Origin of the sequence: Ornithinibacillus proteolyticus (assembly GCF_039581225.1) — a bacterium.
Lineage (GTDB): Bacteria > Bacillota > Bacilli > Bacillales > Amphibacillaceae > Ornithinibacillus > Ornithinibacillus massiliensis.
Map to the genome: position 1 here is coordinate 1 of NZ_JBCPXV010000022.1, position 57,671 is coordinate 57,671.

The following is a 57,671-nucleotide window of genomic DNA, read 5'->3' on the forward strand; positions in this document are numbered from 1 at the left end:
CTCCTTCTTCGGTGAGATTTAGTGGTCGGGAAACCAACTTTATCTTACCATGAAGTGAGGCTTTTTTGTCCCACGCTGAAAGCTTTCCGGAACCCCTCGCATAGCAAGGGGTTTTCAAAAACATTAATAAAAAATAGTATTAGACTAGCTGTCTAATACTATTCATTGAACCTTATTCTGTTGCTTCCCGCTTTCTTTGCTTCCTAGTTAAATAAATTACCGCAGCGACAAATGATAATAGAATGATAATCATAGGAGCAACAAATCCCCAATTTATGCCTGTATTTTCTTCTACAATAAAGACATCAGCCGTCTCTCTTGCTAAGCCTAGCTTATATTCTCCATCATGTATTTCTCTTACAAGGTTATCACCTAGAAGACCCCTTAACTGTAAATCAGGAGCAAGATCTGTAATGGATACCGCTCTAGAGACACTATCATTGTTAATTGCAATATACATGGTTTCATCTTGATACGTGCGCTTCATAACACTCATTCCTTCATTCGAACCAACCAATTCAAAATCTCCATACTGTAGAGCAGGGAATGAATTTCGTAATGCTAGCGCCTTCGTATAAACTTCTTCAAGATCTGGTTCTCCACTATTAAAGTTTACTAAACTATGGATTTGTTCTATCCCCGCACCATACATCGGCACCTCAGAGCCTTGGAATAGTATAGGTACGCCCGGAGTAGTTAATAATGAAGCAAGTACAAGCTTCCATGTATTGATATCATTCCGCTTATTTTCAGCAGCAACCTGGGTAAAGCGGTTTAGTGTTTTATTATCTACATAAAGAAGACTGTTCTTACTTCCTATTTCTTCCCACTTCGTATAAATTTGTTCTACAGGATTATCCTCACGAGAAAACACATCCGCAATGGTTTGTGAAAGCGCTGGATTATCTACTGCGTCTATCGTTTGACTATTTGTGAGTTCTTCAGAAACGTCTTCCCCAAGTACATTGGCAATCATGTATATATTAGGGTTTTCTGCTTTTATTTCTGTTGTCAATGTTTCAAGAAATTCCGGCGATGCTTGGTCTGCAGCATGTAAAATGAACCCATCTACATTCCCTTCATTCATCCAAAACTTCGCTACATCAATTAGCATAGCTTGTACTTCCGGATTATCTTGATTTAAAACAGCAACATTTTCTAACCAAGGTTCCTTACTTGTTTCTATATCCGCTTGCTGTACAATCCAATCCTGTTTGTTTGGATCTGTGACTATTGGGTGACTATTTGCCACATAATTTATCACTAATTCTAACATTACTTTAATGTCACGATTATGTGCCTCTTGTACGAAAGCCTGGAATTCTTCCATTGTGCCAAATTGCGGTTCTACGGAATAGAAATCTTCAATCCAATACCCATGATAGCCATCTTTGGCATTCGCCATAATTGGTGATAGCGAGATGGCTGTGAATCCTAGTTTCTTTATATCATCTAGCTTCATCATGATCCCTTTAATATCTCCACCGTGATATGCTAATGGATCATCAATTCGTACTTGGTCACTAAATGCTTGATTCCCATTATTAAATCGGTCTACTAAAATATCATAAATGATTTCTTCTTGGATGCTATGTTCTTCCGCAAAGCTTACAGCTGGATATGTATGGAACAATACCAGTATTGCTATAAGCATACTTGCTATTTTTTTCATGTTATATTCCTCCAGCATTATTTCTTTCTAATCCATTATGACCTAGTTCACTATAACGTTAACATCGTCTATTAAGTTGTAAAAAAGACATTAGAAAAACTAACACATCCGCTCACGCTTTAACGAAAGTGTTAGTCTTTCGTATGCTGATGGGAAAGATTTTTATACTTTCCTACCTGCCAAAAAAAGATGTCTTAGAAGATCCATTGTCTCCTGAGACATCTCTTTCCGTTTTAATGAAATCCACCTGGTAAACGGAAAAATCCTAGGACTAATGTTATTAAAAATGATACTAGCAGTACAATCCAGCCAACTTTAGCAGAATCGCCATCTTTAATCTTACCTAATGTCATCTCCATCCCTGCTATTACCCCGATACCAGCAATTCCTTTTACAATTGCTTCAGCCATCAATGGACTACCATTCAGGTAATTCATGAGTAGGTCGCCACCAGAATAAAGAATGACTAGATAGTCTAAACGAAGAATCATGTGTACAATTTTAGCTGCTTTCTCGTTACCTTTTTTATGTAACACGATTGCTACAATTAACAGTATGAATGCCACTACCCAAGCCGTAACATGTAAATGTGTATTCATTCTTATCCTCCTAATTTTTAAACAAATCTATCGCAATTATATCTTATCACACCATATTAAGAAGTTCAGCTTATATGAAATATTTTTTATAAAGTTATTAAAAGAAATAGTAGATATAATCATTCATTTTATTGTATATTTATACTTGTAGATATAATTTTATAAACTTGTTAAATTATGGTACATTGCTAATATAGGAGGCGATTTTTTTATGACGAAAACGAGTGAATTAATTATTAATCAAACCGAAACATATGGCGCTAAGAACTACCATCCACTACCAGTGGTTGTTGCGAAAGCAGAAGGAGTATGGGTTGAGGACCCTGAAGGAAATCGTTATATGGATATGCTAAGTGCATACTCTGCTGTTAACCAAGGGCACCGCCACCCTAAGATTATTGATGCTTTAGTAGAGCAAGCTGGAAGAGTAACCCTTACTTCTCGAGCGTTCCATAATGATCAGCTCGGTCCATGGTATGAAAAAATTTGCAAGCTAACCAATAAGAATATGGCACTTCCGATGAATACTGGAGCAGAAGCAGTTGAAACTGCTGTGAAAGCAGCACGTCGTTGGGCATATGAAGTAAAAGGTGTAGAAGAAAACAAGGCAGAAATCATCGCATGTGAAGGTAACTTCCATGGACGTACCATGCTTGCTGTTTCCTTATCATCTGAAGCAGAATATAAGCGTGGCTTTGGGCCAATGCTACCTGGTATTAAATTAATTCCTTATGGAGACATTGACGCTCTTAAAGCTGCCATTAATGAAAATACAGCTGGTTTTCTCTTTGAACCTATCCAAGGCGAAGCAGGAATTGTTATTCCACCAGAAGGATTCTTAAAGGAAGCATATGAGGTATGTAAAGAAAATAATGTTCTATATATTGCCGACGAAATCCAAGCTGGCTTAGCACGTACAGGTAAAATGTTCGCATGTGATTGGGAAGAGGTAGAACCTGATATGCTTATCCTAGGGAAAGCATTAGGTGGAGGCGTTATGCCGATTTCATGTGTTGTTGCTAATAGTGACATCTTAGGCGTATTTAATCCAGGCTCACACGGTTCCACATTTGGTGGTAATCCATTAGCTTGTGCCGTATCTTTAGCTTCGCTTGAAGTGCTAGAGGACGAGAAGTTAGCAGAGCGTTCTTTAGAACTTGGAGAATATATGATGCAGGAATTACGTACCATCGACAATCCAAAAATAAAAGAAGTACGCGGAAAAGGTCTGTTCATTGGTGTTGAGCTAACTGAATCTGCACGACCATATTGTGAAGCATTAAAAGCTAAAGGTTTACTATGTAAAGAAACACATGAAAATGTAATCCGATTTGCACCACCACTTGTTATTGAAAAAGAAGATTTAGATTGGGCGCTGGAACATATTAAGGAAGTATTAAAAGGATAATCATTTCGTACACGGATATAACGAAATATTAGACATATAACCGAATGATGCACGATACTAGCCCCGGAAAAATCGGGGTGCTTCAAGCTTGTGCTACTCATTCGGTTATTCTTTTACCTTATCCATTTGTGCCTTATGCTCCATCTCGTTTTACGTGTAATAATAGTTATTATGCTACACTTTCAGATCTCCCATTGTTTCAGACCATTCTCCACTGCCACAACCTACAAATTAAGACAATCCCTTCTTTCAACAATTCCGTTCCTTTACATAAACTATCTAAGAGGAGGATTCATATGCCAGCAAAAGTAGGTGCAGTAAAAGTAAACAATGTATCGTCATCTAGTATTTTTAATATTGGGGACGTGTATGCGATGAATCCGGTAAGTAGCGCGAAGACTTATGCTGGTGGAGGATCTTTTAATACTGGAGATGGCTTACGAATTAATTTAAGCCAATCCAATACCTATGTCTATGATAAAGATTTTATTGATCAGCCAACTGCTTAACATACTGGAGTGAATATCCATGAACATTACCGTTCATCAATCGATTCATATTAATCTATTAAAAGTCGGTTCGATTACAAACTCCTCCGTATTACAAATAGGTAGTACCGGGGCAATACAAGCGAAATCAGAGTTATATAATACAGGGGGATTTACTGAATTCGCTGAAGAAGCAGAAGCACAGGATCCGATTAGTCCACTAGTGCAACTTAGCCCACTGAATCCTATCACATAATTCCCCTTACCGCATAGGATATTCATAGGTATTAGCCTAAAACGAGAACAAACAACAGCCTTAGGTAGTTTGTCAGGTAAGGGGAATGACTATGAATATGTATGATTGGAATAAATACATCTATGAAATACAGCAAGCTACATCCAAGCAAAGCGAACAAATTAGATTACTTGAAGAAAGAATAGCTATTTTAGAAAAGCAAATTCAAGAAAATTCTAAGCCAACTGTTGATAAAATAGAGTACCATTTTGATCAGCTTAAAATAGAACGATTAGACGGAACACTGCACATTGGGCTTTCCCCGAATGAATTAGCTAACATAGATGACTTAGGGATTCCAACTATGCAAATGTCCAATGTTCAGCAACATCCACCATCAACACTAAACAAAAACCTTATTCCTACCTTGAATAATTTTGTGAATCAACAAGGGCCAGAAATGATTCGTAGCCTGTCGCAAAAATACAATAAACCGATTGATAAGAAATTAGAAGGTGACATGATTCATGATATTTTAGGTCAAATTCCGAACCGAATCGCCTTCTATGAAAAAGAAGCGAGAGAAAAACATCAATTCACCACCAAACCAGAATTGGAAAGTTTTATCGTGGATCACATAAAAAAAGAAATCTTCCATTCATTACAACGCTTTATGGAAACGACGGATAATGAAGAAGGAGAGTCTACATGAATATAGAAGTGCATAATTGGGGGTTAACAGTAGGAGATGTTGCAATTGAAGCAGTTGCTTCTTCCTCTGTATTTTTAATCGGTGATAATGAAACAATTAAATTGTCCTCCTTTTATGATACGCCACCAGAGTCTTATATCGTTGGTACGATTGTTCCACTATCCCCTGTTTGAGGTGAGAATATGCAACATCGATATGTTCAGGTTTTAAATACAGCGGTTAATTCTATAGCGTTTAGTTCTATCTTCAATATTGGGGATACCGTACATTTTAATCCAACTTTCAATGGTATTGCCGTACAACGTGAAGGTACCGCTTGGAATGATGATTATGACTTAGAGTTTGAAGACTTCTCACTTTTCCAACGAGAAGCGAATTGGATAGAAGAAGAATTACCTGTTGTGTTGCATCGTTATCATCGAAATGGACAGATTAATATAGGTGGCGTTTCGATTACCGGGGTGAGTGAATCTTCCTCTGTGCATATTGGAGGATTACAGCATATTAATGCAGAGGCTAGAATTAAACATATTCGCAAACTAAAAGATTAAAAAAGTACTAAACTTACACACAGGTTCCTAGAAAGCAACATACTGTAAAGTAAACTCTTATTTTAGTAGGTGTTTTGCATGCCATCAATCGTCGGACCAGTTAAAATTAATAGTGTTGGGGGTGGCGTTGTCAATTTTGGTGATTCTTTTTATCTTTCACCAAAGAGCTCGTCTAAAACGGTGACTGGTGCTGGCTCTATCAACACTGGAGACTTTATTAACACAAATACTGGAGGAAATCTGACCAATCACTTTGATCCAGATATAAATGACCAAAACCTAACAGCCAATGCCTAAGTCACGTCAGCTTGCTCGGGTAACTTTTTCTACTTGTAAAAAAAAGCTCGTGTCGCCAGGATGATGTTACTCCTTTAGCGACACGAATCTTTATTTAGGTACTTTTACTAATAGTTGCTTAGAGAAGAAGTAGAGATAGGTTTCTTGTACTGGTGCTCTCCAAATCGTTTCTAACGCATGGCGATATAGTGTTAGCTGAACTTTATAACGATTGATAAGCATAGAAATCAGCTCCTCATTAACTTCTTCCGTTATATGGTCTGTCTTATAATCTAAAATAATCCAACCACCTTCTGTAGGAACAACCGCATCAAATACACCTTGAACAAGGACCTGCTCATTCGTATTACTCTCCCAGCTTGCATACACTTCTTTGGCTGGAAGTGTAATCGTAAATGGAACCTCACGATAAATCTTATCTGCTTCCATCATAAGGTAAGCAATCTCCGTGTCAAAGAATCTATCTACTGCATCAATATCAACAGAATCCGCTTCTTCTCTTCGTAAGATCTCTCGAATAACTAATCCTTCGACATATTCGTTTATTTCCGTTTTGCTCATTTTTTTATATAGAGGAAGGTGTTGCATGACCGTATGCATAACCGTTCCCTTCTCTGCTGCGGATAGTTTTTTTTCCTTTTGCATAAAGATTGGTTTTTTAGCGATTGGCGTTTTAAACGGTCTTACTAGCTGTGTGGCACTAAATTCATCTTTTATTTCACGTTGTCGCTTAATTTCTGTAACACTTTGCTTCGCTCGTGAATAGGCTGCTTCCTCATAAGGATATCGATAGGAAAGACGCTCCACAACGAAACGGTCTAAGTCTGGTTCAACGATTTCAATTGGTTGCCATGTTTTTATTTTTTCTTTAAGCTGTAAATCGTCCTCCAGCGATTCCTCATCTAAATTAGTTAATTCACTACCATGGATAATGGTAATGTCCCACGCAGAAGGATCCACTCGAATTTCTTCCAATATAACATCCTGGATTTCTTCTGTACGCAATGCCTCTGTTTGATGGTGGCGAATTAATGCTGGACCTACCCAGTCTAAATAGGAGAGAGAACCAATCCGAAAATGCGCTGGCAATATCCATTCCGAATGCTCGATAACCGACTCCCATTTCTCCTGTTTCTTTTCCAATGAAGCAACATTTCCAACCATGACAAGCTTTTCTCTTGCTCGTGTTAAGGCCACATAAAGCACACGCATTTCTTCCGCTAACAGCTCTCTTCTTTTCTCTTCCTTAATAGCATGATAAAACAGCGTTGGGTACGTGATCCGCTTCACCGGGTCAATATATTTCGTTGCAAACCCTAAATCTTTATGAAGTAAATAATTCTGACGTAAATCCATCATATTAAATTGCTTATCCATTGCTCCCACAATCACGACTGGGAACTCCAACCCTTTGCTTTTATGAATAGTCATAATCCGAACGACATCTTCTTGCTCACTTAATGCTCTAGCAGCACCTAGGTCATCCCCTTTTTCTTCCATTCTTTCGATAAAACGAAGAAATCGGAATAGCCCGCGGAATGACGTCGTTTCATAGCCCCTTGCCCTATCATACAAAGCTCTTAAGTTAGCTTGGCGTTGTCGACCACCTGGCATTCCACCGACAAAATCGAAAAAGCCTGTTTCCCGATAAATTTGCCATATTAATTCTGACAAGGCTCCTTGCCTTGCTGCAAGACGGAATCGCTCCAGCAGCTCCATGAAACGATTCAATTTAGCCGAAATCGCATCATCATGATTCTTACGATAGTTTTCTACCGCTTCAAAATACGTATTACGTGGGTCGGCTAAGCGAATTTTAGCAAGTTCATTCTCATTGAACCCTAGTATTGGTGATTTCAGCACCGACGCAAGTGGAATATCCTGTCTTGGGTTATCAATCACCTTTAACAGATTCAACATAATTTTCACTTCTATAGCCTCAAAATATCCCGTTGATAGCTCCGCATAAACAGGAATTCCTTGCTTTTTCAATTCATCCACAATAGTTGGTGCCCAAGTCATGGAGCGGAGTAAAATCACGATATCCCGATATTGAACATCCCGTAATGTTTCACTCGCCTTGTCTACCACTTGTAGTGGTGCTTTGTCTTCAGTTCCTATCCATTGTTTAATTTTCATCGCGTAGGCTCTTGCCTCTAGCTGAGCATACTCAAGATCTTGATAGTTTTCATCCCCTACTTCTCCCTCATCTTCTATCACCTTTTTGTCTTCAGGCTGTTGACGATCGATGATCATTAGTTCCGGATTAGGCTCACTTATCGGTAGAGAATCGTACATTTTATTAGCATAGATTAATTCCGCATCCTCGTCATAATTGATTTCACCAAGCTGTTCATCAAGAATTTGTCTAAAAATATAATTCGCTCCAATTAAAACAAGCTCTCGACTTCTAAAATTACTAGCTAAATCAATTCTTGTAGCAGGGTTATCTGCATTAGCGAATCGTTTATATTTTTCAATGAAAAGGGATGGCTCCGCATGTCTAAATCGGTAAATACTTTGTTTCACATCTCCTACCATAAACATATTACCCGGACCAACTTGGTCACTGATTAACGTTAGAATGGTCTCTTGTACTAGGTTGGTATCCTGATATTCATCCACTAAAAGCTCACTGAATTGCTTCTGTAAGTTTACAGCTACATTTGAAGGCTTGGGCTCTTCCATTGTAGACGACTCATCCATTAGTAGTCGTAAGCATAAATGTTCTAAATCAGAAAAATCTACAACCGCCTTCTCGCGCTTTGCTACAGCAAATCGATTCATAAAATCCTTCACGATATCTGTCAAAGCTCGGATCACAGGTGCTAAGTCCCGCATGTCTTTTACATGGGAGGTAAGATTTCTACTAAACCAATTGGCTTTCATCTTTTCCCATTGTTTTTTATAGCTATTCCGTAACTTTTGAACACTATTTTTTAGATCTTCATTAAAATCCTTATTTCGATTCGCTTTTAACCCGCCGAAGCGCTTTTCTTGCATATACGCATGTAATTCATCCCAGTTGTCTATCCGAGCTACAGCATGTTGAAGCATGTCAAGATCAGCAAGAATCGCTTCCTCGTAATGATAAGGCCCATCGCTTTTTCTCGTAAGCTTCAGGGCATGATTCATTTCCTGTTCCATTCCACTAAACTTATCACGAATTTCTCGCTTTATAATCTCAAGCCAAGGCAGCTCATCCTCAGCCCAGTCTTCTGGTACTTCATACACTGCTGTAAGATTATCTAACCATGCTTCAGGCCAAGGATTTTGTATAGCAAAGTTATATAGTGCTAGTACTAATTTTTCTACGTCGACATCATTACGATCCCCAGAAAATCGTTCGACTACCTGGAAAAACTTCTCTTGGTCTACGCCTTCTCTTCCATACCAATCCTCAAATAAATCCTCCAGAACATCTTGTTGCATTAAATCAGCTTCCATATCATTAGCAATTCGGAAACTAGGATCGATATCAATTAAATACGCATACTGCTTTACAATATCCAAGCAAAAAGAGTGTAGTGTTGAAATGGATGCACGTTGTAATAATGACAACTGCTTTTTCAAATGATTCGAAGATGGATCCTGTTCCAACGCTTTCTCTAGTGCAAGTCCAACCCTATTTCGCATCTCTTGGGCAGCAGCATTCGTAAAAGTAACAACAAGAAGGGAATCAATATCAACTGGATTTTCCTTTTTCAATAACTTTTGAATGATCCGTTCAACAAGTACAGCTGTTTTTCCAGATCCAGCAGCTGCAGCAACTAATACATCATTCCCCTCTGTATAGATCGCTGCCTCTTGTTCCTTTGTCCAACTAACCATTGATATCTCCCTCCTCACTTCTAAGTTTTTCTAATACTTCATCCTCTTTCAATTCAGATAATCTTCTAAAGTTATTCGTTTCTAATGAAGCATCAAATTGACAAACCGATAAGAAAGGACAATACGTACAAGCAACCTTTTGCTTACGTTGATATGGGTTTAAGTGGACAGCCCCTCCGGTAATATCAATTCCAGCTTTATACATTAATCGATGAATATGTTCCTGCAGAGTAGAAAACGTTTCCTGACCTGCTACTTTAGAATTTGCCGTAAAGCTTCCATCTTTCTTTAGTTTAGCTGGAATAATATCACTACCAGATTCCATAGAGGTATCCATCATTTGCACTACACGGTCATTATTAATGAGTAGTCCCTTCATTTTGTATCGTTTAAAAATCTCCTCTTCCAAATCCTCATCAGACATCCTAGTATTACCAGATATCATAGGATTGTGAACATGGAAATACAATACCCCAGCAGGTGTCGCTTTTTTCCCTAGCCATTGTTCCGACTGAGATAATACAACATCTAAGTAGGTCAGCATCTGCAGCGCAATTCCATAATATACATCGACCATATCAAGCCCACGACTGCTTGATTTATAATCTATAATTCTCAAATATAAATCTTCTTGATCTATCGCCTTATCTACTCGGTCAATACGTCCTCGCAATTTAATTTCATATCCATTTGGTAATCGTAACGATACTGGGTTAAGCTTGTCCCCTTTTGATCCAAAACCTAGTTCTAACCCTACAGGTGAAAACTTACTTAATCTTGCTTGCTCACTAAGCACATATGCTGCTCGAGCAATCGTCTGTTGAAGCTTACGTTGGATATATTGATATCGATTCGTACTGTGTAAAATTTGATGCTGTAATATTGGTGCTAGTCTGTTTACTGCTCGTTCTGCATAAGCATCAGCTTCCTTTTTCGTTAGATGAGCAAAGTCTCTGCCTTCTTCTGTAATCCATTCCGTAATAATCTTCAGCGCTTCATGGAATAGATTCCCGATATCAGGCGCATCCAATTTATAAGTTTTCCGTTCATTCAAGCCTAGACTATATTGAGCAAAATGCTTATAAGAGCAATTAAAATACGTTTCTAGCCTAGATACACTTGCTGTTAATTGCTTCGGATAGAGCTGTTTTACCGTCTCTTCTTCCATATCTGTTGGCGTATTTTCATAGTATAAGCTTTGTAAAACACGATAAGTCGTATCATATTTTTTATGATTCGTCATATACCAATTTAAGACATGCCACCATACTGGTTTGATTGGATAACCTTTTCTACTTCTTGCCAGCTGCGCCGTAAGTGCAGACCTTGTTTTAACAGGGGTTGTTATAAATCGATCTGCTTCCAACAATTCATCAGGATCTTGTAGTAGGATATGCTCCTTACACGCTGGGAACATACTCTCTATTCGCTTAATCAGCTGGGATGGCATCTTTGTTTTACCTTGTTCGTCACTTAATGGATAGCTTATCCACAAATAATCTGAAGCAGCTGTAAATGCTAGATACATATAAAACCAATCATCTAAAAGCTGTCTTTTACTCGTATCGGCTAATTTCATTCCATTAAAGGCTAATAATTCTCGCTCACTTTCACTTATCATGCCATCAGCTGGTGGTTTAAGTGGCCAAACGCCATCATTAACCCCTACTAGGAATGAACACTTTATACCACTAATACGAGAGCGGTCAATAGTCCCTACTATTACATGATCGATGCTTGGTGGTACATGGGAGAATTTCAACGTTTCAAACCCTGCATCCAACGTTGTCCGAAATACCGGTAACGTCATCTCCTCATCTCCGGCCATTTCTACCATTTCATCAAACAAATGAATGAAGGCGTCCCACACCTGTTCTTGTTCACGACCTTTGGATAGCTGACCATTTTCATCATAAATTTGACGCATTTCCTCTAACGTTTGAGTTGCACCGATTTTTTCTAATAATGTAAAGGTAATAAAACAAAGCTCCCGAATCGTAGTTGCACTACGAATTTGCTCATCAAAAGCTCCTATTGCCCGAACAACCTGATTTCGATAATGATTAATTCGTGTTTGCATTTCTATTTCTGCATCTGTTTGAGCGACACGATTAAACCCACGGAATCGTTGGAAAATCCAATCCTTTTCACTTAACCACTGCTTTCTCGAACGGATACCATATTCAATAACATAATTCTCTAATTCATCAATCGCATCATTGGTTAACGGATATTCCTCATCTGATGCTGGTATAAATCCCGTTTTCAGCATGCGAAATACAGCATCATAACGCCAATTCGCATCGACCACTTCTAGTGCAGAACGAATAAACTCAATTAAAGCATGATTTAGCATACTTCGCTTTTCATCAATAAATACTGGAATATTATAGTCTTCAAAAATCGTTCCAATGATATCCTGGTATGTTTCAGTTTGGCGGATCAGCACCGCTATATCACGATAACGATAATTTTCCTCACGCACTAATCGTAATATTTCCTGTGCTACCCCTTCTATTTCAGCACGTGGATGCACCGCTTCAGCAATTTGAATCGGAGCCTTCCCATCATACTTTGGTGCAGGTCGAACATCAAAGTTTGCCTCCAAATGTGCAAAATATGGCTTGTCATAAAAAATACCATCTAGCGGATTTAGCATTATACTATTTTCAACCTTAATTTGATTCGCTTCCGCCATCTGTTTTAAGACTTGATACGTTTCTTTCGTTTGATAAAACAAATCCATATCAGATATATTAGGATTCTCTGCATCATCAACAGTCAATGCAACGGTTATCTGTTCGCATTTCGTTAAAAGTGTTTCTACGACGACTAGTTCTTTCGGGGTAAAACGGTGAAACCCTTCAAAATAAATCTCCGCTCCTTCTAAACTCTTTGCTTCTTTAATTTTTTCCGCCAGTAATGTTAATTGATCCTCACTATCAATATAATTATTGGCTAAAGCCTGTCCTAACTCTTTATAAATATAATGCAAATCATCTAGCTTATTTACCAGTGCTCTTTCCCCTGGTTCTTTATGAGCATACTGATTAATTTGATATTTATGTGCTAATAATGTATCTGGGGTAATCTCGTAACGTTTAAATTCGGTTATCATTTTTTCCAATTGGGTTAAAAATCCTTGTTTCTCAACCGCTTTTTGGAATACGTTCCATTCCCCTTCTTTTTCTTCTATAATTTTACGGAGCATCATCTGTATTCCAACAGAACTAATGAATTGTCTTGTTGCTCCCCCTGTTTCCTGCAGGATTAGCCACGCTAATCGAGAAAAGCTTGTAACCTGTGTACGTGCACTACCTTGAAACGATTCATCTCGGAATAATGCATACTCCTGCTCAAAGGTCATTTGGTCCGGAACAATATAAAATATTGGCGGACCTTGTGGATTAGCGATCGATTTTTCTTTTATTTCTTCAAATGCTATCTCACTTTTGTTCGTGCCTGATCTCCCTAATATAAAGCGTAGTCCCACAAATAATACCCCCTTTAACATCTAATGAAAAAAACCTCTGCTTTATATTATTCCATACAGAAGTTTTGTTTTTTTATTGCTATTTAACTTCTTCCGAATCGGCGGCTACCTCTTCTTGCTTCGATTTTTGATGTAGCTTCTTCTCAATAAGCTTTCCAACAATCCAGAATAAAACAATGCAAGCACCTACAATGATGGTTTTCATTGGGTTTTGGGCAAATGACACGATACTTGAACCAATATAGGAAATAGAGAATATCATGACAGATTTACCAAGTAATACCGCTAATATAAACTGGTACACATTAATATTAGATAACCCTGCAACAACATTGATTACGGACGATGGTGAAAATGGGAAGCACATTAGTAGAAACAATGGGCCAAATCCGTGTCTCTCTAACCAGTTTGTTACCTTTTGGACTTGTTTATTTTTACGTACTGAGACAAAGATTTTCTTATCACCGAGTTTCCGTATGATTAAAAATAACATAATCGAACCTAAACTAGATCCTGCCCAAGATAAAAGAAATCCTTCCAGTAATCCATAGGCAGCAGCGTTTGCCATTACAAAAACTACTAGAGGCAAAAAAGGAAGAAATGCTTCAATAAATGGAAGCAATATTCCTGGTAATGGGCCCAAGCTTTCATAACTTTGAAGCAGTTCCATTATATATTGATCTAATTCGTCATTTTGTAAAGCGATTTTCCAGTCCTTTATGATACTGTATAAATTCATCTAGTAAGACTCCCTATCCAAAACCTAAATGTACAACTTTATTGTAATGTAAATTTCATTTTATGAAAAGTTTAACGAAAGATAGATTCTTTCTAACTAACGCCATTATAAGTATAGCCTCACCCTTCCCGATATTTACCAATTAAAATTTTTAACCTTTATAGTGTATTTTTTTAATACATTGGCGTATAATAGGAACAAACGTTCTTATTCGGAGGGAGATTTATGCGCTATCTAACAGATGAAGAATTACAAATCGCTTCACGCTTTCTTTTTCTTTCGATGGCAATTGTCGTAATTCAGCAGGATATTCAGCACATCCAAAAGGGTGCCTTCAAAATAAAAGAACCATATATACAGCTCTTAGAAAAGATGAATGCAAATGCACTTGACGAACGTAGACAATTACGGAGAAAAATGGAAGCGAAAAAGCTCCAAGTAATGCTAATTAATAAAAATGACTCTTTTTCCTCCTATCTCTTTTTATGTAGAGGAAAAGAAGAAAAGCGAAATTACTTTAACCCGGCTATACGAAAAAAAGTTGAGGAAATTGTACAGGACATTATGTTGAAGGCTTTGGCCGAGGGCCAGTCTTATGCAGCTGCAAATGCTTGATTCGGTTGTCTAATTGATACCGAAATTGTGCCGTACGATGAATTTGATTCATGACGGAGCCATAAGAAGCATCAAGACTCAGTTTTTTCCCATTTTTAAACACGATATCAGTTTTATCCCTTGTACGTGTTACATAATCAATATGGGAATGGGCAATCCACGAGCATTTTGCATTGGTGGGTGATGTCGTAGGAAAGAAGTACATGCCGCTAGAAGGATCGATTGAAATTGGCGCTTTATGTGTTATACCACAAATATCTCTAGTTCCATCCTGTCTGCCTTTGAGACTTGAGCCAAAGAATCGGCAAGCATAATCGATAAGCTTACTTGGGGATTGTTTCACCGTATATTCCGTTTCTTCCTCAAGAACATAGGTACGAACATTTCCAGCTTCATCCTGCTTAGCAACAACCGCTAAGGTTAATGGAGTAATTTCATGTAATGGGGAATACAATTCTTCCATATTCATTATTTAATCATCCTTTCATATTTAGATGAAAGGGTGAGGCTACATTTAATTTAACAGATTTTTTAATAAATTGAAACATACTAGCGACAAGTTTCAACAAAATACAATATTAGTCACTTTTTATTCCTCATTTGGAAGACTTTCAGAAATATTTCCATCTGAGAATGATTTTTCTTGATTTGTTTCCACGTGGCTTTCCTCTGCAGGTAACAAGAAATTAGGATTTAATAATGTAAAAGTCTCTAACTCTGGACTTTTCTTTCTCTTTTTCACTGTCATGTCCTCCTTTTTCTACTAGTATGGATAATTTCTATACGCCTCACACGGTACAATTCCATTTTAAACCGTTTTAAAAGCTGCATTCTAACATGCATATAAGACTTTCCCTACCGTACAAAATTTTATAAATTCATCGACTCATCTTATATAAACTTGACCAATATAGTATAATTAATACATAAACCTTAAAATTTGATGCTTTAGAGAGAGAAAAGAAAGCGGGATACTTATGGAAAATTGGCTTGATTTCATTAATCAATATGGCTACATAGCCATATTCATTCTATTAACCTTAGGAATTATTGGGCTACCTGTACCAGATGAGGTGTTACTAACCTATCTTGGATACGTCATCTCATTAGGGAATATGGACTATGCATTAACATATATAGCAGCGCTCTCCGGAGCAGTGTGCGGTATTACCATCAGTTATTTTCTTGGTATTAAATTGGGAGAACCCTTCCTAAGAAAATTTGGCTCGAAATTCTTTATCAATGAAAAGATGATTAATCGAACGAATAGATTATTTAATCGGTTCGGATCATTTGTCCTAGTAATCTGCTATTTCGTTCCGGGAGTAAGACATGTAGCAGCATATATCGGTGGAATCTCCAACTTTCCATTTAGACGTTTCGCTTTGTTTGCTTATAGTGGAGCCGTTATTTGGGTAACTACATTTATCGTATTAGGTAACCAACTAGGGAGTAATTGGAATGTTGTATTTGTTTTCATTCATAAACACATGTGGAACCTACTTCCAATTACTGTTATTCTAATTCTTCTAGGCATTGGTATTTTTTATTATAATCGCAGAAAAAATTCATATATGGTTAATAAAAGGTAAAGGAATCTATTATGTTAAAAAAAACGCTCTTAAAATCGCTTGTAGAACTAACAGGTAATCCTATAAGTTCTACCGTACTAAAATCATTTACAAAATCGCCATTAAGCAGACCATTAATCGGTCCATTTTCTAAAATTTATGGAATAGACACGCAAGAAATGAAATACCCTATTTCACATTATAAAAACTTGCATTCATTTTTTACTCGTAGTTTAAAGGAGAATGTACGACCAATAGACCCATCCCCAAACACATTAATCTCACCTGTAGATGCGGTAATAAGTGATTTCGGTAGAGTAAGCTCGGATTACACTTTTTCTATCAAGAATCGACCATACAGTGCGAGTGAAATTTTTGGAGATGTAAAAAAGGCCGATAGATATAAAGATGGCTATTTTTACGTACTATATCTATCCCCTAGTCACTACCATCGTATTCATTACCCAGTGGATGGAACATTAGTTTCACGGTACGCCTTAGGGGAAAAATCATTCCCTGTCAATAACTTAGGAATGAAATATGGAAATAATCCACTCTCTACTAACTATCGAATAATATCCGAGCTTTCAACTAGATTTGGTAGAGTAGCTGTAGTAAAAGTTGGTGCATTAAATATTAATAGTATTCAACTCTATCATTCTTCTGAAACCTGTTTAAAAGGAGAAGAATTAGGTTATTTTTCCTTCGGTTCCACCGTTGTATTATTTATAGAGAAAAACGACTCCTTTCACTCTAAGATTCACACGGATTCTGAAGTGAAGGTAGGAGAATCGATTGGTGAATGGATTCTCTGACTTAGGAAGTTGACAGGAAATTAAATCATTATGGAGGTTACTATGTTTCTTATCAAAAGAATTGAAAATTTAAAATTACGATCACAAACGGCAAATTGCCTTACATTACTTAATATTAGTTATGGAATAATAGCTACGATACTGGTGTTTAGAGGATTTACTCATTTGAGTCAGTTTTTTATTATATTAGCAGCGTTCTTTGACCGTTTTGACGGTATTGTTGCGAGGAAACTTAATATTGAATCGGAATTCGGGAAACAATTAGATTCCCTCAGTGATCTTGTCTCCTTTGGCATTGCGCCTGCTGTCTTAATATACTACATGGTCTTCCAGGAGAGATTACCAGAATTAGGCATGCTAATTGTAACCCTTTATATCCTAACTGGTGCAATTCGCCTTGCACGCTTTAATGTAAAAGAATTTGACGGGGCATTTTACGGTGTTCCTACTACGGTTGCTGGAATTATAATGGTGTTAGGTTCCTTTTTCGCAGGCGTTTTACCAACCAATTTCTTTGTATTATTAACCTTGATTTTAAGCATATTAATGGTTAGTAATGTACGTATTCCAAAGATGTAAGAACAGATGTTTATTAAAATGGTTTTTACGATAGAAAATATAAACCCGGACTCATTCAAATTCTACCCCTAGAATTTGAATGAGTCCGGGTTTTTTACTTAATTTATATAGTTATTACTCAAGGTCTAGCTAATCTACTCCTCCTAATGAAACAATCCGGATTTCTTAGATTTTTCCTTTAGTTTATTCGAATGTTTATTAATCGTTTCTTTAAGAAAACCACCTAAAACAATAGCGATACAGCCAAATAATAACAGGAATAAGATATCATGGAAGGCACGTCTCCAAACAATTCCCCCCACCGCTTCACGCATTAAATCAATAGCATACGTAAATGGTAAAAACGGGTTAATTGCCTGGAAAAATTCAGGTAAAAGTACTACTGGGTATGTTCCACCTGATCCTGCAATTTGTAAAACAAGTAATACAATAGCCAGAGCCTTTCCAACATCTCCAAATACAGAGACTAGCGTATAAACAATCGTGATAAATACTGCACTACACAACAGCCCAAACAGAATAAACCAAATCGGCTCACTTACGGTTACTTTGAGTAATAAATTATCTCCCAACGTCACAATAATCGTCTGTAAAAATCCAATACTCATAAATGTAAGCAATCTACCGAAATAAATTTGTCTTCCAGTAAACGCTTCTCTATGATGATGAATATCTGTCGACAACAGTGAAATTAGTAACAAGCCACCTACCCATATGGATAATACGGTATAAAATGGTGTCATACCCGTTCCGTAATTTGGAATCGGAAATAATTTATTTTCATTTAATACAACAGGCTCTGCAAAGAAACCTCGTTCTGCTTCTGGGTCATTTTGCAGTAGTTGTATTATGTCATCCATATCGGTATCAGCTTGAAGGTCACGAATTCGTTCAGCGATTTCCTTCACTTTATCATTGACATAAGGAAACTCATTACTTACATAATGTAACATATCCTGACCTTCCGACAAATTAGCATCTGTTCTAGACAACATTTGTTCCACTTCAGGAATGGTTGTTTGAATCTCTACCAGAATCTCTCTAGCCTCTGTAAGTGTCTGCTTAGCTCGGGATACTTCTTCCTGTACGGTAGGCTCGATTGTTTCTTTATAATAGCTCACGAATTCATCAATCTGCTCATTAACAGTTTCCGTACGATTCTTGAGCGTATCGACAATACGATCGATTTCTTCCTGCTTACTAGTTAAGAATGATTGTGATTCCTGCATTTGCTCCTGAAGTTGAACTAAATTTTGTTCCATATTTTCTAGTTCAATCAATGCTCGCTCTATTATTTCTTGATTGCTTCCACCGTCTGGTTGCTCATCTTCTTGTTGGTCACCATTATCATCACCCTGCTGTTGAAGCTCGCGTAGTGCTTCTTCTACGGCTTGAACCGATTGAATCATATCATCAATTTGTCCAATCGCCCTATCACTATCCAAAGGATTTCCTTCGTTTAGATCAAGATTAGTCGAATCAAATGTACGAACAAACTCATTCGTATCCGTAATCATTTGCTGAATATGTTCTAATTCCTCATCTATTTTTGGTGCTACCTCATTTAATCGATCTTCTGCTTCTTGAAGAAATTCCGTTGTTTGATCAATTGTTTCCAAGCCACTAGTTGTTGACTCTTCTACTTTCGGTATAAGCCCCTGGGCTTTATCGATTAATTGTTTAGCGGCGTCCGAATCATCTATTGTTTCAGATAGTATTCTGTGAATGTCAGGTAAGTTCTCTTCTAGCGTAAAAATGTAATCCTCAAATCGTTCAATATCCGGTAAATTTTCTTCCAGTTCAATTCCGAGATCATTAAACTTTTCAAAAATAATCCCATTAACTGTAGAAATAAAATTACTGCTAATTTCTTGTACGATTACACTGGCACCTTTTTCGGTTATTTTTGGTGCAATGGCATTAATTTTTTCATTAACATAGTATTCGACATTAGCCTTTTTCGGTTCAGGCTCAATCACGGTACCAAGGCTTTCAGAAAAGTCCTCTGGGATTACAATTACTGCAAAATAATCCCCATACTCTAACTTCTCCATAGCCTTATCTTTATCAACAAAATGCCAATCTAGGGACTTGTTTTCTTTTAAAGATTCTACTAAGTCATCCCCAATATGGATTGTTTCATCTCGTACAGTAGCACCTTCATCCAAATTCACTACACCAACCGGAATTTGATCCGTATGACCATATGGGTCAAAGGAAGCACTAATATTAAACCATGCATATAGAGAAGGTAATAATATTAAACCACCAATCAAAATCGCTGCCACCCAATTTGTTCCTATATTTTTTATATCATTCCAAAAAATGTTCCAAGTAGACTTCATATGTTCATCGTCCTATTCTAAAGAAGTAATATAAGAATTATAGCAACTTCATAACAGAAATACTAAGAATTACGTAAAAAACCAGCCCGCAAGGTGAGCCGGTCTCTGAATTAATACAGTAAATTAATGAGATCTTCCTTTGTAATTCTACCAAGATAATGCTCAACATCAACATTTTCAAGCGCTTCTTCTATCGCCTGCTTTTCATGACGAACACCAATTAGCTTATCCTCAAGATCTTTAATTTCACCTAAACCGAAGAAATCTCCATAAATCTTACAATTTTCAATAACTCCTTTTTTCACATCAAAACGTACATCTAGTAGACCTGAAGGGAATTTATGAGATGCTTGTACATTGAATGCCGGCGATTTCCCATAGTTCCATTCCCATTTCTGATAACGCTCTTCAGAGATCTGATGGATATTCTCCCAATCCTCCTCGGTCAATTCATAACGAGGAACATCGTTTACATCTTCCACTTGGAATACGTGTTTTAAAATACGCTCCTTAAATTCTTCCATTGTAATTTTCTCATCAAGGAATTCAGAGATGTTTGCAACACGACTGCGAATGGACTTAATTCCTTTTGATTCGATTTTTTCTTTTTTAACTTTAAGTGCTTTTACTACATTTTCTATTTCAGAATCAAGCATCAATGTACCATGGCTAAACATACGACCTCTGGTAGAGAACATCGCATTTCCGGAAATTTTACGTCCCTCAACGACTACATCGTTTCTACCTTGTAGTTCAGCTGGAACACCAAGTTCATTCAACACTTCAATAACCGGTTTTAAAAACTTCGCAAAGTTATGGAAGCTTTCCCCATCATCCTTGGTGATGAAACTGAAGTTCAAGTTCTGTTCGTCATGGTAAACTGCTCCTCCACCAGAAAGGCGACGAACTACTTTAATATTATTTTCTTCCACATAATCGGTATTAATCTCTTCAATCGTGTTCTGATTTCTTCCGATAATGATAGAAGGCTTGTTAATGTAAAATAATAAATATGTATCCTTCTCCCCAAAATTTTGCAATATATATTCTTCAATAGCTAAGTTAATCATTGGATCGGTTATACCGTGATTGTCGATAAACTTCATCGTAGACCCCTCCTAAATAGTTAGTTCATTTCCAAATATTAGTTTATCGAAAAAAGATTTTCAAGGCAATAAAAAGTGATTACTTCCCCCATGCAAGCCCTTCTTCCGCTAGATGAATACTTCCAGCAAATACCTTACTAGCCTGCTCCACTAATTCTTGTCTGTTTCCATATTGAGGCAGATGACTCAATATTAATTCTTTTACATTAGCTTCCCTCGCGATAGTTGCACCCTCTTTACTTGTCATATGACCAGCCTGTGACCCGTCCTGATCCTCATAAAAATTACAATCCGTAATAAGCACATCTGCATCCCTACTAAATGAAATCCATTTCTCCTGGAAGCTAGTATCCGCAGTATAGACTAAAACCTTTTCTCCGTCGGTAATTCTCATGCCATAACATGGTACAGGATGCTTTGTCTTTAAGAAATCAATCTGGAATGGACCTACTGTTAATGTTTCAGTTGGATTATACGCAATGCCTTCCGTAAACTCATGGGTTAGTTTTTCAAAGCCTTCTTTATCTTCTATGTGTGCATATATTGGCAAAATATCCTTGTTTCCCACTACATAAGACTGTACTAACCAAGCATATTGTAACACCCCTATATCCGCTACATGATCATGGTGATAATGAGAAAGTATAACCGCATCAATATCTAGCACATGTTTAAATTGTTGTAATCTGGATAAGGCTCCACTTCCTACATCAATTAATAAAGAAAAGCCATCTTTTTCTAATAAATAAGAAGAAGTTGCACTACCAGGAGCAGGGAACCCACCCCAATAACCAATTACCGTTAACTTCATGTTTGATCACCTCATAATTATATTTTGTTGTAACACAGTATTGACCTTGTGAATACTGTTATAATACAATATAGTTAATAAAGGAAAAGGAGGAACCCTCATTGATCAGTGTGCTTGAGTTTTTCCGAAACCTACCAAAGAAAAAGTGTCAGAAATGTGGTCTAGAAATAACCGAACAGGCAGATTGTTACATCTCCATTTGTGAGGATTGCGATCACCCAGCACGATAAATTATCTACTTTCCTCTCAATTGTAATCTTAAAAAAGATAGGAAACAACTTTTGCACAGCTATTAATAGATAGCTGTATTTTTTTACTTATTTAGACAGATGGTAATGACTTTATACCAGTTGAATTTCTCTCAATCCTCGGGAGGAGAAGATGATTTCTCATTGATTACCTCTTCTATTCCTTTAATTAACTTAAATTCTTGTCCCACGTAATTAATTGAACACTTCTATTCATTAATTTAAGCTAGATGCTTCCTTCTCTCATTCTATTTAACTATCCGAAATTTTCACCTTTGGAGCATGCCTTATCGCCTTAAGTTTTCCCCTCAACTAAAATTAGGAGCATAATTTCCTAATAAATTTTTAAAAAATTACAACTAAATCATATCCTTCTAGTAATTTTTGTATTATAATATTTAGACTACCGAAATATTTTTCAAGGAAGGGGATTGTATTATGACAACAACTCAAGCTAAAAGACTACTACGCGCTGAAGTACCTGAGGAGCAAAAATGGAACTTAACCGACTTATTCCCAACATTTGAGGATTGGGAAAAAGAACTACTAGCTGTACAAGCTGATATCACGGAAGTTACCAAGTATAAGGGTAAGCTAGGAAATGATGCAAAAACATTATTAAACTGTCTTACAACACTAGAAAAATACCGTGAGCGTTTGGTTCGCGTATTTACATATGCTAGCCTGAAGTCCAGTGCTGATGGGAGTGATCCAGCTAACCAACGTGATTCTGCAAGAGTTTCTTCGGCTGGAGCCTCTATCGGAGCAAAATTATCCTTCGTACAATCTGAACTTCTAGCTTTACCAGAAGGACAAATCGAACAATTTTTGAATGAAGAACAAGCACTTCAGCTTTATAAGAAGATGCTGGATGATATTTTAAAAGACAAACCACATACATTAGCACCTGAAATTGAAGAAACATTAGCTGCACTAGGTGAAGTACATGATGCTCCTTATATGATCTACTCTCGTAGTAAAGCAAGTGACATGGTATTTGACTCTATCCAAGACGAAGATGGTAATGAATTACCAATGTCTGCAGCATTATATGAAGACCGCTATGAATTAGAAGCAAGCACTAAGCTGCGTCGTGATGCATATGACTCTTTCACTAAAACATTAAATCAATATAAAAATACCTTTGCAGCAACCTATGCTACAGAAATAACGAAACAAGTAACCATGTCTCGACTACGCAATTATGAATCTGTAACAGACATGCTACTTTCACCGCAACAAGTAACAAAAGAAATGTATGAAAATCAGCTAAATGTCATCCAAGAAGAGCTAGCGCCACATATGCGCCGCTATGCTAAATTGAAAAAAGAAAAACTAGGCCTTGATGAAATGAGATACAGTGATTTAAAAGCACCACTTGATCCGGAATTCAATCCAAAAACAACGTATGAAGAAGCAAAATCAGTTATTTTAGAGGCTTTAAAAGTGATGGGACCTGAATATACAGAAATAATGGAAAAAGGTCTTAACGATCGTTGGGTAGACTTAGCTGATAATGTTGGCAAGGCAACAGGGGCGTTCTGTTCAAGTCCATATGGTGTTCACCCTTATATCCTGATTACTTGGACTGACACGATGCGAGGAGCATTCGTATTAGCACACGAACTAGGACATGCAGGACATTTCTACCTTGCAGGTAAATACCAATCCTTATTTAATACTAGACCCTCTACTTACTTTGTAGAAGCACCATCTACGATTAATGAATTACTATTAGCTAATCATTTAATGAGCTCTACAGATGATAAACGTATGAAGCGATGGGTTATTACACAATTATTAGGTACGTACTACCATAACTTTGTAACACACTTATTAGAAGGAGAATACCAACGTCGTGTATATGCATTAGCAGAGGCAGGCACTCCGCTAACTGCAAGTGTACTAACACAACAAAAACACGAAGCACTTGAAAACTTCTGGGGTGATGCTGTTACATTGGATGAAGGGGCTGGACTTACTTGGATGCGTCAACCTCATTATTACATGGGGCTATATCCATATACGTATTCTGCGGGATTAACCGTATCTACTGCAGTAGCAAAACGAATTCAAGAAGAAGGGAAACCTGCAGTGGATAGTTGGTTAGAAGTGCTTAAAGCCGGAGGAACATTAAAACCACTAGATTTAATCAAGAAAGCTGGTGTCGATATGTCTAAGCCAGATGCCATCCGTGAAGCAGTTGCCTTTGTTGGTTCCTTAGTAGATGAACTTGAAAAGAGTTATGAATAATAGTAAAAAATAGCCTACTAGAAACGTAGGCTATTTTTTTGTACAAAAGGGACTTGCTAAAATAACAAGTGCCCCTTTCCATTTTATTTAGTTTGCAGAAAATCGATTACTTGATGAACTGCCTTTTCCGCTTGGTCAATACAATCCGGAATACCAACGCCTTCAAAGGAACTACCCGCAAAATATACTCCTGGAAGTTGTTCACTTGCCTCTTGACGGGCCTTTTCAATTCTCTCTATATGACCAACAGTATATTGTGGCATGATATTTTTCCATCTAGAAATCACACTAAATTCTGGTTCAGCTGTAATATTCATCGTTTTATTTAAATCGTTTAAAACGAGTTGAACTAATTCCTCGTCCGGTAAATCTACAACTTCTTGATCATGTGGTCGACCAACATAACAACGAATCAATGCTTTTCCTTCCGGTGTACAGGATGGCCACTTCTTATGTGTCCATGTACACGCGGTAATACGGAAATCACTATTTCTTGAAACGACAAATCCTGTACCATCGATATCCTGCTTAATTGCTGACTGATCAAAGGCCATTGCTACGTTAGCTACCGAGCTAGCTGGAACATCATCAAATGGCTTGAGGAAATTAAATTGGCTAAACATCTTCGGTAATGTTTGATGTGGCGTTGTCGTAATAACACTAACAGCCTTGATTACATCCCCACTGTCCAGCAATACGTGATAGCCTGTATCCTTTTTCTCAATGTGATCCACAATCGAATCAAGTAAAATGGTGTTTTCATCTAGTTTTTCTACTAATTTATCTACTATCGTTTGCAGCCCATCTTTAAAGGAGAAAAACGCACCCGGTGTTTTGCCAGTTGTTTTTGGTGGATTTGGTACCGTTTGTTTTAATCCTTTTATTAAACTACCATACTTTTGCTCCAATTGATAAAAGTTAGGAAAGGTAGCCATTAAGCTCATTTCATCAATATCACCTGAATAAATGCCTGATAGTAAAGGTTCAATTTCATTATCAACTAACTCATTTCCAAAACGGCGTCTGAGCAAAGAACCTAGTGATTGATCTGGCTGTTCTGGCCCTTTAGCCTTTACCAAATCAAGCAAAGCACGTATCTTTCCAGTAGGCGATACAAGACCTGAACGTAAAAATGGTCCGATTTGCTTCGGTACTCCCATAAAAGCGCCCTTTGGCATTTTATGTAGCTTCCCTTGCACGAGAATATAGGACTGCCCTGTTCCGTTTCGGATCATCTCGTCTTTTAATCCAAGCTCTTCTACTAACTTAACACCAGGCTTCTTTCTAGCAATCATAGAATCTGCACCACGTTCAATGATGAAGCCATCACGCTTTAACGTGTTTATTTTTCCACCCACACGACTACTTGCTTCTACCAATCGAACCTGATATGGTAAATCCTTCTCTCTTATCGCTTTTTGTAAATAATAGGCAGCGGATAACCCTGTTATCCCACCGCCTATTATCACGATTGTTTGCTTATTCATTACGCATCACGCTTTACTCGTTCTTGTACAACACCTGCTAACGTCTCAATAAATAAAGGATGTGTATTAGGCATAGCTGGGCGGAAATAGCTTGCTCCTAATTCATCACATACTACTTTACATTCATAGTCATTATCGTAAAGAACTTCTAAGTGATCAGCGATAAATCCAACTGGTGCATATACAAATGCACGATAGCCTTTCTCTTTATATAGTGCTCTTGTTAAATCCTGAACATCTGGTCCCAGCCAAGGATCTGGTGTATTCCCTTCACTTTGCCATCCAAGTTCGTAATTTTTGATTCCTGCTTTTTCAGAAATTAATCTCGCTGTTTCCGCTAATTGTTCTGGGTATGGATCACCGTTTTGTAGAATTTTCTCTGGAAGGCTATGTGCAGAAACAATAAGTACTGCTTTTTCACGTTCGTCATCAGACATTTTTGCATATTCTCCATTAATCTGTTCTGCCCAATATTGAATAAATCCAGGAGCATCATACCAGCTTTCAACTGCTTTAATGGAAATACCATGTTTTTCCGCTTCTTCACTAGCACGTGTATTATATGACTTAACACTAAAAGTAGAGTAATGTGGTGCTAATACAATGGATACTGCTTCTTTAATACCATCCTTAGCCATTTCAGCAACAGCATCTTCAATAAATGGTGTAATATGTTTTAAACCGATGTAAGCTTTGAATTCATACTCGTCTTGGCTTTCATTTAGTTTAGCTTCTAATGCTTTTGTCTGTTCCTCTGTAATTCTAGCTAATGGAGAAGTCCCTCCGATAGCTTTGTAACGATCTTTTAAGTCTTGTAACGCTTCTTCAGAAGGCTTTCTACCATGACGAATATGCGTGTAGTATGGTTCAATATCCTCCTCTTTATATGGAGTTCCATACGCCATTACTAAAAGTCCTATTTTCTTTCTTTCCATTTTCCTACACCTCTTCATGAAAGTTTTGGTTCAAATGTTATCGCTTTGAATACGAATGAATTAAATCAGATAATCTCCTTAATGTTTCTGGATTTATATCAGGTGTTACACCATGTCCTAGGTTAAACACGTGATGGCCATCTTCCATAGATTGGTCTAGAATCTCTTTTGTTCTAGCTTCAATAGTATCCCAATCCGCAAGTAGAATTGCCGGATCTAAGTTACCTTGCAATACCTTTGTTACCCCTAATTCTCTTGCTTCTTTAATCGAAGTTCTCCAGTCTAACCCAATGACATCAAGTGGTAAATCGTTCCACTCCAATAGTAAATGACTTGCACCAACACCGAACATAATAAGTGGTACTTCTTCGTTTTGCAATTCTGCAAAAATTCGCGTCATAACTGGTTTAATATAGATTCGGTAATCGCGAGCATTTAAAGCTCCCACCCAAGAATCAAAAATTTGAATAGCTTTAGCACCAGCATTAATTTGCGCTTTTACATACGTAATTGTCATGTCAGCTAATTTATCCATTAAAGCAAACCAAGCATCAGGATTTGCGTACATAAATGCTTTTGTTTTACCGTAATTTTTAGAAGGTCCCCCTTCAATTAAATAACTAGCCAAAGTGAATGGTGCACCACTAAATCCAATTAATGGTACGGTTAACTGTTCTTCAGTTAACAATCGTATCGTTTCCAATACATATGGAACATCTGCTTCAGGATTGATTATTCCCAGTTTTTCTACATCTTCAATCGTTTTAATCGGGTTCCCAATAACCGGGCCAATACCAGATTTAATTTCGACATCAACACCTAATGCCGGTAATGGGGACATGATATCTTTATACAGTATTGCAGCATCGACATTATATTGTTCAACAGGAAGTCTTGTCACATAGGCACACACTTCTGGTCGATGTGTTATCTCGAATAGAGAATACTTTTCTTTAAGCTTTCTATATTCAGGTTGTGATCTACCTGCTTGTCTCATAAACCATGCAGGTGTGTAATCTGTTTCTTCGCCTTTATACGCGCGAATAATCGTATCATTTAGCTTCATTTTCTCACCCTTTTGGATCTATCCAGTCCTTATTAAGTAGTAATAAAATAATAATTAACTATCCATTAGTTTCCTTCTCTACTATACCTATTTCGACATAATAAGTATAGAAAGAAGGGGCTATTGTCATCAATTTGTCTAATTTTAACATGATTCAAATGCCCCATTTTCAAGGGAAACAACGTACAGCGAATTATTACCTGGGAAATATATGTCGAATATAGTCGTTAGTAATCTATATCGTCCGGAACAGACTAATATTTTGAGCAGATTCGGTTATAATTCCATTCATTATACGGTAAAATAGATCATAACGAACAATCCTCACGTTCCAACAATCACTATTATATAGATATTTCTTCTAAACTTAAAGTAATAAGAATTACTTTTTAATAATTATTATAGATAATTTGAAAAGGAGTTTTTCCTATGAAAGCCTACTTAACCAATGGAACGATTGATTTTCTAATTAAACTCGCTAAAAAATACCCAGCAGTTCATTTTCACTTTATGAATGGCCCATCGAATGATGTTGCCTATTATGAGGGAACAGACCAAAAAATCTTTCAAGCAGGAAGAGAGTATGACGTAATTGTTCAATCTGGCGATATAGCGGAAACTGGTTATGTTGTGATGAATAATATTCCTGTAATAGATGAGGGCAGACCATTATTTGAAGATAATTTTAAGAAAAGGCAAAAAGAGGTAGACAGCCAACCAGGATTTCAGGCCTTTCGTTTACTAAAGCCTATCTCAAGTAATACATATATAGTGTTTACACAATGGGATTCAGCAGAAAGCTATGAACGATGGAAAAACTCAGAAGGCTTTCAAAAAGCACACGCAGAAACAAAGCCTCCCGCATACTTTGCCGACCGACCGTTTGTAACTACTTATAGTATGATAGAAAGAGATTAGAAAAGCTCCCATTCATTTCTCTTTAGCAATTATGCTAGTTACACTTATGCTGGCAGGAAACACTATTTTATCTACCAAAAACACCCGAACTAGTTCTATTAAGAATTAGTTCGGGTGTTTTTGATTACATAACGATAAGTCCGCTGCTTTACTTCAGCACATACTCCTCAAAAAATGCAGCATACACTTCCTTCTCTTGCTGCCCTTCCAGACGGGCTACTTCTTTTCCATCCTCATAATGAACAAGGGTCGGAGTTGACTGAATTCCATACTTGTTCCCTTCAGTAGAGAATTCTAATAGATTTAATTTGACCATATCCACACCCATTTCTTCCGCTAAAGGAACTAAATATGGTGTTGTTGCCTTACAGTAGACGCAGATTGGGCTGTAGTAATAAACGGTAACAGATTCACCATTTTCTACTTTTTCATTAAGTGCTTCTGGTACAATCTGATTTTGGTAGTTTGGATCATTTAATTGATCAATGGTTGCTTGTTCAAGATTTGTCTTGCCGTACGGATTATTTCCTTCAAGCGCTTTATTATTCTTATAATCTATTACGAAATACAGCGCAAAAAACAACACAACAATTGCTGCTATAATAATGATCATTTTCTTTTGCATGGATTATTTCCCCCTGGATTTTTTTAATAAAGTTACGTGTGTCACGAATATTAAAATAAATGCTGTACCTGCCATAAATGGAATGGTAATAAACCCTAAGTAGTTTACATATTCAAAATTACATGGAACTATTCCACAAGCCCCACCAGCTTCTAATGTAGGTAATTTCTGTATGAGATAATGATATGTAGATACACACATACCTATTCCACTTAAGATAAGACCTGGTAAAGCAATGGATAGGTCTTTTTTAAATAATGCTGTACCGTAAATGATGACAAGTGGATACATGAGGATTCGTTGGTACCAACAAAGCTTACATGGTTCATAGCCAAGTATTTCTGAAAAAAACAAGCTACCTAATGTCGCAATAACAGATATTCCCCAAATACCAAGAAGGATATTTTCCTTTTTCTTCGTCAGTTTCATGTAAGGTTTCTCCTTAACCGTTTTAATTTCCTTAGTATTATACTAGGAATTCGTACAAAAAACAAAAAAGAGGGCTTATCCCTCTTTTGATAAAAGATTGTTTTTATGAACATACACCGCTGCCTGTGTACGGTCATGTACATCCAACTTAGCTAATATATTACTAACATGGGTCTTGACCGTCTTGATGCCGATATACAAATGATCACTTATTTCTTGGTTTGTCATGCCATTGCCTATACAAAGCAATACTTCCATTTCTCTCTCGGTTAACTCATCATGCGGTTTTCGAGAAGTACCTCTAAAGCTCGTCATCATCTTACTAGCTACCTTTGGTTCAATGACATTTTCCCCTTTTGCCGCTTTCTTAATAGCAGCTACTATTTCATCTGCTGAAGATGTTTTTAAAATATAGCTAAACGCCCCTGCCTCTAACGCTGGAAAAACTTGTTGGTCATCATAGTAGCTTGTCAGAATAATGATCTTACAACTTGGATAGTCCTTCATTACTAGCTTTGTTGCATCAATTCCAGTGCCATTATCCATCATTAAATCCATTAATACGACATCTGGTTTTTCTTTAAGAATAAGCTTTGCTCCTTCATTACCACTACTCGCTTGACCGATTACGTCAATTTCTGGGTCCGTTTGTAGGTAAGCAATTATTCCCTTTCGAACAATTTCATGGTCATCTACCACCATAACACGAATCATTTGTCATCCCCCTGACTCTTTCTAATTTCAATTCTACTATTATTAACATGGTATGCGGATATCGATATAGGTTCCTTCATCGATATTCGAACGAATAGTAAAATTTCCACCTAACTCTTCACATCTTTCCTTCATTGTCTTAAGTCCATAGGAAGTCTTTTTGGCATTATCATTCGATAAGTCGAATCCTATTCCATTGTCAGCAATATGTAAGAAGAGCTCCCTACCCCGTTTAATAACCTCTATTTTCACCTCTGTTGCATTTGCATGGCGAAGAATATTAGAAAGCGATTCTTGTATAATTCGGAATACATGCTCTTCCGTAGCCTCAGATAGGGTTAAAGAATCATCTATTGTTAAATGAAAATCAATTTGTGATTTCTGCTTTAATTCCTCTACTAACTTGCTCACTCCACGCGGTAACGGATCGCCAGATAGATGCACTGGTCGTAGATGAAGTAATAATGCTCGCATCTCCGACTGTGCCTGGTGAGCCGCATTGGCAACCTCTGTCATCTGTTCCTTCGCGACATTAGGATTTAAATCAAGCTGTTTAATAGCAGCCTCCGACATCATCGTTAAAGCAAAAAGCTGTTGGCTAACAGCATCATGAAGATCCCTTGCAATTCGCTGTCTTTCTTCAATAACAGCCGACTTATGAGCAGATTTTGCTAATTCCGCCTTCTCATCTGCTAAACGCTGAAGGGATATTACTTGGTTTTGCAGCTTTTCTCCAAGTTCATTTAACTCATTCCCAATTCGATTGAGCTCGTCTCCCTCATTAAAATAGATCTTCGACTGATAGTTTCCATTTGCCAACTGTGTAATTAGCACTGATAAATAATCCATCCTTTGCTTCAGGTCTCCACTAGAACGAAATCCTACGTATACAGAAACAACGAAAGCAATTACGGAATATAGGCCAATAAAGAGAAAAATACTATTCGATGTAAGCCACTCTGGGCTAAACCAAACATAAATAGAAAGCAAAACAGCTAATATCGTAATTAGTGTCAAGAAGAACCCATTTAAATGTGAAATGATATAGCTAAAGCGAATACTTGAAAAGCGATTTTTCATCCTTCGCTCCCCCCCTTATACATAATCCACTCGTATGGAGCCAGCCTTTAATTTTAATGTTAAGTTAATCTTTCTCGTTGCAGAATCATAATTAGGTGTAACATAACTAAGGGAGCGATTAATACCATCCACTGATTGCCCAACGATGTCAATATCTCCCGCCTTAACAGAAGCATAGACTTGAAACTCAAGATTTTCAGGAACCAAAATATGAACATCACCAGCGAGAGAACTAATCGTAATCGGGATTTCCTTCTCTGGAATATAAGCTTTAGAAAAGTCATAATAGAAATCGCCAGCTAAAGTCTTGACCGTAGTTGGCTCAACCTTCCAGTTCGGTTGATTGAATTCATGATTGCCTACTGAAAAAAAAGAGTAATTATCATCTTTCTCAACCTTTGATCCACCATTGTAGATCGTCACTTTAGGCTTAGTTGACTTTCCTATAAATAGAAATCCAAAGTAAACAATTAATAATGGCCATAGTTTAAATACATCTTTAATAGCAAATTCGATGACATCAAATTTGTCCAATAGGAGCAAGGAGCCAAAGATGAAGAAGAAGGACCCCCATACCCAACTTCCTCCTTTATGTCTCATCCGATCAATCATCCATTTTAGACCGATTAGTACAATTAATGTTGGAAAAATGTACCCCCACATATTCTTAGTACTTAATTCAGTTATTCCAATATTTTCTAACACGAGTATAACGCCGCAAATGATTAATACTGCAGCAATTATATATCGAAAGAATCCTACTCTCATATCCTTCTCTCCCTTATACTAATTGATATTCTATTATTTTTTTGTTTCTTATGTTATAGACTGCTATAAGGGTTATAATAATTCCACACACCACGATAATCCATTGAATACTTACACCTAAAGCAATTAATGAGGATGTGATGATATATGAAACCGGGGTCAGGCCTGTTGATACGGTCATAAACATACTCATCATTCTACCTAGCATTTTCTTATCTGTTGATTGCTGTAACATAGTAATGATAGGAATATTAATAATCTGTGTTAATACCGCCATCAGTGCAACTAAACCTGCCATCATCCAAACATTCGCAGAAAGTCCAACTGTACTAATTACAATTCCTAAACTAATCAAGCTACTTATTACAACTTTACCAGGTTTCTTAAGCTTCCAGCTCGCTAGAAGGATTGCGCCAGCTAATGCCCCAATCCCCATTGAGGTCTGAATCGTTGCTAGACTCACTGCACTACCTGCAAACACATCCTTCACAATAACCGGCATGCCAATTGCAATCGGTCCGGAGAAGAATAAGTTTAAAAATAACGCCATGACAACAACGGAAATGACCAACTCATTTTTCCGCGCATAGTGAAAGCCTTCCTTTAAATCTGTTAACGGTGTATGCTTCTCCTCTTCTTGCTTTTCCAGTTTCACCCGAATAAAGATTACAGCAATGGACGCGACTAACAGCATCCCAAAGGCTACTGAAAATACTCCTGCAAATCCTAAAAGGGCAATCAGCGTACCACCTAATGCTGGACCAAGAATAGGACTGATCTGCGAAGTCATTTGGATAAAGGAATTCCCACGTTGCAATTGATCATCCTTTAATAAAGTTGGGATTAACGAATTCATAGCTGGATAACTAAATGCATCTGAAATGCCAAACAATCCAGACAAAACTAGTAAATGCCAAATAGCTACCAAATCCGTTAAAATTAATATAACTAATATGCCAATCAGTACCGCTCGTGAAAAATCAGACCAAAAAAGGATAGTCCGTTTATTCACCCTATCAGCAATTAATCCACCAACAACTAATAAAATTAATCTGGGGATAGCTGCTACAAAAAACAATAGACCAAAATAAAAACGATTATCGGTTATGTTCAACATCAACCACTCAGCACCAATTAAATAAACAAAGTACCCTGGTGATGAAAATAATGCACTTATTAATAGAAGTACAAAATTACGATTCTTAAAAATTGGAATCTTTAATTCCTCTTGCTTAGCCACCGTATCCATAGCTATTGCTCCCTTCTCCACTTTCGTTACCTTTATCTTAGTCATTTTTCGAAGAAGGGAAAACCATCTCTAGAACGCTTTTGTCTCAGTCTTGAGACCGAGTCCTGATCCGTTGTATGAATTCATACAGATATATCAGTCCTAACAAGCATAAATATCCAAATACAAAGCCTGCTACAATATCCGTCAAATAGTGCACATTAATGATGTAACGGCTAATTCCGATTGAGAATACTAATAAAGCAAAGAAAATCTGCACAAATAATATAACAGTTGATGACTTAATTTTTTTAGCAAGGAAATAAGCTAGTAACCCGTAACAAACAATTGGGATCATAGCATGTCCAGATGGAAAGCTCTCCCCAATTGCATTCGCCTCCTCCATAATCGTTGGCCGCTCTCTAGCTACAAGATATTTCATTAGCTTATTTAGTAGATGATTAGCATAGATACCTAATCCAAATAATACACCAGGTAACCAATCCCGATATAAAATAATTAGTAGCGCAGCTATAATAATGGTCAAAGGATACATAAACGATTCTGATCCTAAGTTAGTTATATCTCGAAAGAACGTATATATAAATGTATCTGGAAAGGTGTCAACGAGAGCTCTTGTCCATTGATCAACAAACGGTAACTCTCCACGAACAATCCTCACAATCCAAACTCCTATAATGGCTAACATGACACCTAAAAAAGTAGCCTGTACAATATGTCGCTTCTTCAATTAATAGAACCTCCTGATTAATAAATTCCTATTGTTTTAATCATAGCCTATCTCCTAACAATTTCAAATTAATTTTTGCACTGTTTCAAAAGATGCTATAATAATAAAAACTAACAAGGGGGGAACGATTATGCTACAAGAGATTCATAAAGCAATTGAAAACTTATATCCAGAAATGGTAGAAATACGCCGTTATTTACATCAATATCCAGAACTATCTTTCCAGGAATACAAAACAGCTGCATACATAGCAAATTTCTATAAAGACCTCGATATCCCCTATATAAAAAATGTAGGTGGTAATGGGGTTGTCGCAACCTTAAAAGGGGGAAAACCCGGGAAAACTATTGCGTTTCGAGCAGACTTTGATGCACTTCCAATTCAAGATGTAAAAGAGGTTCCTTATAAATCAAAGGTCGATGGAGTCATGCATGCTTGTGGACATGACGGCCATACAGCCACACTCCTAGTTTTAGCTAAAGTGATGAAAACCTTTCAAAAAGATTTACCAGGTACCATCGTATTTCTACATCAACATGCAGAAGAATACGCACCCGGTGGGGCAAAACCTATGATTGAGGCTGGTGTATTAGAAAATGTCGATGCCATATTCGGTACCCACCTATGGGCTACTACTCCTTTAGGGGTTATCCAAACAGCGAAAGATGTCCTCATGGCTGGTGCTGACCGATTCGAAATTAAGATTCAAGGCCAAGGTGGACACGGCGCTTATCCACATGAAACAAAAGACGCGATTGTTATCGGATCTCAAGTCGTATCTCAACTACAACAAATTATTAGTAGAAGAATTGACCCACTAGAAACTGCCGTCATCACCGTAGGTAAGTTTGAAGCTGGTGATGCATTTAATGTTATCGCGGATACTGCTACATTAATTGGAACGGTACGGTATTTAAATACCGATATTCAGGAGCAAGTGATACAAGAAATGGAGAAAGTTGTAAAAGGGATTTGTACTTCTTATGAATGCACCTATACATTCCATTACGAAAAAGGGTATCCACCAGTAATCAACCATAAGCAAGAAGCAGAACGAATCCTTGATGTTAGTAGTAAATTACTGGAAGTAGAACAGGCTGAAGAAATTATTCCGGTTATGGGTGGAGAGGACTTTGCTTATTATCTGGAAGAAAAGCCGGGTGCATTTTTCTTTACTGGAGCAGAAAAGGATGGAAATCACTATCCCCACCACCATCCACATTTTGACTTCAATGAAAAAGCTATGCCAATTGCAGCTAAAACTTTAATCAGTGCTTACTTTTCATACCAGGAAAAGTAATTATCCGCTCTAACTAATTATCCCTATTACGATTATCGTGATAGGGATATATTTGTTCCCTTAAGACAATACCAAAACAGTTCCCATCATCCGCGAAACCTTTTTTGGAAATAGTCGTATATACGGTATACAGACAAATTAGGGGGATAATTTATGGTACCAAATTATGAAAAACGGCATTTTTTTATGGCAATCGGTATTGGAGTCTTCATGGTTTCACCGTTGCTACTTCTCTTTCTTCCAGCCTTCATCGCAAACAGCATCTATTTTGACCCTGGAACGTGGATAGTTATTGTCCCAACTTTAAGCTATTACCTATATGGAGCAGGTGCCTTCTTAATAGGCATAGCATGTTTAATCATCTACTTCAGTAATGTCAAAAAATTATCTGTGATGATTGGTATTTTCTTATCCATAGTAGGCATTTTATTGTTCCTATTTGCAGCAAAACCGTTTACTTCTATAGCAGCTGATGGCATATCCATTCGCGAGGACTTATCGAATGAATTTTCCCATTACGATTGGTCTGATATAGAAACCGTTCTTTATTATGAAGTGCCACGCAGCGAAGGCTTTAACACGTATGAATTTCACTTTTATGATGGAAGAACATTACAATTGTCGAAAAACGGTTACATGGATCCTTATCATAGAGCACTGTTAGAGCAATTTCAGGAGCACCATATTACGTTCAAAAGGAAGTAATCAAGAAATTGAACTGTAATTAGAAAAAAAGCATTCTCAGGAGAGATCCTAAGAATGCTTTTCCTATACTAATTTTCGTTTTACAAATCCATTGGTAAAGGCAAAGGTAAACAGAAGTCCCCCTACCAATGTAATGAGAAATCCTAAATAAGCCTGGGCCAGCAAAAATACGATGGCATAAAGTACTGTTTGCACAATCGCAAGCTCTATAATCCACTTTAATAAAGCTTTTCTTCTCATTTCCACTTCCACAGGATACAGATCCAACCACATTATCGTTCGATGATGTTGGTATAAGGTCATCAGTTGGAAAATCGTCATATAAAGGAATAGAATCGCAAAGATAATCTTAATCCATATATTCGGTAGAAAGTAAATAAATACTCCACCAATAATAATTAACCGAATATACATCGACAAATAGTCTCCACCACGAATAAAGCTTATTCGATATAAGTAGTCATAGGTACTCTTCCGTTCAAAGGGAATGTTTCGTTCTATCATGGAAACTAACCATTGCCGCGATTTTATTTTATTTTTTAGATGTGGTACATCCGTGAACATATTAGCAAATCGATAGAAGGATTGCAGACGATGTATATCCTTTTCCAATAATAATTCCCAGTTAACACCCGCTTGTTTTCTAGACAGGCTAAAATTATATAAAAAGACAATCGTGAACAAAATCGTTGTAACACTCGCAAGAAGCAAATTTCCATTAATAAGGAAATAAAACACCGAAATATTCAGTAACAGTCTAGCTACTTGATCTATCACACGAATATTTTTCTCACGGATTTTTAATATCCACCAATTAGCTATTAAATTCCACAGTTTAAAAATTAGCACCACAACAATGATTACGAGATAATTTCCTCGATTCTCAAAACTTGTCGCGTACAATGGGCCAAATGCTGCCATCACGATAGCAACAATATAAAGCTGAATAAAAAAACTATAGATTAGTGCGTTTCTAAAATATGCCCCCATCTGATGCTCAGCTGGAATTAGGAATACTAAATCCGGCTCCTTGAGGAGTGTGCGAACTGGACTATAGGTAACAATAATCCCCAATACGCCCCCCATTATCCAAGCAGTGGGAAAATTGTCTGGTATAGTGGCTAACCACTGTTGATAATAATAAGCTATAGCTGCAATAAAGAATAACATCGCAAAGGCAATGTGCCCATTAAAGATATAACGTAAATACCGACTCATATCCTTTACATGCGCACTAAAACGCTTCATAAAAAAGTCATGTGAATTAAACATGGCTATCTTCCTTTGTTAACTGAACATATAAATCATCTAGTGTTGCCTTTGGCATTTGAAATTGCTCTCTTAACTCCTCTAACGTACCAAGCGCTCTTATTTGTCCCTCATGTAAAATAACAAATCGGTCACAATATCTCTCCGCAGTCGCTAGTATATGAGTTGACATTAATATGCCTGAACCGTTTTGTTTCATCTCCTCCATCAATTGTAAGTAAGACTGAATACCTAAAGGATCCAGACCGACAAATGGCTCGTCCACAATATATAGAGGCGGCTCAATTAAGAAGGCACACATAATCATCACCTTCTGGCGCATACCTTTTGAAAAATGGACTGGAAACCATTTTAATTTCTTTTCCATTCGAAATTCTTTAAGCAATACTTGTAATCTTTTCTCAAACACATCTTCCGGAATATTATATGCCATCGCAGTTAACCGTAAGTGTTCATACAATGTCAGCTCATCGTACAGAATTGGCATTTCCGGAATATATGCCATTTGATTTCGGTATTCGGAAGGGTTGTCCTTAAAGGTTTTCCCATTTATTGAAACGGAACCCTTCTTCGGCTGCATTAAGCCAATAATATGTTTAATAGTCGTACTTTTACCAGCACCATTTAAACCAATAAGCCCTACAATCTCTTTAGCGTTTACATCAAACGAAACACCGTGGAGAACATTTTTGTGGGTATATCCCCCAACTAAATTGTTAATATGTAATAAAGGTTCCACAATCATTCCCCCTACTTGATCACTTGTTAAAAATTTTATCATTTATGGGGGTAAATTCCAAAGGAAACTCTCATACCTTTTTCGACATTTACATAAAACGAAGTGTATAGAAATGCGAAAAAAGCTCAAAATACTACTGTAGAGTCGAGGAAACCAATTAGCAACAAACCAATTTGTTAACACAAATGAGGTGTTAGTGTTGGAGAATAGTGATGCTTCACTAAAGGACAACATGAAAAAAACAAATGGGGTGTTTGCGAAAGATAATCTAATGAAATAAAACCCTTTTGTTAGAACATATCTCAATGCCAAGGGATACTAACGAAATGGTTTTGTACACCGGATAAGTTGCTTTAAGCAGTTTAACGGTAATACAAGTCCCCACATTAGTTTTCTTGTCCTCGGCTCTACAAGAACAGGCTCACCCTTATGGGTGAAGCCTGTTTTCTTGTTTTGTGTTAGCTTAAGACTTTGCATTAATCAGACAGAATAGATAAAATAAAGGAAAAAGTTAGGAGTTGGTCATATTGGCACATGAAGATTGTATATTCTGTAAAATAATTGAAGGAGATATCCCTTCAGCTAAAGTGTATGAGGATGAACACGTACTGGCCTTTTTAGATATTAGCCAAGTCACAAAAGGACACACATTAGTGATTCCTAAAAAACATGTGAAAAACATCTACGAAACACCGAGTGAAGTTGCATCAGAATTATTTGCACGCGTTCCTCGTATCGCAAATGCTATTAAAGCAGCTTTTCAGCCTGTTGGCATGAATTTACTAAATAATAATGAAGCTCCTGCAGATCAATCTGTCTTCCATTTACATATTCATTTAATTCCACGGTATGGTGAAGGGGACGGTTTTTCATCGAATTGGAACGTTCATACGGACGATTACACTCCTAGTGATTTACAACAGATCGCTGGTCAAATAAATAAGGAAATCAATTAGTCAAACAATTTGTAAATTAATTCTTTTTATTTTTGTTGATGTTTGATATACTTATGATAAGTTTCTGCAGCTGACAACGAGTGTACAGTTGAGGAACAAAAATATATGAGCTTAGATAGCTTAGCTGAGGAGAGGTACAAATGAATACAAGGGTTTTAGTCATTTTATCACTATTAGTAGGGATGGGCGCTGTATTGCATTTTATCATGCCCCCAATTTATGGTGTAACACCAGACATGATGTTAGCTATGATGTTTATCGGTATCATGTTATTTCCTAAATTGAAATATGTTGGTGTATTAGCAATTGCAACAGGGATTTTATCGGCACTTACGACAAATGCACCTGGTGGTCAAATAGCCAATTTTATTGAAAAACCAATTACAGCCATAATCTTTTTTGCACTCTTTCTGTTAATTAAAGATCGAGTCAACATAAGAATAGGCGTACCGGTTTTAACTGCTGTTGGTACAATGATTAGTGGAGCCATTTTTCTTACATTGGCATTATATGTCGTAGGACTAATGGATGGCGTATTTGTACTCGCTTTTGCTTCTGCTGTATTACCTGCAGCTGCTTTAAATACGGTGCTGATGATTATTATTTTTCCAGTAGTCCAGCAAATATTAAAGCGATCCAAGCCAATAGCTGTTTAATGAATGATAGGATAAATCCCCTGGCATCTGTGTTGTCAGGGGATTTTTTAAGGAAAGCATTCCTAATACATACAAATAGAGAAACATGGAAAAATTATAGTGAATGGGAAGGAGCGAGATTCATATGGCAAAAGGTAAATCTCTCATGCTAGGCATAATGGTAGGAGGTGTAGTTGGAGCAGTTACAACATTATTAACTACTCCATCATCAGGTAAAGAAATTAGAAATAAGGTAAAAGACCAATCCCAAGAATGGATGGGGCTTTTGGAAAATCTTAAAATGGATGGACTACGTCTTAAAAATCAAATCGCAGCAACATCTAGAGAAGGTGTTTCCCTCATTAAGGATTTAACACAAGAAATGAAAAGCTCTATTGTCGAATGGAAAGAATCGGTAGAACCACATCAAAAAAACATTCATCAATATTTGGAACAAATTGAATCAAGCTTAAAGGATTTAGAAGAAAAAGTAAATGCTAGTAAAAAATAAAAATGAAGATAGAAACCAACACCTTGAACCGTGTTGGTTTTTTTATTACAAAGGCTCTGTTAAATTTTAATGTTGATTATAGTTCGAGATTAAGAAGCTAGGACAAAAGAATGTAACTTACAGCAAAAACAATTGATAAGTAAAGTCCCCGCTCCGGAAATATTCCTCCTTCTAGCACTAAAAAACCTGCAGGCCATATAAGCCTACAGGTTTCATCAATATTATTTATTATTCAATTCCTTCTGTCCACTCCGCAACTTTATCTGGATTTTCTTCTACCCATTTAGCTGCTGCTTCTTCTTCGCTCATACCTTCAGAGATATCAAGCATAACGGATTCTAAATCTTCTGGAGTCCAGAAGAAGTTATCAAGCACTTGGTAAGCTTCTGGTAAATCGTCCTTTAAACCTTTGCGAACCATCGTTTCAATAGTTTCCGCTCCACCGAATGTACCCTTTGGATCTTCTAAATATTTCAGATCATATTTAGCGAATTTCCAGTGCGGAGACCAACCAGTTACAATAACTTCTTCTTCGTTGTCATACGCTTCTCCTAAAGCAGTGGCCATTGCACCACTTGAAGAGGTTACGACTTCCCAATCCTCGAGGTTTTCATAATCTTCTAATGCTTGTTCAGATGTTGCTACTACACCTGCTCCTGGTTCAATTCCAGTAATCTTTTTACCAGCTTCATCAGATAGATCTTCAATTGAATCAACATCCATATATGATGGTACGACTAGCCCAATTTTAGCTCCTTCTAGATTAGGACCAAGCTGCTCCATTTGGTCACCATATTGCTCATATTGACTGCCATGTGTCGCTGGTAGCCATGCAGCAACCATTGCATCAGCTTCACCATTTGCTACCGCTTCCCACATTATGGAATTATCTAATGCTGTTAATTTTACATCATATCCTAAGTCTTCTAACACTTTACCTACAACATTTGTAGAAGCAATTTCAGTATCCCATGTTACATAAGCCAGATTAATTTCTTTCCCTGCTTCTGATGAACCTTCATCATTAGATGAATTATTGTCTGATGAGCAACCAGCTGCAAATAATGATAATGATAATCCAGCAATCAATCCTAGACGTTTCCAGTTACGTTTAAACATAATAGTTAACTCCCCTTTTAAAATAATGTATTTATATGGAACTTTTCATCCAGAAAAGTTTACCAATAATACCCCTTATGAGGCACAAGCATTCCCGCACTTGCAGCGGAAGCATGCCTGATTTAAGCATTGTTTTGCTTATTCATGCTCTGTGTAAAACGATCAATTATAATCGCTACTATTACAATTCCTATACCGGCAACAAACCCTGTACCGACATCAGAGCGCTGTAATGCTGTTAATACTTCTTTCCCAAGACCTGGTGCTCCTATCATAGAAGCAATAACGACCATTGATAACGCAAGCATGACAGTCTGATTTATACCAGCCATAATGGTAGCCTTTGCCATTGGTAGCTCTACTTTAAAAAGTTTTTGAGCCCCCGTACTACCAAATGCTTCTGAAGCTTCAATTAGCTCTTTTGAGACTTGACGGATTCCTAAATTCGTAAATCGAACAGTAGGTGGTGTTGCAAAGATTAGCGATGCGAATACACCTGGAACCATTCCAATTCCAAAGAACGCAACCGCTGGAATTAAATATACGAATGCAGGCATCGTCTGCATGAAATCTAGTACTGGTTTAAGAATTGCTTCTGCTGTTTTACTTTTAGACATTAGTATGCCGATAGGGACACCTATTATAATAGAGAGTAAACTTGCTATCAGTACTAGCGTGACCGTGCTCATTAACTCTTCCCAGTATCCTTGATTGTAAATCAACCATAGTCCAACAAATGAAAAGATTGTCAAACCAATTTTCTTCTTAGATAAAACAAATGCTAAAATAGCGATAATAATCATAAATATATATGGCGGTATTAACATTAATACATCTTCAGAAAACCATTCCATAAAACTACCGAGATGTTGTTTTATCGGATCAAAGAAAATAGCAAATGTATCCTTTGTCCAACTCGTAAAATCCTTAGCCCAATCTGCTATCGGTATTCCTTCTGTAAACCATTCTTTAAACATGTTCTAGATTCACCTCACTATCCCCTGCAAGAGCAGCAATGACAGCACCTCGTACAATTATTCCTACCAGTTTCTTATCTTGAACAACTGCTACAGGAACAGGTGAACCATTGATTACATTAAAAATGTCTTGCATAGAAGTTTCTTTTTCTACCTCTTTAATATCAGTCCGCATAATTTCTTTTAAGTCACGAACATCTTGTTTCCTTGCTTCCGAAGCATCATCAGCTGTTACATAACCTTTTAGATTACGTTTACTATCTACTACTAGAATGCTAGATATACCAGATTCCTTCATCCGCTCTAATGCTACACGTGGACCATGCTTTTCAATATTTATCGTCTCCGGTCGCTTCATGATATGTTGTGCCGTTAATACTTTTGAACGGTCAACGTCCTCCACAAATCGTTCAACATACTCATTAGCAGGATTAACTAATATTTCCTCTGGTGTTCCGATCTGAACGATCGAGCCATCCTTCATAAGTGCAATTCGGTCCCCGATCCGTAACGCCTCATCTAAATCATGTGTAATAAAAATAATCGTCTTTTTCATAGTAGATTGTAAGTCGATTAATTCATCTTGCATGTCCTTACGTATTAAGGGGTCAAGTGCTGAGAATGCTTCATCCATTAGAAGTACTTCCGGATCATTAGCTAACGCTCTAGCTAGACCTACACGTTGTTGCATACCACCAGATAGCTGGTCAGGCTTTTGATCGGCGTAACCACCTAATCCTACAAGCTCAAGTGCTTCTTTTGCTTTTTTCGTTCTTTCCTCTTTAGGAATCTTTTGTACCTCTAATCCAAATTCCGTATTTTGTAAAACCGTACGATTGGGAAATAGTGCAAAACGCTGGAACACCATGCCAAGTTTTTCACGACGTACTTGACGTAGCTCCTTCTTATCCATTTTTGCCAAATCCTGCCCATCAACTAACATGCTTCCTTCTGTCGGGTCGATTAATCGATTTATCAGTCTTACTAACGTTGATTTACCACTACCAGATAACCCCATAATAACGAAGATTTCTCCTGGCTCAACCGTAAATGATGCTCGATTAACACCAACAGTACTACCTGTCTTTTTTAAAATTTCTTCCTTTGATAATCCTTTATCCAAAAGCTCTAATGCCTGCTTTGGATTTTTCCCAAAAACCTTTGATAGGTTTTTTGCCTCGATAATCGGCAAAACCTTCACCTCTTTCTATACAATAATATCTATCCATTAAATCCTTGATTAATAGATTGATTTGTTAAACGCCGTGTTTTGCTTACTTTATTACTATATACTTTATTGTACGAACAGGACAAACTTGATATTCTTTAATTTTCGAACATATAAATTGTACAGTTTATTCTGTATGAATTATATAGCATCTTTCCTTATAAATACTCCATAATACTCCATAATCCACCTGAACTATCCATTTTTAATTAAAGGGATACTATTGTAACCTTAAGTTAGGTACATATAGGAGGGTTGCATGTTGAATAGCAGCAACGAAACGATTATGAATGGTATATTATTGGAATTCGCTAAAACAATTGAATTATTTGAGCTATCCCCTTTAGAAGCTAGAGTATTTACGATACTATATATGGAAGCACGACCTCTAACGTTAGATGAACTTAGTGAAGCATTAGGAAAAAGTAAAACATCCATGAGTAATAGTGTAAGAAGTTTAGTCAATCAAAATCTTGTAAAGCGAGTGTGGAAAAAGGGAGTACGAAAGGATTTATATCAAGCCAACAATCAACTTTTTAAGCACTTCATGAATTCCTACCTAAAGAAATGGCTTGATGCCACAGCTGATCGTAAAGATGCATTGCTAGAAATTCAAGGTCAAATTGAACAGATAACTACAGATGAAAGAAATCGAGATTTAGAGAATAAGCTGCTTCAAATCATGCAGTTTCATATACAATTAGAAGAATTCTTTCATGAAGCTTCCCAAATAAAAAAAGATGACTTATAGGAGATACTCTATAAGCCATCTTTTTTTAGGATTTGAATAAATTCATCTAATAAGTCCGGAAAATACCCTTCTCTTCTTAAAGCATAAATTGTATCTGTTGGATTTAGTTTTGGATTCAGTAACCCTGCAAACCTAGCTAAAAGAGAGGAATAATGCAGTAACCCCTCTTCTTTCTGTTCTATATACTCCGAATTAATCTTCTCTAATATATGAAATATTTCCTTATACTCTTCTTCTGTTATTTCATTTTCGATAACAAGCTTCGTGAAAGGGAATTTATTCACATCGATAATTCTCGTTAGCAACTGTAAATGAAATGTTGCCAGATTGTTATGCTCACTCATCTCGAACCCCCTCTTTCGCCCACTCTTTTCATAGTTATCAGAATATATTTTCAATTGCTAGTATTTTTATATAATTTTTTTTCGTAAATCCTATTGCAATTTCCTTTATAAGATACTATCATCAATAAGGCTTTAGAATTAATAGTCATTCCTTTAGACAATCATTCATAGTCTAACATAACAAGTGAAGGAGAAGGCATAATATGAATTGCTGGAAATCTGTTAATTTAAATAAGCAATATGGTATGAGATGGATTAATTTAATATCTTGTTTTACTAGTCTTATAACCTTTATCATACTTTATGTACCATTCTCCATGTTACATCAAGGTAATTTAGTTAGTGATTCAGGAATTTTCCTATTTGTACTGGCAATCATCTTATTGCCAACACTTCATTCTTTATTGCATATTTTACCATTAATTATGATAAATAGAAAAATGAAATTAATAATTAATCGAAAACGAGGACTACCGATATTTACCTTCTATACGGATGCGCGAATTAAGAAATATGCTTATATTTTATCAGCCCTAACCCCTACCATTGTCTTAACAATTCCAGGGATTATTGCATCATTACTTTTTCCAAGTATATACGTTTATTTTCTTTTATTCACATCTATCAATGTAGGCATGTCCTTTTTAGACTTTTTATCGATTAAACATATTATCAAAGCACCTAGACAATCTTTTGTGGAAAAAGACGATCAAGGCTTTGATATACTATTGAAAGCGAACTAGAAGAGGCATCTAATCTTGCCTCTTCTTTTTTACTATCCAATAATTGAATTTTTTGTTACAGTATTTTATATGTACTAACTTACTATCATGTCATTTTAATGGTTTTTTTATACATAACGCATTATTAAGCAGTATTGCACGAGGAGGTTGTAAGGTATGTTCCTTATTTTTCTTATTTATGGATTTATCATTTTAGTTATATTTAATTCTTTAACAGATAAATTTTGTAAAAAATTGGAGATGAACGATAACAAGCAAGCGACTGTATTTCGATTTACTAATATTATGATACTTATCTTACTTGTATCCTCATACATTAAAGTATTAAATGCTATGGTTTAAACATCACTTGTCCTAATGGTAACTAGCTCCATGTCATCATTTTTACTTTCCATTACAATTTCAAGATAAAGTGTGTAAAAAATAAGTAATTCCTGGATTTAGCTATTATTTTATTGATAAACTATGGTATATTAATCATTAGTTATACGAAGTAATAAAGAAGAGATTAGGAGTGTAATGTAATGAAGAAACTAACAATCGCTGCAACTATTACAGCAGGTGTTTTATTATTATCTGGATGCAGTAATGATGCAAATTCAGAGGTAGTTGTAGAATCTACCGTAGGAGACATCACAAAGGAAGACTTCTATAATGAAATGAAAAATTATATTGGTGAAAGCGCGCTTTACAATATGGTTGTCATTAAAGTATTAGAAGATAAATATGAAGTATCAGATGAAGAATTAGATAATGCGGTACAAGAAGCCAAAGATGCGCAAGGTGATATGTTCACCATGTGGTTAACACAACAAGGTTATCCAGATGAAGAAGCATTCCGTGACCAAACATATCAAAGACTACTGCAAGAAAAACTAATGTTTGAGGATATTGAATTCTCCGATGAAGAACTTGAAGATAAATTCAATGAAATGAAAGAAAATCGAGAAATCGATATTCGTGCAAGCCACATCCTAATTGAAAAAAATGAGGACAGAACTGATGAAGAAACAGAAGCACTTGTTGCAGAAGTACAAAAGAAACTTGATGAGGGCGAAGATTTTGCAGAACTTGCAAAAGAATACTCTGATGATGGAAGTGCTGCTAATGGTGGCGACTTAGGTTACTTCACAACCGGTAGAATGGTAAAGGAATTCGAAGATGTTGCTTTTAGTTTAGAAGAGGGTGAAATTAGCGGTCCTGTTGAATCTAACTTTGGTACACACTTCATCCAAGTAACAGACATTCCTACCTTCGAAGATAAAAAAGAAGACATTCGTCGTCAACTAGCATTAGAGCAAATTGACTACACTGATGTTCAATCTAAATTGGACAAGCTTATTGAAGATGCTGGCGTTGATGTAAAAATCGAAGAATACAAAGATCTGTTCACTGCTCCAGAAGCACAAGGTTAATAAACGAAGACTGCCACCAAATCTGAATTTGGTGGCAGTCTTTTTTTACCTAATTAGTTACTTCCTTTTGTTCTTGTCTACGTTGCTCACGTTCTTCCTCTATTCTTTTCATATACACTTGTCCTTCACGTTCAATATATTGCTTCTCCAGTGCCCTTTCCGCCCGCATTGCTCGAAAAGCCATATAACCACTAAAGAAAATAAATAAAATAACCATGAAAACCCACCAAGGCATTCCAAATATCATTATTCTACCCCCTTGTCCATTGCTACTTACTCCAATTATATGTACAAGAGGGTAGAATATTACTTAAAAAAACTGCTCATTCAAACGTAGGCTTATAGAACGAACGATTGTCCATTGCATATAAACGCTCCGTAAATTCACCAGGCTTCACTTTATCTAATGCACGATTTAACATATTCATCTTTGCATCGATTAAATCAATTAAATGCAATAATTCCGCTTCTCTTACTAATGGCGGTGTCGGACTTCCCCACTCGGCTTTTCCGTGATGTGATAAAACCAAATGCTGTAGGATAAGGACTTCTTCTCCATCAACTTCTAACTCTCTTGCTATATGACCAATTTCCTCTACCATCATTGGTATATGACCAAGTAATTTCCCTTGAAGTGTATAGGTAGTAGATACAACACCAGATAACTCTTTTAACTTACCAATATCATGTAATATAATGCCAGCATATAAAAGGTCCTTATTTACTTGTGGATATAGGTCACATAATTCCCTAGCGATTTTTAACATACTGACAATATGATGGGCAAGACCAGACACATACTCATGATGGTTACGTGTAGCTGCTGGATAAAGGGATAGTGGTTCTTGATACTTTTTAATAATTGCTCGAACAATTCGCTGAATCGTTGAATTTTGCATTTCAAAAATAATCTCTGTCAGCCTAGTCATCAGCTCTTCCCGTTCTACGGGGGCTTTTTCTAGAAGATCAGCAACTTGAATACCATCTGTCGCCTGTGCTAGTCGAATCGAATTGATTCGCATTTGAGGTTTCCCACGAAATTGATTTATTTCACCAGTAATGCGAATAATTTGTTCCTGAACAAACAGTGCTTCATCTTCCCCAGTCACGTCCCAAAGCTTTGCTTCGATTTCCCCTGTTGCATCTCGTAATACAAGTGTTAAAAACGGTTTACCATTACTTGCCGTTCCTTTCGTTGCATCCTTTATTAGGACAAATCCTTCAAATGAATCTCCTATTTGATGATGGCCAATCCCTTTTCCCATTCCTTTTATCATGTTATCGTTCCTCCCCCATAATAGAAATGAGATTGACTTGCATTCAAAAAGCAAACGTCAATCTCAGCTGTTAACATCTTTTAATTGTTCTTCGGTATATATTCGAATATCTTACCAGACTCCACGACATGGATGAAATTCATTAGCCATTTATAATAATTCTTCGCATATTCTAAGCGGTCCATATCGCGTTCAATTCTCTCTTTTAGTTCTTCGTCTTCTGTAGCATCATATAGCTTTCTTAACTCCTCTAACGTCTCTTCAGCCTCTTCGATATTTGATTCTGTATTCTTTCTCCATCGATTGCCGAATAAGGAAGTAAAGGATTTATACCAATCCTCCTCGGAACGATACAAATCTTTACGGATTCCCTTTCTAAAGGCAGTTTCTACCATTTTCATATCGGATAATGCTCTTACGCCCGTAGACATACTTGTCTTACTCATTTCAAGAGCTTCTCGCATATCATCTAATGTCATCGGCTCATCAGAAAAATATAGAACCCCATATAATCTACCTATGGAAGATGTTAAGCCATATAAGTTCATATTCTTCGCTATTGTTTGGATGAACTTTTCAATTGTTTCTTCATGTTTTTCCCATTCTCTACTATCTTTGTCCTCTGTCACCGGATGTACCTCCATTTATGCTTGATATACGAAGCCCAACACATGATATAAATAAAGCTATATCATCTCGTATGATCCAATCCATTAGCTTTCTAACTAGTAACTCGTATACATTATTTTATTACTAATTTTCTACTAAGGGTACAGTATTTGTCAACCGGATTAAGTTCTTATTGTCCATTCTCGATGGGATATCCTCTTTGCACGTAAATAATAGAATTTGATGCTGCTTTGATATCTCATTTAGAATCGAAATCATTCGATCATATCTTACCACATCAAAGTGAACAAACGCATCATCCATTATAAATGGCATTCGCAAGCTTTCACTCATTACGAGACTAATTGCTAATCGTAGTGCCACATATAATTGGTTTATGGTTCCTTGTGACAATTCCTGTACCTGAAAACGAATATGGTCTACTCGCTCCACTACAAACGGCTTATCCGCTACTGGTGGATAAACGTTGATATAGACCTGATTGGTTAATAGCTGGAAAAAATGTGTTGTCTTTTCCATCACTTTAGATAAATATTTATCTCGAAAGTTTCCTTTCGTTTCCGTGAGTAACTCTTTTGCTACTTTATGAATAGCCCATTCACGAGCAAGCTTCCTTAACTTTTCCTTTTCTTGCTCAAACTTATGGATCATTTCCGAATACGTTTCGGAAGCTTCTAATCGCTTGATGTCTAGCTTCAATTGGGCTAATTGATTACGTTTCTTTTCCCTTTCTTCCTCCAATTGTTGGATTTCCTGAAGAATCTCCGTCACTTCTAGCTCAATACTACTAAGCTTGGGTGGACAAGCTACTATCTCTTCCCATCTTTCCTTCGTAAAAAAGCTAGAATACTGTGCTTTTATTTGCTCACAATGATTCACAAGTTCCTGTTGCTCTTTTAACTCTCTCGCTTTCAAGTAATACGCTTCTTCATCTTTTACCTTGGCAACCTTAAAGAGTGAATTCATTTCTTGTTCTAACGTGTCACACTTCATTACTATTTCATTTAATTGTTTCTCTACTTCCCTTAACGATTGTTTCGTTTGGTGAAGCTGTTTTTCTCGGTGGCGAAATTGTTCAATCCCTAGCTCTAAAAACTCTAATTTTGCTAATAGTGTTCGAGGTGTGTTTTCAATATGATGTCTTTCGAAAAATCGATTAACCGTCTCCTGATAGCGTTCTAGCTCTTGATTATGCTCATGTTCTTGTATTTGTAATTCATTTACTTGTTTAACATCTTTCAATAATCCTCTTAATGAATGAAATAACTCCTGCCAGTATACCACCTCAACATGAGAGAGAAAAGTAAATATATGTCTTTGATTAGCTATTTCTTTTTCCAATTCCAATTCTCGTTGTTCCAATAAGATTTTCTGTTCTCTTAATTGATTCAGCGTAATATCAGAATCTCTTAATTTGTCCTCTAATAATTCAATATCTCGTAAGTTTTCTCGATTTATTTCAAGGATCTTCGCAGCCTTCGCTCTTTCATCCTCGGTAATCACGATATTGTCGGATTGTGGATGAATAGTCTGTCTGAGCATTGCTTCCATATGATGAATCGATTTTTTACCATAGATCCATTGTGTGACTCCAAAAAGTAGGCTCACAGCAGTTATACTAACATATACATAGTCTTTAAGCACGAATGCTAGTATACCGAAGAAAGTACCAATGAAAACACTTAAGCTTAAGAAAAGCCCTATCCGCTTATTCGTTTGTTGCCTTGTCTTGCTCCAATTTTTTTGTTTTTCTATATGCTCCTTTTGTAAGGCATGAAGTAATTTCGATTCTTTATATGCTTCCATTACTTCCTCAAGCTCTTTTCTTTCCTCTGGCTTAAGTAAGGATAACTCAATATCTTGTAATTCTTGTTCTAGTCTATTCTGTTTTGCTTGTTGAAGCTGTATACTATCCTTGTTTACCTCTAGCTGCTGCTTTAAACTCTCATACGTCTGTTTCAAATCAGCCCACTGCTTTTCCAAATGGAACGGGAGAGAAAGCTCGGCTAAGTCATCTTTGGTTAACCCAATATTTAATTCCGTTATTCCTGTATTAATTTCCGCATCTAGTGTTTTAATTTGCTCTTGAATCGTGGTTAAATTTTCCTTCACTTTTTGATAATCTGCAAATTTGGAGCAAACAGCTACCGCTTCTTCATAAGGAAAATCATTATTTTTGTCTTGTATTTCTTTTCGTTCTCTAATAAGCTTTTCTCTATTTCTTTCTAAAACATTCCTTTCACTTTTTAGAGGATACCATTTATCTTTTAATGACTCTAGCCGTTCTATTCCTTCCTCAGGAAAAGGAATTTCTTCTGGTAATTCATTTAGTCTTAGCTGATATTGCTTGTATGCTTCAACTTGTGGCAAGACTTGCATCAGTTTATCCAACTGGTACCGAGCTTGTTTATACTCCTTCATTTGTTGGGTAATGTGTTCAATATCGGTTTCCAGCTCTATAATGGCATTCTTTTTTTCCCGATAGGTGGATTCTTCATTCTCTAGCTCATGTAACTGGACATGAAGTTGTTCAAGTTTCACTAATTGTTGATTAATTACAGGATTTTTTCCATAGGGCTTAAAGTAATCACTTATTCGTTGGTCGAGCCTTTTTTCAATAGAATGTATTTTCGACGATCCTGTGAGACCAATTCCTAGTAATATTTCACTAATATTCTCTTGCTTTACATCTTGTAACCTGCTCAAATCAGCAGCTGAGAAAGAGAAGATCGCTTGATAGGTTTTCTCATCTATCCCATGTAGTTTATCACGAAGCCAATTTTCATCATGTTCTTCCCCATCCGCTGTATGGCATATTGCTACTCCATTTCGCGTGTCAGCTAATCGTTCAATTGTGTAAATGCCCACTTCAGGATCAAAAACCGTCAAACTCCCACCCATCTTACTACTTGTTTTCGGTTGATAAAATTTGCGCTGTTTCGGTGGCATTCCAAATAACATAAATAAAATAAAACGCTGCAGAGTAGTTTTCCCAGACTCATTTTCTCCATATATTGTTAGGAATGAATCTTTACTAAAATCAATATGATAATCAACCCATTTTCCAAAACCATAAATAGTTGCTTGAAGTAGTTTCATGAAAGCATCACTCCTTCATCAGCTCATGTAAAACAAGCTCATAAGCTTCCTTTTTAATCTGTTCTTCCATTTCCTCCGATAAAACATCCAAATACTTTCTCGCTTCTTTATGTTGATATAAGTCTGTTAGGTGTGAAGGTGAGGAGAAATGGTCTACGTTCATCGTTAGTTCGCCGAGAAAATGCTCCCCTCTCAAGTTTGGTAATGCTATGTTGGTATATTTACTTGTATATCGAAATATATAGATCCAGTTTTTCTGCTGGCTAAAGCTCTCATTCCATATCTCTACTATTTCTTGTAATAGATTTTCATTCTTCCATTCAAGTATTGTATCCTTGTTGCTGTGTAACTCCAAGTCAACTAATAGGGGTAGTGCAACATCTAACTCTTTCAGTTGCTTTGTTATTCGTTGTTCAACCTGATGAATCGTCTCACATTCTGACACATCTATTGTTATGTGACCATACTCAATTGCGTTCAATGGAATAAATTCTAATGATTGCTTTCCTTTGACCATCTCAACGTAATAACACCCTTTCTCACCCGATTCCTTCCTATTTCGCCCTTGAATATTGCCCGGGTATACGACAGAAGGATTCTCCTTTAATACCGCTCGCTTATGAATATGACCTAGTGCCCAATAATCAAAATCCTTTTCTAGAAGCTCACCTAGTTTAAATGGTGCATATGTATCGTGTTCGGTGTTACTTTCTATACTTCCGTGGAGCATAGCAATATGGAAAGGAATTTGCTCGTCTACTTTTTTATACTGATTCACCTTGTTCTCCACTACCGCTCGACGCTCATAACTAAATCCATAGATAGTAGCTAATGGAATATGATCTTTTTCATACGTAAAGGAGCGTACCTGCTCATCAGGGAAGACATGAACATTCTCTGGATAGGTAATGGGATACCGATTCCCTTCTACATAATCATGATTACCATACGATACATACACATCAATGTGATGGCGCTGTAATTCTTCGAAGGCGTTCCGTAAGCTAATCTGTGCTTTTAAACTTTGCTTTTCATTATCAAATAAATCTCCCACTAACAAAACAAAATCTACTTTTTTCTTAATGGCTACAGCTACTAAATTATTAAGTGCTGTAAACGTACTTTGCCGTATCTCTTGGAATACTGTTTCATTTACATCCGATAATCCTTTAAAAGGGCTATCCAAATGTAGGTCCGCTGCATGAATAAAGGAAATCTTCTTTTCCAATATCATCCCTCCTCTTTCATTTTATTCTATCAAATCCCAAAGACGAATGCACGTTCGTAGTTAGATCCACAAAATTTCTCCATAGAAAAAACCGCTTTAATTAGCGGTTTTATGCTATATATGCCCTCCTAGTCTATCATTAATAATCCTCTAAACACCATTATTCTTTTCTCGTCAATAAAATAGCTTTTTTAATATCTTTAAAAGAACTAGATTTTCCGTACATTAACACGCCACCTTTATAGACCTTCGCACCAACAATGGCAAATAGAATAATGGTTCCTATTAGAATTCCTACAGACAGAAACACTTCCCAGATTGGAACATCCAAAATACCAACTCGAATAAACATAAGCATTGGTGCAAAAAAAGGAATAAACGATGTTATCGTTACAATGGAAGATTCAGGAACATTCATTCCGAACATCGCTAAGAAAAAGGCAACTGCAATTAATAAAATAATTGGTGTAACCATCTGATTAGCTTCTTCTACTCGACTAACTAACGATCCAAGCATAGCCGCTAATGTGGCGTATAATAAATATCCGAGTAAGTAAAATAGTATGCCATACAATAAAATGGTTAAGGAGGCATCTTGTAAGCCAAACGAGCCAAGAAATTCACTTAGTTGTTCCCCTTTTGCTTGCAACATCATATAAGCTAATGATACAAAGATAAATATCTGTGTTAGACCTAATAAAGCGATTCCTATAATTTTCGCGAACATATGGGTAATTGGCGAAACACTAGAAACTAATAGTTCCATTACTCGAGAGGACTTTTCTGTCGCTACATCGGTTGCTATGAGAGAACCGTACATGATGACACCAATATAGAGTAAAATCAGCATCACATAGACAATCCCCCGTGCTTGATTCATTTCCTCTGCTGATTTTCCACTCTCATCTAATGCAACTGTATCCATCGCTATCGGTGAGAACACTTCATTTATAGCTACTTGATCGATTCCTAATTGCGCTGTTGCTAGAGTTGTCTTTAGTTGTTGCAGCTGCTGCTGAACCTTTGTTTGAAGTTGACTATCAGACATATTTTTCGCATAAAAGGTAGCCTCTGGTAATCCTTCCTCGTTTAAATCAAGTGTAATAAGTGCATCATAGCTCCCATCACTGACTAATGCTTTGCCCTCTCCCAGTGACTGGGTGAAAGGTTCCAAGATAAGTTCATCATTATTTTCCTGTATGATCATCAAATCGAATAGCTCACCTGATTCATCTAGTACAGCAATATTATCTTCATCTTCTCCAGTAAGGGTAAGAATAATCGAGTCAAAGTTTACTATCAGAACTAAAAAGGCAAGAATTAAAGCAGTACTAATAAAGAATACTTTAGTTTTTAATTTGGATAGATACGTATGAGTTGTCATAATCCAAAACTTATTCATAGTGAGCACCCACTTTCTCGATAAAGATATCGTTTAGGGATGGTTCTTCTAAATCAAATTTCCGCACAAATCCCTTCCCTTGCAGTTCACGAAAAATAACCTGTGATACTTCCTCATCGGTAATCTGTATTAAACAGCCTTCCATAGTCTGCTTGTAGTGGACTACACCATGAATAGTCTTTAAAAAATCTAAACTCATATCAGCATGAATAATTAAGTTTTTCTTACCAAAGGAGCGTTTAATCTCACGTAATGCCCCTTGCACAACTGGAGTTCCTTTATGTAATATACATAGGTGCTGACATAATTCCTCTACATGTTCCATTCGATGGGATGAAAAGACAATCGAAGTTCCTTCATTTTTCAAATCGACAACAGCTTTCCTCAACAACTCTACATTGATCGGATCTAAACCTGAGAATGGTTACCCATGGGTTCTCTAATTCACTTAACATTCTCATCCCCCTCAAAAATAAATAATTCTTCTATACTACATTCAAAAATTTGCGCTAATTTATGAGCAAGTACAAGAGAAGGCTTATACTTCCCCTTTTCTAATGAGATTATGGTTTGCCTCGATACTTTTAAAAGCTGTGATAAATCTTCCTGAGTCATATTTCTTTCTGTTCGTTTTTCACGAATTAATGTTTTCATACTATCTCCCGCTTCATGTAAAGTTAACTTTACGTAAAGTGTACTATACATCAAGCATCAAAGTCAAGGGAACTTTACATTTTACATTCTATACATTTATATAGAAGGATTTTTTTAATAAAAGTCGAATAATAAACAATAAGAAAAACTTCAGGAGGGAAACGATGAAGACATATGTATTAACTGTTTTTGATAAATCCGGGGAGAAATTATTGGATGAGTCATTTCAAGCTGCCAATGATCAAGAAGCAAAAAAAACAGGAGAAGAACGACTTGCACAAAAAGGTTATCTAGAGCATACACATCGATGTGTTTCACCAGAGGCAAAGCTAGTATTGTTCCACCGTTAATAGAAATTACACTCAGAAGGTTAGCTAGTACTTAAAATAACGCGGCACAAAGTATAAATAGCGCGGAAACCTTCGGAAATCGCGCCGGAATTACAAAAGTCGCGCAATATGGAAGAAAAACAGCGCGGCCTTCATTAAAAGTCGCGCGACACATCCATAATGGCGTGACTTTTAATGAAGGCCGCGCGAACTAATACGAGTCTCTCACGACTTTATCCGTTTTATTGAGAAATCGACAGATGGGGAATTACCTCCGCATACTACTCTGATTACGATTCTTCCAAATTATTCATATTCTCATTTACCGGCAAAGCTCGGTTTCCTTTTCTCTAAAAACGCGCGTACGCCCTCTTTATGATCCTCCGTACTTCTCAGCTGCCATTGGTTCTCTTTTTCTCTTTCTAAATAATAATTTAATGTTTCGACATGCAGGTTGTGATAGGTCATTTTCGTTCTAAGCATTGCCTCAAGTGGAGAAGCAAGTAACCGCTGCCCAAGATTAGGAGACTCCTCCAATACATCCTTTTCCGTTACAATATCTACTAGTCCCATTGTTTTTGCTTCAGTAGCTTTAACCTGTCTTGGATTTCCCCAAATAAATTGCTTCGCTTGCTGTGTCCCAAGACGCTGTTCCGCCCAGAAATGCCCCCCACCATCAGGAGCTAAACCTACTCCAATAAATAACATTCCAAATTTAGCCTCTTGGTGCGCGACAACATAATCAGCAGTTAGTGCCAAGCTTAATCCTAATCCAGCAGCTGAGCCTTGAACACTGGAGATGACGATCTTCGGCATCATGTAAAGTTTCCGCACAATCTGAGCAATCGTGTCCATAACACGATCAAAGAACGCTTTATCAGCAAAGTCCTTCATCATGGCAATATCGCCACCTGCACAGAAGGCGTTCCCATTCCCAGAAAGAATAACAATTCTGTCATTATTCTGTTCCACTTTTTCAATTGTAATTAGAAGTTCTTCAAGCATTTCCTTATGGAGTGCATTATATCGCTCTGGTCGATTTAAGGTAATATACGATACATGCTCCTTACTTTCCAATGTCACAAACGTCATTTTCATTCCCCCCTCATTTAACTAGAACGTGCTATAACATTATTCGCTAGACAAGGTGATAATTCCTGCTATTATGCTGAAGTAGTACGTAATTTAAGAATTAAAAAAAGAGCCAGGATATTTCTCCTCGCTCTTTCATATATTAACCCTGTTGAGAACCGTATAGTTCTTCTAGTGGCTTCGTAATAATTTGGCTAATTTCATTAATTACCGTATTTAAACGTTGCTCATGTTCCATTAATTGTGAAATTGCCTCATGTTGTTGGACTAATTCCACTACTTTACGGGCATTGTCAATCTCTTCTTCGGTAATTTCTTGACCTTGCATTTGCTTTTGTTGTAGTTCCATTTGTGTATCACGGAAATCTTCAAATGTTTTCTTTGCAGTTGGATCTCCCATAACCGCTTCAAATGCGTCCTTTAGTCCTTTAAATTCCTCACTATCACGAATCGCCTTTTCTAAATCATAGGCGCTATCATACATATTAGACAAAACAAATTCCTCCTTGATTAGATTACCCCCACTATATCAAACGTAACGGGGTATGTATACTAATAGCTATTAACTTTTGATTATTAAGTTAAGATTCACACTAGGTGAACTATCTATACGGGGATTACGAAAGGCTAACTGGAGACAAGCAGACTTGGTTATATATTTTTACTGACATAAATGATACTTTTTTAAATAGCGATTATATTGGTATAATTACTATAACTCTAATGAAAATGAGGTTTTTTAATTGATTGATAATTTAAAAGCGTACTTTCCTTCTCTCGAACACTATACAACCATTCCACCAAAATTAAATAATAGATTAAAATGGTTCCTAACTTCAGACTCTCAATTAGTCGGAATTCATCCAGATGATTTACAGGAGAAAGATTTGCTTCTATTA

Annotated in this window: 59 protein-coding genes and 1 pseudogene (1 of these 60 running past the window's edge); 24 read left to right on the top strand and 36 right to left on the bottom strand. The window is 36.8% G+C overall.

What is annotated here, in order from left to right; translation table 11 throughout:
• Nucleotides 1–172: 172 nt before the first annotated feature.
• Nucleotides 173–1,672, bottom strand: coding sequence for an alpha-amylase family glycosyl hydrolase (locus tag AAIB49_RS11380; protein ID WP_343458103.1), 1,500 nt, complete (start codon nucleotides 1,670–1,672; stop codon nucleotides 173–175).
• Nucleotides 1,673–1,905: 233 nt separating this feature from the next.
• Nucleotides 1,906–2,271, bottom strand: coding sequence for a YisL family protein (locus tag AAIB49_RS11385; protein WP_186869365.1), 366 nt, complete (start codon nucleotides 2,269–2,271; stop codon nucleotides 1,906–1,908).
• 211 nt (nucleotides 2,272–2,482) lie between these two features.
• Here AAIB49_RS11385 and AAIB49_RS11390 point away from each other — a divergent pair, with 211 nt between their 5' ends.
• The 7 genes from AAIB49_RS11390 (at nucleotide 2,483) to AAIB49_RS11420 (ending at nucleotide 5,962) form a co-directional block, all read left to right on the top strand.
• On the top strand, nucleotides 2,483–3,679 hold the full coding sequence (locus AAIB49_RS11390; RefSeq protein ID WP_343458104.1) for an ornithine--oxo-acid transaminase: 1,197 nt from the start codon (nucleotides 2,483–2,485) through the stop codon (nucleotides 3,677–3,679).
• Nucleotides 3,680–3,975: 296 nt separating this feature from the next.
• Nucleotides 3,976–4,188, top strand: a complete 213-nt coding sequence (locus tag AAIB49_RS11395; protein WP_186869363.1) for a spore germination protein — start codon at nucleotides 3,976–3,978, stop codon at nucleotides 4,186–4,188.
• A 19-nt stretch (nucleotides 4,189–4,207) separates the two neighbouring features.
• On the top strand, nucleotides 4,208–4,423 hold the full coding sequence (locus AAIB49_RS11400; protein WP_339215920.1) for a spore germination protein GerPB: 216 nt from the start codon (nucleotides 4,208–4,210) through the stop codon (nucleotides 4,421–4,423).
• Nucleotides 4,424–4,514: 91 nt separating this feature from the next.
• Complete coding sequence (gerPC, locus tag AAIB49_RS11405) at nucleotides 4,515–5,114, top strand: spore germination protein GerPC (protein WP_343458105.1); 600 nt, start codon at nucleotides 4,515–4,517, stop codon at nucleotides 5,112–5,114.
• Nucleotides 5,111–5,287 (top strand): spore gernimation protein GerPD, encoded by a 177-nt coding sequence (locus AAIB49_RS11410; RefSeq protein WP_343458106.1) that lies wholly within the window; start codon nucleotides 5,111–5,113, stop codon nucleotides 5,285–5,287. Before gerPC ends, AAIB49_RS11410 begins: the two co-directional genes overlap by 4 nt.
• A gap of 9 nt (nucleotides 5,288–5,296) precedes the next feature.
• A complete protein-coding gene (locus AAIB49_RS11415) occupies nucleotides 5,297–5,665 on the top strand; it encodes a spore germination protein GerPE (RefSeq protein WP_343458107.1) in 369 nt (122 codons plus the stop codon).
• 78 nt (nucleotides 5,666–5,743) lie between these two features.
• The gene (locus AAIB49_RS11420) at nucleotides 5,744–5,962 is read left to right on the top strand and encodes a spore germination protein (protein WP_343458108.1); all 219 of its coding nucleotides are present in this window, start codon (nucleotides 5,744–5,746) and stop codon (nucleotides 5,960–5,962) included.
• A gap of 90 nt (nucleotides 5,963–6,052) precedes the next feature.
• Here AAIB49_RS11420 and addA read toward each other — a convergent pair whose 3' ends face one another.
• The 3 genes from addA to AAIB49_RS11435 all read right to left on the bottom strand — a co-directional run bounded on the left by addA (nucleotide 6,053) and on the right by AAIB49_RS11435 (nucleotide 14,025).
• Nucleotides 6,053–9,793, bottom strand: a complete 3,741-nt coding sequence (gene addA, locus AAIB49_RS11425) for a helicase-exonuclease AddAB subunit AddA (protein ID WP_343458109.1) — start codon at nucleotides 9,791–9,793, stop codon at nucleotides 6,053–6,055.
• The gene (addB, locus tag AAIB49_RS11430) at nucleotides 9,786–13,286 is read right to left on the bottom strand and encodes a helicase-exonuclease AddAB subunit AddB (protein WP_343458110.1); all 3,501 of its coding nucleotides are present in this window, start codon (nucleotides 13,284–13,286) and stop codon (nucleotides 9,786–9,788) included. Before addB ends, addA begins: the two co-directional genes overlap by 8 nt.
• 79 nt (nucleotides 13,287–13,365) lie before the next feature.
• Entirely contained in the window at nucleotides 13,366–14,025 is a 660-nt protein-coding gene (locus AAIB49_RS11435; RefSeq protein ID WP_343458111.1) for a TVP38/TMEM64 family protein, read from the bottom strand.
• Between the two features lie 225 nt (nucleotides 14,026–14,250).
• Here AAIB49_RS11435 and AAIB49_RS11440 point away from each other — a divergent pair, with 225 nt between their 5' ends.
• Complete coding sequence (locus tag AAIB49_RS11440) at nucleotides 14,251–14,640, top strand: YhjD family protein (RefSeq protein ID WP_339215934.1); 390 nt, start codon at nucleotides 14,251–14,253, stop codon at nucleotides 14,638–14,640.
• On the opposite strand, the gene AAIB49_RS11445 is transcribed toward AAIB49_RS11440, so the two are convergent.
• Together AAIB49_RS11445 and AAIB49_RS11450 are read right to left on the bottom strand one after the other, a co-directional pair.
• Entirely contained in the window at nucleotides 14,588–15,109 is a 522-nt protein-coding gene (locus tag AAIB49_RS11445; protein WP_339215936.1) for a competence protein ComK, read from the bottom strand. The two genes, AAIB49_RS11440 and AAIB49_RS11445, sit on opposite strands and share 53 nt — an antisense overlap.
• A 120-nt stretch (nucleotides 15,110–15,229) precedes the next feature.
• Nucleotides 15,230–15,382 (bottom strand): hypothetical protein, encoded by a 153-nt coding sequence (locus tag AAIB49_RS11450; protein WP_339215938.1) that lies wholly within the window; start codon nucleotides 15,380–15,382, stop codon nucleotides 15,230–15,232.
• A 235-nt stretch (nucleotides 15,383–15,617) separates the two neighbouring features.
• On the opposite strand from AAIB49_RS11450, the gene AAIB49_RS11455 reads away from it, so the two are divergent.
• The 3 genes from AAIB49_RS11455 to pssA are packed head-to-tail and all read left to right on the top strand — an operon-like array spanning nucleotide 15,618 to nucleotide 17,605.
• Nucleotides 15,618–16,232 (top strand): DedA family protein, encoded by a 615-nt coding sequence (locus tag AAIB49_RS11455; protein ID WP_339215939.1) that lies wholly within the window; start codon nucleotides 15,618–15,620, stop codon nucleotides 16,230–16,232.
• Nucleotides 16,233–16,243: 11 nt separating this feature from the next.
• Complete coding sequence (locus tag AAIB49_RS11460) at nucleotides 16,244–17,026, top strand: phosphatidylserine decarboxylase (protein WP_339215941.1); 783 nt, start codon at nucleotides 16,244–16,246, stop codon at nucleotides 17,024–17,026.
• 42 nt (nucleotides 17,027–17,068) lie between these two features.
• Nucleotides 17,069–17,605: a CDP-diacylglycerol--serine O-phosphatidyltransferase gene (gene pssA, locus AAIB49_RS11465; protein ID WP_186869413.1), complete on the top strand. Its 537-nt coding sequence runs from the start codon at nucleotides 17,069–17,071 to the stop codon at nucleotides 17,603–17,605.
• A 143-nt stretch (nucleotides 17,606–17,748) separates the two neighbouring features.
• Here pssA and AAIB49_RS11470 read toward each other — a convergent pair whose 3' ends face one another.
• From AAIB49_RS11470 to AAIB49_RS11480, 3 genes are all read right to left on the bottom strand, one after another.
• Entirely contained in the window at nucleotides 17,749–19,950 is a 2,202-nt protein-coding gene (locus AAIB49_RS11470) for a YhgE/Pip family protein (RefSeq protein WP_343458112.1), read from the bottom strand.
• A 110-nt stretch (nucleotides 19,951–20,060) separates the two neighbouring features.
• The gene (lplA, locus tag AAIB49_RS11475) at nucleotides 20,061–21,056 is read right to left on the bottom strand and encodes a lipoate--protein ligase (protein WP_343458113.1); all 996 of its coding nucleotides are present in this window, start codon (nucleotides 21,054–21,056) and stop codon (nucleotides 20,061–20,063) included.
• A gap of 79 nt (nucleotides 21,057–21,135) precedes the next feature.
• A complete protein-coding gene (locus AAIB49_RS11480) occupies nucleotides 21,136–21,867 on the bottom strand; it encodes an MBL fold metallo-hydrolase (RefSeq protein WP_343458114.1) in 732 nt (243 codons plus the stop codon).
• Nucleotides 21,868–21,968: 101 nt separating this feature from the next.
• Here AAIB49_RS11480 and yhfH point away from each other — a divergent pair, with 101 nt between their 5' ends.
• Together yhfH and pepF are read left to right on the top strand one after the other, a co-directional pair.
• Nucleotides 21,969–22,097, top strand: coding sequence for a protein YhfH (gene yhfH, locus AAIB49_RS11485; protein ID WP_186869347.1), 129 nt, complete (start codon nucleotides 21,969–21,971; stop codon nucleotides 22,095–22,097).
• Nucleotides 22,098–22,553: 456 nt separating this feature from the next.
• The gene (gene pepF / locus AAIB49_RS11490; RefSeq protein WP_343458115.1) at nucleotides 22,554–24,368 is read left to right on the top strand and encodes an oligoendopeptidase F; all 1,815 of its coding nucleotides are present in this window, start codon (nucleotides 22,554–22,556) and stop codon (nucleotides 24,366–24,368) included.
• Between the two features lie 83 nt (nucleotides 24,369–24,451).
• On the opposite strand, the gene hemY is transcribed toward pepF, so the two are convergent.
• The 3 genes from hemY to hemE are packed head-to-tail and all read right to left on the bottom strand — an operon-like array spanning nucleotide 24,452 to nucleotide 27,856.
• Nucleotides 24,452–25,855: a protoporphyrinogen oxidase gene (gene hemY / locus AAIB49_RS11495; protein ID WP_186869345.1), complete on the bottom strand. Its 1,404-nt coding sequence runs from the start codon at nucleotides 25,853–25,855 to the stop codon at nucleotides 24,452–24,454.
• Nucleotides 25,855–26,790 (bottom strand): ferrochelatase, encoded by a 936-nt coding sequence (hemH, locus tag AAIB49_RS11500; RefSeq protein WP_186869344.1) that lies wholly within the window; start codon nucleotides 26,788–26,790, stop codon nucleotides 25,855–25,857. Before hemH ends, hemY begins: the two co-directional genes overlap by 1 nt.
• 37 nt (nucleotides 26,791–26,827) lie before the next feature.
• Complete coding sequence (gene hemE / locus AAIB49_RS11505) at nucleotides 26,828–27,856, bottom strand: uroporphyrinogen decarboxylase (protein ID WP_186869343.1); 1,029 nt, start codon at nucleotides 27,854–27,856, stop codon at nucleotides 26,828–26,830.
• A 429-nt stretch (nucleotides 27,857–28,285) separates the two neighbouring features.
• Between hemE and AAIB49_RS11510 the strand changes: the two genes are divergently transcribed.
• On the top strand, nucleotides 28,286–28,774 hold the full coding sequence (locus AAIB49_RS11510) for an antibiotic biosynthesis monooxygenase family protein (protein WP_186869342.1): 489 nt from the start codon (nucleotides 28,286–28,288) through the stop codon (nucleotides 28,772–28,774).
• 148 nt (nucleotides 28,775–28,922) lie between these two features.
• Here the strand turns inward: AAIB49_RS11510 and AAIB49_RS11515 are convergent, their stop codons facing one another.
• From AAIB49_RS11515 to AAIB49_RS11545, 7 genes are all read right to left on the bottom strand, one after another.
• Complete coding sequence (locus AAIB49_RS11515) at nucleotides 28,923–29,399, bottom strand: thioredoxin family protein (protein WP_186869341.1); 477 nt, start codon at nucleotides 29,397–29,399, stop codon at nucleotides 28,923–28,925.
• Between the two features lie 3 nt (nucleotides 29,400–29,402).
• Nucleotides 29,403–29,828: a disulfide oxidoreductase gene (locus AAIB49_RS11520; RefSeq protein WP_186869340.1), complete on the bottom strand. Its 426-nt coding sequence runs from the start codon at nucleotides 29,826–29,828 to the stop codon at nucleotides 29,403–29,405.
• A 75-nt stretch (nucleotides 29,829–29,903) separates the two neighbouring features.
• The gene (locus AAIB49_RS11525) at nucleotides 29,904–30,542 is read right to left on the bottom strand and encodes a response regulator transcription factor (RefSeq protein WP_186869339.1); all 639 of its coding nucleotides are present in this window, start codon (nucleotides 30,540–30,542) and stop codon (nucleotides 29,904–29,906) included.
• Nucleotides 30,543–30,584: 42 nt separating this feature from the next.
• Nucleotides 30,585–31,622 carry a sensor histidine kinase gene (locus AAIB49_RS11530; RefSeq protein ID WP_186869338.1) on the bottom strand — a complete coding sequence of 346 codons (1,038 nt, stop codon included), beginning with the start codon at nucleotides 31,620–31,622 and terminating at the stop codon, nucleotides 30,585–30,587.
• A gap of 15 nt (nucleotides 31,623–31,637) precedes the next feature.
• Complete coding sequence (liaF, locus tag AAIB49_RS11535; protein WP_343458116.1) at nucleotides 31,638–32,390, bottom strand: cell wall-active antibiotics response protein LiaF; 753 nt, start codon at nucleotides 32,388–32,390, stop codon at nucleotides 31,638–31,640.
• A 13-nt stretch (nucleotides 32,391–32,403) separates the two neighbouring features.
• Nucleotides 32,404–33,639, bottom strand: coding sequence for an MFS transporter (locus tag AAIB49_RS11540; RefSeq protein WP_343458117.1), 1,236 nt, complete (start codon nucleotides 33,637–33,639; stop codon nucleotides 32,404–32,406).
• An 85-nt stretch (nucleotides 33,640–33,724) separates the two neighbouring features.
• A complete protein-coding gene (locus AAIB49_RS11545) occupies nucleotides 33,725–34,369 on the bottom strand; it encodes a phosphatase PAP2 family protein (RefSeq protein ID WP_343458118.1) in 645 nt (214 codons plus the stop codon).
• 130 nt (nucleotides 34,370–34,499) lie between these two features.
• On the opposite strand from AAIB49_RS11545, the gene AAIB49_RS11550 reads away from it, so the two are divergent.
• The gene (locus AAIB49_RS11550; RefSeq protein WP_343458119.1) at nucleotides 34,500–35,669 is read left to right on the top strand and encodes a M20 metallopeptidase family protein; all 1,170 of its coding nucleotides are present in this window, start codon (nucleotides 34,500–34,502) and stop codon (nucleotides 35,667–35,669) included.
• A gap of 153 nt (nucleotides 35,670–35,822) precedes the next feature.
• A complete protein-coding gene (locus AAIB49_RS11555; protein WP_343458120.1) occupies nucleotides 35,823–36,374 on the top strand; it encodes a hypothetical protein in 552 nt (183 codons plus the stop codon).
• A 63-nt stretch (nucleotides 36,375–36,437) separates the two neighbouring features.
• On the opposite strand, the gene AAIB49_RS11560 is transcribed toward AAIB49_RS11555, so the two are convergent.
• Together AAIB49_RS11560 and AAIB49_RS11565 are read right to left on the bottom strand one after the other, a co-directional pair.
• A complete protein-coding gene (locus AAIB49_RS11560; protein ID WP_343458121.1) occupies nucleotides 36,438–37,646 on the bottom strand; it encodes an ABC transporter permease in 1,209 nt (402 codons plus the stop codon).
• Nucleotides 37,639–38,382 carry an ABC transporter ATP-binding protein gene (locus AAIB49_RS11565; protein WP_343458122.1) on the bottom strand — a complete coding sequence of 248 codons (744 nt, stop codon included), beginning with the start codon at nucleotides 38,380–38,382 and terminating at the stop codon, nucleotides 37,639–37,641. The genes AAIB49_RS11560 and AAIB49_RS11565 overlap by 8 nt, the downstream gene beginning before the upstream one ends.
• Nucleotides 38,383–38,909: 527 nt before the next feature.
• On the opposite strand from AAIB49_RS11565, the gene AAIB49_RS11570 reads away from it, so the two are divergent.
• The 3 genes from AAIB49_RS11570 (at nucleotide 38,910) to AAIB49_RS11580 (ending at nucleotide 40,484) form a co-directional block, all read left to right on the top strand.
• A complete protein-coding gene (locus tag AAIB49_RS11570; protein ID WP_343458123.1) occupies nucleotides 38,910–39,338 on the top strand; it encodes an HIT family protein in 429 nt (142 codons plus the stop codon).
• Between the two features lie 140 nt (nucleotides 39,339–39,478).
• Complete coding sequence (locus AAIB49_RS11575; protein WP_186869332.1) at nucleotides 39,479–39,994, top strand: tryptophan transporter; 516 nt, start codon at nucleotides 39,479–39,481, stop codon at nucleotides 39,992–39,994.
• A gap of 124 nt (nucleotides 39,995–40,118) precedes the next feature.
• The gene (locus AAIB49_RS11580; RefSeq protein ID WP_343458124.1) at nucleotides 40,119–40,484 is read left to right on the top strand and encodes a YtxH domain-containing protein; all 366 of its coding nucleotides are present in this window, start codon (nucleotides 40,119–40,121) and stop codon (nucleotides 40,482–40,484) included.
• A 228-nt stretch (nucleotides 40,485–40,712) separates the two neighbouring features.
• Here the strand turns inward: AAIB49_RS11580 and AAIB49_RS11585 are convergent, their stop codons facing one another.
• From AAIB49_RS11585 to AAIB49_RS11595, 3 genes are all read right to left on the bottom strand, one after another.
• Nucleotides 40,713–41,603: a glycine betaine ABC transporter substrate-binding protein gene (locus AAIB49_RS11585; protein WP_343458125.1), complete on the bottom strand. Its 891-nt coding sequence runs from the start codon at nucleotides 41,601–41,603 to the stop codon at nucleotides 40,713–40,715.
• Between the two features lie 122 nt (nucleotides 41,604–41,725).
• Nucleotides 41,726–42,580, bottom strand: a complete 855-nt coding sequence (locus tag AAIB49_RS11590) for an ABC transporter permease (RefSeq protein WP_343458126.1) — start codon at nucleotides 42,578–42,580, stop codon at nucleotides 41,726–41,728.
• Entirely contained in the window at nucleotides 42,573–43,772 is a 1,200-nt protein-coding gene (locus tag AAIB49_RS11595; protein ID WP_339215983.1) for a quaternary amine ABC transporter ATP-binding protein, read from the bottom strand. The genes AAIB49_RS11590 and AAIB49_RS11595 overlap by 8 nt, the downstream gene beginning before the upstream one ends.
• A gap of 295 nt (nucleotides 43,773–44,067) precedes the next feature.
• Between AAIB49_RS11595 and AAIB49_RS11600 the strand changes: the two genes are divergently transcribed.
• Nucleotides 44,068–44,559, top strand: a complete 492-nt coding sequence (locus AAIB49_RS11600; protein ID WP_343458127.1) for a GbsR/MarR family transcriptional regulator — start codon at nucleotides 44,068–44,070, stop codon at nucleotides 44,557–44,559.
• Between the two features lie 8 nt (nucleotides 44,560–44,567).
• Here the strand turns inward: AAIB49_RS11600 and AAIB49_RS11605 are convergent, their stop codons facing one another.
• Entirely contained in the window at nucleotides 44,568–44,903 is a 336-nt protein-coding gene (locus AAIB49_RS11605; protein ID WP_339215986.1) for a DUF1878 family protein, read from the bottom strand.
• A gap of 203 nt (nucleotides 44,904–45,106) precedes the next feature.
• Here AAIB49_RS11605 and AAIB49_RS11610 point away from each other — a divergent pair, with 203 nt between their 5' ends.
• Nucleotides 45,107–45,646, top strand: coding sequence for a DUF3267 domain-containing protein (locus AAIB49_RS11610; RefSeq protein WP_343458128.1), 540 nt, complete (start codon nucleotides 45,107–45,109; stop codon nucleotides 45,644–45,646).
• Between the two features lie 524 nt (nucleotides 45,647–46,170).
• Nucleotides 46,171–47,061, top strand: coding sequence for a peptidylprolyl isomerase (locus AAIB49_RS11615; protein WP_343458129.1), 891 nt, complete (start codon nucleotides 46,171–46,173; stop codon nucleotides 47,059–47,061).
• A 49-nt stretch (nucleotides 47,062–47,110) separates the two neighbouring features.
• On the opposite strand, the gene AAIB49_RS11620 is transcribed toward AAIB49_RS11615, so the two are convergent.
• The 8 genes and pseudogenes from AAIB49_RS11620 to AAIB49_RS11655 form a co-directional block, all read right to left on the bottom strand.
• Nucleotides 47,111–47,308 carry a sporulation YhaL family protein gene (locus AAIB49_RS11620; RefSeq protein ID WP_186869323.1) on the bottom strand — a complete coding sequence of 66 codons (198 nt, stop codon included), beginning with the start codon at nucleotides 47,306–47,308 and terminating at the stop codon, nucleotides 47,111–47,113.
• Nucleotides 47,309–47,384: 76 nt separating this feature from the next.
• Entirely contained in the window at nucleotides 47,385–48,326 is a 942-nt protein-coding gene (gene yhaM, locus AAIB49_RS11625) for a 3'-5' exoribonuclease YhaM (protein ID WP_343458137.1), read from the bottom strand.
• Nucleotides 48,327–48,418: 92 nt separating this feature from the next.
• Complete coding sequence (locus AAIB49_RS11630; protein ID WP_339215991.1) at nucleotides 48,419–48,967, bottom strand: GbsR/MarR family transcriptional regulator; 549 nt, start codon at nucleotides 48,965–48,967, stop codon at nucleotides 48,419–48,421.
• Between the two features lie 124 nt (nucleotides 48,968–49,091).
• On the bottom strand, nucleotides 49,092–52,067 hold the full coding sequence (locus AAIB49_RS11635; protein ID WP_343458130.1) for an ATP-binding protein: 2,976 nt from the start codon (nucleotides 52,065–52,067) through the stop codon (nucleotides 49,092–49,094).
• A gap of 7 nt (nucleotides 52,068–52,074) precedes the next feature.
• Nucleotides 52,075–53,295, bottom strand: a complete 1,221-nt coding sequence (locus AAIB49_RS11640; RefSeq protein WP_343458131.1) for a metallophosphoesterase family protein — start codon at nucleotides 53,293–53,295, stop codon at nucleotides 52,075–52,077.
• 160 nt (nucleotides 53,296–53,455) lie between these two features.
• On the bottom strand, nucleotides 53,456–54,697 hold the full coding sequence (locus tag AAIB49_RS11645; RefSeq protein WP_343458132.1) for an ABC transporter permease: 1,242 nt from the start codon (nucleotides 54,695–54,697) through the stop codon (nucleotides 53,456–53,458).
• Nucleotides 54,690–55,121 (bottom strand): annotated as a pseudogene (locus AAIB49_RS11650) (ABC transporter ATP-binding protein); the annotation flags it as partial. The gene AAIB49_RS11645 and the pseudogene AAIB49_RS11650, both read right to left, overlap by 8 nt.
• Before the next feature lie 20 nt (nucleotides 55,122–55,141).
• Entirely contained in the window at nucleotides 55,142–55,351 is a 210-nt protein-coding gene (locus AAIB49_RS11655) for a helix-turn-helix transcriptional regulator (protein ID WP_339216003.1), read from the bottom strand.
• A 164-nt stretch (nucleotides 55,352–55,515) separates the two neighbouring features.
• On the opposite strand from AAIB49_RS11655, the gene AAIB49_RS11660 reads away from it, so the two are divergent.
• Nucleotides 55,516–55,701 (top strand): YhzD family protein, encoded by a 186-nt coding sequence (locus AAIB49_RS11660; protein WP_339216004.1) that lies wholly within the window; start codon nucleotides 55,516–55,518, stop codon nucleotides 55,699–55,701.
• A 297-nt stretch (nucleotides 55,702–55,998) separates the two neighbouring features.
• On the opposite strand, the gene AAIB49_RS11665 is transcribed toward AAIB49_RS11660, so the two are convergent.
• Nucleotides 55,999–56,772: an enoyl-CoA hydratase gene (locus AAIB49_RS11665; protein ID WP_339216006.1), complete on the bottom strand. Its 774-nt coding sequence runs from the start codon at nucleotides 56,770–56,772 to the stop codon at nucleotides 55,999–56,001.
• A 142-nt stretch (nucleotides 56,773–56,914) separates the two neighbouring features.
• Entirely contained in the window at nucleotides 56,915–57,265 is a 351-nt protein-coding gene (locus AAIB49_RS11670) for a YlbF/YmcA family competence regulator (RefSeq protein WP_339216008.1), read from the bottom strand.
• A 250-nt stretch (nucleotides 57,266–57,515) separates the two neighbouring features.
• Here AAIB49_RS11670 and AAIB49_RS11675 point away from each other — a divergent pair, with 250 nt between their 5' ends.
• Nucleotides 57,516–57,671: the beginning of a PucR family transcriptional regulator gene (locus tag AAIB49_RS11675; protein WP_343458134.1), read on the top strand. It continues 726 nt past the right edge of the window; the window shows 156 of its 882 coding nt (coding positions 1–156); its start codon is at nucleotides 57,516–57,518; its stop codon lies off the right edge, out of view.

Coding starts and splice junctions, on each gene's coding strand:
- AAIB49_RS11380 (WP_343458103.1), bottom strand. CDS start 1,672: ATGAAAAAAATAGCAAGTATGCTTATAGCAATACTGGTATTGTTCCAT.
- AAIB49_RS11385 (WP_186869365.1), bottom strand. CDS start 2,271: ATGAATACACATTTACATGTTACGGCTTGGGTAGTGGCATTCATACTG.
- AAIB49_RS11390 (WP_343458104.1), top strand. CDS start 2,483: ATGACGAAAACGAGTGAATTAATTATTAATCAAACCGAAACATATGGC.
- AAIB49_RS11395 (WP_186869363.1), top strand. CDS start 3,976: ATGCCAGCAAAAGTAGGTGCAGTAAAAGTAAACAATGTATCGTCATCT.
- AAIB49_RS11400 (WP_339215920.1), top strand. CDS start 4,208: ATGAACATTACCGTTCATCAATCGATTCATATTAATCTATTAAAAGTC.
- gerPC (WP_343458105.1), top strand. CDS start 4,515: ATGAATATGTATGATTGGAATAAATACATCTATGAAATACAGCAAGCT.
- AAIB49_RS11410 (WP_343458106.1), top strand. CDS start 5,111: ATGAATATAGAAGTGCATAATTGGGGGTTAACAGTAGGAGATGTTGCA.
- AAIB49_RS11415 (WP_343458107.1), top strand. CDS start 5,297: ATGCAACATCGATATGTTCAGGTTTTAAATACAGCGGTTAATTCTATA.
- AAIB49_RS11420 (WP_343458108.1), top strand. CDS start 5,744: ATGCCATCAATCGTCGGACCAGTTAAAATTAATAGTGTTGGGGGTGGC.
- addA (WP_343458109.1), bottom strand. CDS start 9,793: ATGGTTAGTTGGACAAAGGAACAAGAGGCAGCGATCTATACAGAGGGG.
- AAIB49_RS11435 (WP_343458111.1), bottom strand. CDS start 14,025: ATGAATTTATACAGTATCATAAAGGACTGGAAAATCGCTTTACAAAAT.
- AAIB49_RS11440 (WP_339215934.1), top strand. CDS start 14,251: ATGCGCTATCTAACAGATGAAGAATTACAAATCGCTTCACGCTTTCTT.
- AAIB49_RS11445 (WP_339215936.1), bottom strand. CDS start 15,109: ATGAATATGGAAGAATTGTATTCCCCATTACATGAAATTACTCCATTA.
- AAIB49_RS11455 (WP_339215939.1), top strand. CDS start 15,618: ATGGAAAATTGGCTTGATTTCATTAATCAATATGGCTACATAGCCATA.
- AAIB49_RS11460 (WP_339215941.1), top strand. CDS start 16,244: ATGTTAAAAAAAACGCTCTTAAAATCGCTTGTAGAACTAACAGGTAAT.
- pssA (WP_186869413.1), top strand. CDS start 17,069: ATGTTTCTTATCAAAAGAATTGAAAATTTAAAATTACGATCACAAACG.
- AAIB49_RS11470 (WP_343458112.1), bottom strand. CDS start 19,950: ATGAAGTCTACTTGGAACATTTTTTGGAATGATATAAAAAATATAGGA.
- lplA (WP_343458113.1), bottom strand. CDS start 21,056: ATGAAGTTTATCGACAATCACGGTATAACCGATCCAATGATTAACTTA.
- AAIB49_RS11480 (WP_343458114.1), bottom strand. CDS start 21,867: ATGAAGTTAACGGTAATTGGTTATTGGGGTGGGTTCCCTGCTCCTGGT.
- pepF (WP_343458115.1), top strand. CDS start 22,554: ATGACAACAACTCAAGCTAAAAGACTACTACGCGCTGAAGTACCTGAG.
- hemY (WP_186869345.1), bottom strand. CDS start 25,855: ATGAATAAGCAAACAATCGTGATAATAGGCGGTGGGATAACAGGGTTA.
- hemH (WP_186869344.1), bottom strand. CDS start 26,790: ATGGAAAGAAAGAAAATAGGACTTTTAGTAATGGCGTATGGAACTCCA.
- hemE (WP_186869343.1), bottom strand. CDS start 27,856: ATGAAGCTAAATGATACGATTATTCGCGCGTATAAAGGCGAAGAAACA.
- AAIB49_RS11510 (WP_186869342.1), top strand. CDS start 28,286: ATGAAAGCCTACTTAACCAATGGAACGATTGATTTTCTAATTAAACTC.
- AAIB49_RS11515 (WP_186869341.1), bottom strand. CDS start 29,399: ATGCAAAAGAAAATGATCATTATTATAGCAGCAATTGTTGTGTTGTTT.
- AAIB49_RS11520 (WP_186869340.1), bottom strand. CDS start 29,828: ATGAAACTGACGAAGAAAAAGGAAAATATCCTTCTTGGTATTTGGGGA.
- AAIB49_RS11525 (WP_186869339.1), bottom strand. CDS start 30,542: ATGATTCGTGTTATGGTGGTAGATGACCATGAAATTGTTCGAAAGGGA.
- AAIB49_RS11530 (WP_186869338.1), bottom strand. CDS start 31,622: ATGAAAAATCGCTTTTCAAGTATTCGCTTTAGCTATATCATTTCACAT.
- liaF (WP_343458116.1), bottom strand. CDS start 32,390: ATGAGAGTAGGATTCTTTCGATATATAATTGCTGCAGTATTAATCATT.
- AAIB49_RS11540 (WP_343458117.1), bottom strand. CDS start 33,639: ATGGATACGGTGGCTAAGCAAGAGGAATTAAAGATTCCAATTTTTAAG.
- AAIB49_RS11550 (WP_343458119.1), top strand. CDS start 34,500: ATGCTACAAGAGATTCATAAAGCAATTGAAAACTTATATCCAGAAATG.
- AAIB49_RS11555 (WP_343458120.1), top strand. CDS start 35,823: ATGGTACCAAATTATGAAAAACGGCATTTTTTTATGGCAATCGGTATT.
- AAIB49_RS11560 (WP_343458121.1), bottom strand. CDS start 37,646: ATGTTTAATTCACATGACTTTTTTATGAAGCGTTTTAGTGCGCATGTA.
- AAIB49_RS11575 (WP_186869332.1), top strand. CDS start 39,479: ATGAATACAAGGGTTTTAGTCATTTTATCACTATTAGTAGGGATGGGC.
- AAIB49_RS11580 (WP_343458124.1), top strand. CDS start 40,119: ATGGCAAAAGGTAAATCTCTCATGCTAGGCATAATGGTAGGAGGTGTA.
- AAIB49_RS11585 (WP_343458125.1), bottom strand. CDS start 41,603: ATGTTTAAACGTAACTGGAAACGTCTAGGATTGATTGCTGGATTATCA.
- AAIB49_RS11590 (WP_343458126.1), bottom strand. CDS start 42,580: ATGTTTAAAGAATGGTTTACAGAAGGAATACCGATAGCAGATTGGGCT.
- AAIB49_RS11600 (WP_343458127.1), top strand. CDS start 44,068: ATGTTGAATAGCAGCAACGAAACGATTATGAATGGTATATTATTGGAA.
- AAIB49_RS11605 (WP_339215986.1), bottom strand. CDS start 44,903: ATGAGTGAGCATAACAATCTGGCAACATTTCATTTACAGTTGCTAACG.
- AAIB49_RS11610 (WP_343458128.1), top strand. CDS start 45,107: ATGAATTGCTGGAAATCTGTTAATTTAAATAAGCAATATGGTATGAGA.
- AAIB49_RS11615 (WP_343458129.1), top strand. CDS start 46,171: ATGAAGAAACTAACAATCGCTGCAACTATTACAGCAGGTGTTTTATTA.
- AAIB49_RS11620 (WP_186869323.1), bottom strand. CDS start 47,308: ATGATATTTGGAATGCCTTGGTGGGTTTTCATGGTTATTTTATTTATT.
- yhaM (WP_343458137.1), bottom strand. CDS start 48,326: ATGGGAAAAGGGATTGGCCATCATCAAATAGGAGATTCATTTGAAGGA.
- AAIB49_RS11635 (WP_343458130.1), bottom strand. CDS start 52,067: ATGAAACTACTTCAAGCAACTATTTATGGTTTTGGAAAATGGGTTGAT.
- AAIB49_RS11645 (WP_343458132.1), bottom strand. CDS start 54,697: ATGAATAAGTTTTGGATTATGACAACTCATACGTATCTATCCAAATTA.
- AAIB49_RS11655 (WP_339216003.1), bottom strand. CDS start 55,351: ATGAAAACATTAATTCGTGAAAAACGAACAGAAAGAAATATGACTCAG.
- AAIB49_RS11660 (WP_339216004.1), top strand. CDS start 55,516: ATGAAGACATATGTATTAACTGTTTTTGATAAATCCGGGGAGAAATTA.
- AAIB49_RS11665 (WP_339216006.1), bottom strand. CDS start 56,772: ATGACGTTTGTGACATTGGAAAGTAAGGAGCATGTATCGTATATTACC.